Origin of the sequence: Pseudoalteromonas luteoviolacea H33-S (assembly GCF_001625695.1) — a bacterium.
In the GTDB taxonomy this organism is placed as follows: Bacteria; Pseudomonadota; Gammaproteobacteria; order Enterobacterales; family Alteromonadaceae; genus Pseudoalteromonas; species Pseudoalteromonas luteoviolacea_B.
The window spans coordinates 57672-115342 of sequence record NZ_AUXY01000072.1; the positions used below are offsets into that span (position 1 = coordinate 57672).

At 44.1% G+C, this 57671-nt stretch carries 52 protein-coding genes, 2 tRNA genes and 1 pseudogene (2 of these 55 cut by a window edge); 17 read left to right on the forward strand and 38 right to left on the reverse strand.

Annotated elements, in window-relative coordinates; genetic code table 11:
* The 8 genes from N477_RS12760 to N477_RS12795 all read right to left on the reverse strand — a co-directional run.
* On the reverse strand, positions 1–15 hold the 5' portion of the coding sequence (locus N477_RS12760) for an HlyD family type I secretion periplasmic adaptor subunit (RefSeq protein ID WP_063363339.1). Its footprint begins 1269 nt before the window's first position; only the first 15 of its 1284 coding nucleotides appear in the window; it begins with the start codon at positions 13–15; its stop codon lies off the left edge, out of view.
* Between the two features lies 1 nt (position 16).
* A complete protein-coding gene (locus N477_RS12765; RefSeq protein WP_196760615.1) occupies positions 17–1723 on the reverse strand; it encodes a type I secretion system permease/ATPase in 1707 nt (568 codons plus the stop codon).
* Positions 1720–3609, reverse strand: coding sequence for a hypothetical protein (locus N477_RS12770; RefSeq protein ID WP_063363340.1), 1890 nt, complete (start codon positions 3607–3609; stop codon positions 1720–1722). The genes N477_RS12765 and N477_RS12770 overlap by 4 nt, the downstream gene beginning before the upstream one ends.
* Before the next feature lie 55 nt (positions 3610–3664).
* Positions 3665–4273, reverse strand: coding sequence for a heme acquisition protein HasA (locus tag N477_RS12775; protein ID WP_063363341.1), 609 nt, complete (start codon positions 4271–4273; stop codon positions 3665–3667).
* A 129-nt stretch (positions 4274–4402) separates the two neighbouring features.
* Entirely contained in the window at positions 4403–6331 is a 1929-nt protein-coding gene (locus N477_RS26290) for a choice-of-anchor tandem repeat GloVer-containing protein (RefSeq protein ID WP_063363342.1), read from the reverse strand.
* A gap of 21 nt (positions 6332–6352) precedes the next feature.
* Positions 6353–8860, reverse strand: a complete 2508-nt coding sequence (locus tag N477_RS12785; protein WP_063363343.1) for a TonB-dependent receptor — start codon at positions 8858–8860, stop codon at positions 6353–6355.
* 111 nt (positions 8861–8971) lie between these two features.
* The gene (locus N477_RS12790) at positions 8972–9937 is read right to left on the reverse strand and encodes a FecR family protein (RefSeq protein WP_063363344.1); all 966 of its coding nucleotides are present in this window, start codon (positions 9935–9937) and stop codon (positions 8972–8974) included.
* 13 nt (positions 9938–9950) lie between these two features.
* Positions 9951–10457, reverse strand: coding sequence for a sigma-70 family RNA polymerase sigma factor (locus N477_RS12795; RefSeq protein ID WP_196760616.1), 507 nt, complete (start codon positions 10455–10457; stop codon positions 9951–9953).
* 633 nt (positions 10458–11090) lie between these two features.
* Here N477_RS12795 and N477_RS12800 point away from each other — a divergent pair.
* Entirely contained in the window at positions 11091–11375 is a 285-nt protein-coding gene (locus N477_RS12800) for a helix-turn-helix transcriptional regulator (protein WP_063363345.1), read from the forward strand.
* 451 nt (positions 11376–11826) lie between these two features.
* Here N477_RS12800 and N477_RS12805 read toward each other — a convergent pair whose 3' ends face one another.
* The 3 genes from N477_RS12805 to N477_RS12815 form a co-directional block, all read right to left on the reverse strand.
* On the reverse strand, positions 11827–12339 hold the full coding sequence (locus N477_RS12805) for a TlpA disulfide reductase family protein (RefSeq protein ID WP_063363346.1): 513 nt from the start codon (positions 12337–12339) through the stop codon (positions 11827–11829).
* A 168-nt stretch (positions 12340–12507) separates the two neighbouring features.
* On the reverse strand, positions 12508–13002 hold the full coding sequence (locus N477_RS12810) for a YbaN family protein (RefSeq protein WP_063363347.1): 495 nt from the start codon (positions 13000–13002) through the stop codon (positions 12508–12510).
* Positions 12992–13597 carry a biliverdin-producing heme oxygenase gene (locus N477_RS12815; protein ID WP_063363348.1) on the reverse strand — a complete coding sequence of 202 codons (606 nt, stop codon included), beginning with the start codon at positions 13595–13597 and terminating at the stop codon, positions 12992–12994. The genes N477_RS12810 and N477_RS12815 overlap by 11 nt, the downstream gene beginning before the upstream one ends.
* Before the next feature lie 309 nt (positions 13598–13906).
* Here N477_RS12815 and N477_RS12820 point away from each other — a divergent pair, with 309 nt between their 5' ends.
* From N477_RS12820 to N477_RS12830, 3 genes are all read left to right on the forward strand, one after another.
* On the forward strand, positions 13907–15094 hold the full coding sequence (locus N477_RS12820) for a cellulase family glycosylhydrolase (RefSeq protein ID WP_063363349.1): 1188 nt from the start codon (positions 13907–13909) through the stop codon (positions 15092–15094).
* Positions 15095–15348: 254 nt separating this feature from the next.
* Complete coding sequence (locus N477_RS12825) at positions 15349–17367, forward strand: methyl-accepting chemotaxis protein (protein WP_231098144.1); 2019 nt, start codon at positions 15349–15351, stop codon at positions 17365–17367.
* Positions 17368–17465: 98 nt separating this feature from the next.
* Positions 17466–17684: a TIGR02450 family Trp-rich protein gene (locus N477_RS12830; RefSeq protein ID WP_063363350.1), complete on the forward strand. Its 219-nt coding sequence runs from the start codon at positions 17466–17468 to the stop codon at positions 17682–17684.
* A 7-nt stretch (positions 17685–17691) separates the two neighbouring features.
* Here N477_RS12830 and N477_RS12835 read toward each other — a convergent pair whose 3' ends face one another.
* Entirely contained in the window at positions 17692–18900 is a 1209-nt protein-coding gene (locus tag N477_RS12835) for a helix-turn-helix transcriptional regulator (RefSeq protein ID WP_063363351.1), read from the reverse strand.
* A 190-nt stretch (positions 18901–19090) separates the two neighbouring features.
* On the opposite strand from N477_RS12835, the gene N477_RS12840 reads away from it, so the two are divergent.
* Positions 19091–19804 carry a DUF2306 domain-containing protein gene (locus tag N477_RS12840; protein ID WP_063363352.1) on the forward strand — a complete coding sequence of 238 codons (714 nt, stop codon included), beginning with the start codon at positions 19091–19093 and terminating at the stop codon, positions 19802–19804.
* Positions 19805–19966: 162 nt separating this feature from the next.
* On the forward strand, positions 19967–20779 hold the full coding sequence (locus tag N477_RS12845; protein WP_063363353.1) for an SDR family NAD(P)-dependent oxidoreductase: 813 nt from the start codon (positions 19967–19969) through the stop codon (positions 20777–20779).
* Here the strand turns inward: N477_RS12845 and N477_RS12850 are convergent.
* Positions 20776–21666, reverse strand: coding sequence for a LysR family transcriptional regulator (locus N477_RS12850; RefSeq protein ID WP_063363354.1), 891 nt, complete (start codon positions 21664–21666; stop codon positions 20776–20778). The genes N477_RS12845 and N477_RS12850 overlap by 4 nt on opposite strands.
* Before the next feature lie 98 nt (positions 21667–21764).
* On the opposite strand from N477_RS12850, the gene N477_RS12855 reads away from it, so the two are divergent.
* Positions 21765–22757 (forward strand): zinc-dependent alcohol dehydrogenase family protein, encoded by a 993-nt coding sequence (locus N477_RS12855; protein WP_063363355.1) that lies wholly within the window; start codon positions 21765–21767, stop codon positions 22755–22757.
* A gap of 98 nt (positions 22758–22855) precedes the next feature.
* Positions 22856–23044, forward strand: coding sequence for a hypothetical protein (locus tag N477_RS12860; RefSeq protein ID WP_063363356.1), 189 nt, complete (start codon positions 22856–22858; stop codon positions 23042–23044).
* A gap of 28 nt (positions 23045–23072) precedes the next feature.
* Here the strand turns inward: N477_RS12860 and N477_RS12865 are convergent, their stop codons facing one another.
* The 5 genes from N477_RS12865 to N477_RS26030 all read right to left on the reverse strand — a co-directional run bounded on the left by N477_RS12865 (position 23073) and on the right by N477_RS26030 (position 26262).
* The gene (locus N477_RS12865; protein ID WP_063363357.1) at positions 23073–23456 is read right to left on the reverse strand and encodes a hypothetical protein; all 384 of its coding nucleotides are present in this window, start codon (positions 23454–23456) and stop codon (positions 23073–23075) included.
* A complete protein-coding gene (locus N477_RS12870; RefSeq protein ID WP_081216569.1) occupies positions 23453–24049 on the reverse strand; it encodes a hypothetical protein in 597 nt (198 codons plus the stop codon). The genes N477_RS12865 and N477_RS12870 overlap by 4 nt, the downstream gene beginning before the upstream one ends.
* A 190-nt stretch (positions 24050–24239) precedes the next feature.
* On the reverse strand, positions 24240–25616 hold the full coding sequence (locus N477_RS12875) for a class II fumarate hydratase (RefSeq protein ID WP_063363358.1): 1377 nt from the start codon (positions 25614–25616) through the stop codon (positions 24240–24242).
* An 8-nt stretch (positions 25617–25624) separates the two neighbouring features.
* Positions 25625–25996, reverse strand: coding sequence for a hypothetical protein (locus tag N477_RS12880; RefSeq protein ID WP_063363359.1), 372 nt, complete (start codon positions 25994–25996; stop codon positions 25625–25627).
* A 95-nt stretch (positions 25997–26091) separates the two neighbouring features.
* Positions 26092–26262, reverse strand: a complete 171-nt coding sequence (locus N477_RS26030) for a hypothetical protein (RefSeq protein WP_155731883.1) — start codon at positions 26260–26262, stop codon at positions 26092–26094.
* A gap of 198 nt (positions 26263–26460) precedes the next feature.
* On the opposite strand from N477_RS26030, the gene N477_RS12885 reads away from it, so the two are divergent.
* Entirely contained in the window at positions 26461–27051 is a 591-nt protein-coding gene (locus N477_RS12885) for a DUF938 domain-containing protein (RefSeq protein ID WP_063363360.1), read from the forward strand.
* Here the strand turns inward: N477_RS12885 and N477_RS12890 are convergent.
* The 4 genes and pseudogenes from N477_RS12890 to N477_RS12905 form a co-directional block, all read right to left on the reverse strand.
* Positions 27028–28188, reverse strand: a pseudogene (locus N477_RS12890) (GNAT family N-acetyltransferase). The gene N477_RS12885 and the pseudogene N477_RS12890 sit on opposite strands and share 24 nt — an antisense overlap.
* A complete protein-coding gene (locus N477_RS12895; protein ID WP_063363361.1) occupies positions 28178–29473 on the reverse strand; it encodes an alpha/beta hydrolase in 1296 nt (431 codons plus the stop codon). Before N477_RS12895 ends, N477_RS12890 begins: the two are co-directional and overlap by 11 nt.
* Positions 29425–32175, reverse strand: a complete 2751-nt coding sequence (locus N477_RS12900; protein ID WP_063363362.1) for an ATP-binding protein — start codon at positions 32173–32175, stop codon at positions 29425–29427. The genes N477_RS12895 and N477_RS12900 overlap by 49 nt, the downstream gene beginning before the upstream one ends.
* A 20-nt stretch (positions 32176–32195) precedes the next feature.
* Positions 32196–32657: an Lrp/AsnC family transcriptional regulator gene (locus tag N477_RS12905; protein ID WP_063363363.1), complete on the reverse strand. Its 462-nt coding sequence runs from the start codon at positions 32655–32657 to the stop codon at positions 32196–32198.
* A 137-nt stretch (positions 32658–32794) separates the two neighbouring features.
* Between N477_RS12905 and N477_RS12910 the strand changes: the two genes are divergently transcribed.
* Positions 32795–33991 carry a PrnB family protein gene (locus N477_RS12910; RefSeq protein WP_063363364.1) on the forward strand — a complete coding sequence of 399 codons (1197 nt, stop codon included), beginning with the start codon at positions 32795–32797 and terminating at the stop codon, positions 33989–33991.
* Positions 33978–35087 carry an aminotransferase class V-fold PLP-dependent enzyme gene (locus N477_RS12915; RefSeq protein WP_063363365.1) on the forward strand — a complete coding sequence of 370 codons (1110 nt, stop codon included), beginning with the start codon at positions 33978–33980 and terminating at the stop codon, positions 35085–35087. Before N477_RS12910 ends, N477_RS12915 begins: the two co-directional genes overlap by 14 nt.
* A gap of 7 nt (positions 35088–35094) precedes the next feature.
* On the opposite strand, the gene N477_RS12920 is transcribed toward N477_RS12915, so the two are convergent.
* From N477_RS12920 to N477_RS26035, 4 genes are all read right to left on the reverse strand, one after another.
* Positions 35095–35844, reverse strand: coding sequence for an MBL fold metallo-hydrolase (locus tag N477_RS12920; protein WP_063363366.1), 750 nt, complete (start codon positions 35842–35844; stop codon positions 35095–35097).
* Positions 35845–36000: 156 nt separating this feature from the next.
* A tRNA-Ser gene (locus N477_RS12925) sits at positions 36001–36093 on the reverse strand.
* 18 nt (positions 36094–36111) lie between these two features.
* Positions 36112–36202, reverse strand: a tRNA-Ser gene (locus N477_RS12930).
* A 199-nt stretch (positions 36203–36401) separates the two neighbouring features.
* Entirely contained in the window at positions 36402–36551 is a 150-nt protein-coding gene (locus tag N477_RS26035; RefSeq protein ID WP_155731884.1) for a hypothetical protein, read from the reverse strand.
* Positions 36552–36800: 249 nt separating this feature from the next.
* On the opposite strand from N477_RS26035, the gene N477_RS12935 reads away from it, so the two are divergent.
* A complete protein-coding gene (locus tag N477_RS12935) occupies positions 36801–37679 on the forward strand; it encodes a diacylglycerol/lipid kinase family protein (protein ID WP_063360863.1) in 879 nt (292 codons plus the stop codon).
* On the opposite strand, the gene N477_RS12940 is transcribed toward N477_RS12935, so the two are convergent.
* On the reverse strand, positions 37657–38580 hold the full coding sequence (locus N477_RS12940) for a DMT family transporter (RefSeq protein ID WP_063360864.1): 924 nt from the start codon (positions 38578–38580) through the stop codon (positions 37657–37659). The genes N477_RS12935 and N477_RS12940 overlap by 23 nt on opposite strands.
* A gap of 117 nt (positions 38581–38697) precedes the next feature.
* Here N477_RS12940 and N477_RS12945 point away from each other — a divergent pair, with 117 nt between their 5' ends.
* The gene (locus N477_RS12945; protein WP_081216368.1) at positions 38698–40128 is read left to right on the forward strand and encodes a PLP-dependent aminotransferase family protein; all 1431 of its coding nucleotides are present in this window, start codon (positions 38698–38700) and stop codon (positions 40126–40128) included.
* A gap of 28 nt (positions 40129–40156) precedes the next feature.
* Here N477_RS12945 and N477_RS12950 read toward each other — a convergent pair whose 3' ends face one another.
* Entirely contained in the window at positions 40157–40945 is a 789-nt protein-coding gene (locus N477_RS12950; protein ID WP_063360866.1) for a DUF2884 family protein, read from the reverse strand.
* A gap of 340 nt (positions 40946–41285) precedes the next feature.
* Between N477_RS12950 and N477_RS12955 the strand changes: the two genes are divergently transcribed.
* The gene (locus N477_RS12955; RefSeq protein WP_063360867.1) at positions 41286–41468 is read left to right on the forward strand and encodes a PA3496 family putative envelope integrity protein; all 183 of its coding nucleotides are present in this window, start codon (positions 41286–41288) and stop codon (positions 41466–41468) included.
* Between the two features lie 61 nt (positions 41469–41529).
* On the opposite strand, the gene N477_RS12960 is transcribed toward N477_RS12955, so the two are convergent.
* Positions 41530–41979 (reverse strand): c-type cytochrome, encoded by a 450-nt coding sequence (locus tag N477_RS12960; RefSeq protein WP_063360868.1) that lies wholly within the window; start codon positions 41977–41979, stop codon positions 41530–41532.
* A 362-nt stretch (positions 41980–42341) separates the two neighbouring features.
* Between N477_RS12960 and N477_RS12965 the strand changes: the two genes are divergently transcribed.
* On the forward strand, positions 42342–46436 hold the full coding sequence (locus tag N477_RS12965) for a S8 family serine peptidase (RefSeq protein WP_063360869.1): 4095 nt from the start codon (positions 42342–42344) through the stop codon (positions 46434–46436).
* Positions 46437–46613: 177 nt separating this feature from the next.
* Here N477_RS12965 and N477_RS12970 read toward each other — a convergent pair whose 3' ends face one another.
* A complete protein-coding gene (locus N477_RS12970) occupies positions 46614–47045 on the reverse strand; it encodes a DUF2721 domain-containing protein (protein WP_063360913.1) in 432 nt (143 codons plus the stop codon).
* 26 nt (positions 47046–47071) lie between these two features.
* Entirely contained in the window at positions 47072–47578 is a 507-nt protein-coding gene (locus N477_RS12975; protein ID WP_063360870.1) for a TlpA family protein disulfide reductase, read from the reverse strand.
* 102 nt (positions 47579–47680) lie between these two features.
* Between N477_RS12975 and N477_RS12980 the strand changes: the two genes are divergently transcribed.
* Positions 47681–48106 carry a YqaA family protein gene (locus N477_RS12980; RefSeq protein WP_063360914.1) on the forward strand — a complete coding sequence of 142 codons (426 nt, stop codon included), beginning with the start codon at positions 47681–47683 and terminating at the stop codon, positions 48104–48106.
* 45 nt (positions 48107–48151) lie between these two features.
* Here the strand turns inward: N477_RS12980 and folX are convergent, their stop codons facing one another.
* The 6 genes from folX to N477_RS13010 all read right to left on the reverse strand — a co-directional run bounded on the left by folX (position 48152) and on the right by N477_RS13010 (position 55086).
* On the reverse strand, positions 48152–48526 hold the full coding sequence (gene folX / locus N477_RS12985; protein ID WP_063360915.1) for a dihydroneopterin triphosphate 2'-epimerase: 375 nt from the start codon (positions 48524–48526) through the stop codon (positions 48152–48154).
* A 19-nt stretch (positions 48527–48545) separates the two neighbouring features.
* Positions 48546–49103: a GTP cyclohydrolase I FolE gene (gene folE / locus N477_RS12990; protein WP_063360871.1), complete on the reverse strand. Its 558-nt coding sequence runs from the start codon at positions 49101–49103 to the stop codon at positions 48546–48548.
* 58 nt (positions 49104–49161) lie between these two features.
* Entirely contained in the window at positions 49162–49869 is a 708-nt protein-coding gene (gene folM, locus N477_RS12995; RefSeq protein WP_063360872.1) for a dihydromonapterin reductase, read from the reverse strand.
* Between the two features lie 252 nt (positions 49870–50121).
* Positions 50122–50961 carry an ammonia-dependent NAD(+) synthetase gene (nadE, locus tag N477_RS13000; RefSeq protein WP_063360873.1) on the reverse strand — a complete coding sequence of 280 codons (840 nt, stop codon included), beginning with the start codon at positions 50959–50961 and terminating at the stop codon, positions 50122–50124.
* A gap of 78 nt (positions 50962–51039) precedes the next feature.
* Positions 51040–51657, reverse strand: a complete 618-nt coding sequence (locus N477_RS13005; RefSeq protein ID WP_063360874.1) for a YceH family protein — start codon at positions 51655–51657, stop codon at positions 51040–51042.
* Positions 51658–51756: 99 nt separating this feature from the next.
* Positions 51757–55086 carry an ATP-binding protein gene (locus N477_RS13010; protein ID WP_063360875.1) on the reverse strand — a complete coding sequence of 1110 codons (3330 nt, stop codon included), beginning with the start codon at positions 55084–55086 and terminating at the stop codon, positions 51757–51759.
* Between the two features lie 216 nt (positions 55087–55302).
* Between N477_RS13010 and N477_RS13015 the strand changes: the two genes are divergently transcribed.
* Positions 55303–57600: a penicillin acylase family protein gene (locus tag N477_RS13015; protein WP_063360876.1), complete on the forward strand. Its 2298-nt coding sequence runs from the start codon at positions 55303–55305 to the stop codon at positions 57598–57600.
* Between the two features lie 24 nt (positions 57601–57624).
* Here N477_RS13015 and N477_RS13020 read toward each other — a convergent pair whose 3' ends face one another.
* Positions 57625–57671, reverse strand: partial view of a GGDEF domain-containing protein gene (locus N477_RS13020; protein ID WP_063360877.1) — the 3' end only. It continues 1012 nt past the right edge of the window; the window shows 47 of its 1059 coding nt (coding positions 1013–1059); the start codon falls outside the window, past its right edge — the gene reads right to left on this strand; the stop codon is at positions 57625–57627.

Here is a 57671-nt window from a genome sequence, read left to right on the forward strand (position 1 = left end):
GTGCTGTGTTGTCACGTTACGCTGCTCCTCTTTGACCTTGCTTGGCTTGCTGCATCGCTCCAAGTACTTGCTGTTTAGGACCAAATGCTTGCACATGGCCCTTGTTAAGTAACAAGATCTTATCGCTTAGATTTAAAATATTGGCTCTGTGGGTGATAAAAATAATACTAGAACCAGACTGCTTGAGTGTTTTAAGGGTGTTAGCCAGTGCGGCTTCACCGGCATCATCTAGGTTAGAATTGGCTTCATCTAAAATGACCAGTTTTGGGTCACCATACACTGCTCTGGCAAGGCCTATGCGCTGCTTTTCACCGCCGGATAAGCCCATGCCCCCGTCACCCAGCACGGTATTGTAGCCATCGGGTAATTTTAAGATCATCTCATGCACGCCTGCCAATTGCGCCGCTTTGATGACAGCTGCGTCATTAATGTCGCCAAATCGGGCAATATTCTCACTGATGCTACCTGCAAATAAGCCCACATCTTGAGGCAAATACCCCAAGTGTGGGCCTAGGCTCTGCTTGTTCCATTGAAAAATATCGGCACCATCTAAGCGCACTTTGCCCATTCGCGGTGCCCAAATACCTGTAATAAGGCGCGCAATTGATGATTTACCAGCGCCAGAGGGGCCTATGATCGCTAAAATTTCTCCGGGATTAATCTCAAAGTTGATGTTACTCAGAGAAGGAGTTTGCGCCATCGGTGGGATCAAAGTGGCATTTTCTACACTGAGTTTGCCCGTCGGGGTTGGTAAATCTAGTCCAGTTTGAGGCTCTGGGTACTGATGCAGCAGGGCATCGAGACGTTGACGAGAGAGTTTCACGCTTTGCCACTGTTTAAATGCCCCGACGAGTTGCTCCACTGGAGATAACATACGTCCTGCGATAATGGAACCAGCGATCATCATGCCTGCGGTGATCTGGCCGTCAACGGCAAGCCAAGCGCCAGCGCCTAAAACAACCGATTGCAGTGCAAGGCGCAATATTTTACTGGTTGCGGTGAGCACAGAGCTGAGATTACTGGCTTCACTTTGATGGCGAATACCCGCTTGATGCTGTGCCTGCCAGCGGCTTTGCAAACTGTGTTGCATCCCCATCGCTTGTGCAACTTCAGCATTGTTAATGATGCCACTGGCAAGGCGCGTGGCATTGGCTGTGGCTTGTGAAGATGCCTGTAAGGGCTTTTTCGCCCAGACTTCGTTGAGTAGTGCCAGTATCAGTAAGATCACCGTACCGACGAGGGCTATTGTGCCCAGCAATGGGTGAAAGAAAAATAATACAATAAGGAAAAGCGGGGCCCAAGGGGCATCAAAAAACGCAAATATGCCCGTCCCGGTCATAAATTGACGAACTTGGTTAAGGTCGTTAATCAACAGGCCTGGGTTAGCATTACCAACCTTGATTTGATGTTGATAAACAGCGTCAAATACCTGCGTATGTAGCTCGTTATCAAAATGTTCGCTTATGCCAATCAGTACGCGGCTACGGACCCACTCTAGTGCGCCCATTAATAAAAAGAAGCCCGCAACTATGATGGAAATCAACAATAAAGTATCTATATTCGCAGAGCTTAAAACGCGGTCGTACACTTGCAACATGTAAATCGCGGGGATCAACATGAGCAAGTTGATAATGGCGCTGAACCCAGCAACATGCAGCAGGCTACGCTTTTGCTTATGTAAGGCGCGCTTTAAGGCTTCACTTGGCACCATCATGGGTTTCATGATTGGCTCCTACGGCGGCGAAGTCGTCTCACACCTAGCGCACTTAAGAATGTCAAAGCTGCAAAACCAAGTGCGCCACCATTACCATAGCTTAAGGTTTCTTCTTGTTTTATTTTTGCTTCTGCATTGACGTAAAGCGTCGATAGCGCACCTAATCGTGAACCAACATCGGCATCTCGACAGTTAATTGTAAAGGTGTAAATACCTGACTCAGGTGAGATTTTAATACTGCCTTGCGACTCGATTTGTCCATCTGGCACCCAATCACCGACAGCCACGCCGCCAATCGCAACACAGTCAGCTGCATTGTGGCTACTCCAAGTGACTTCTACTTCTTCACCAAGTTGGGCATTGCCAGGCGTGATACTGATAGACACAGAGCCGGTTGGTTTTAAACCACTTAAATCGACCTCAAAAACCGTACCTCGGTTGTCGGCGAGAAAAGTTCCTCCATATTGATCTGAGTAGCCTCTACCACCATACAGGGTGGTACCATACAGTTTACCGTTTTCAGCTAACATGAGTCCGGTTGGTACCTTGCCATCTGAGTCTTCGGCAATTCCAGCTTTAAACGAATGCACATGTTCAAACCCACTTTCAATGATTTGGCCATTTTCAATTTGTATATCCGCTAAATTAAGTCGATAAATAGTCCCATCGAGTGTCATATTTCCAGGGTGGTTTGGATACTCATTGCCTTCAAGTACTTGTGTATTTTCACTCTTATGTATGCCACCGCTCATGGTGGTGCCATACAAAAAGCCTGTATCGGTTATCACCATAGGACCACGGGGTTGACTGCCGTTTTCGCCATTGAATGTATGCAGCAAATTAAACTCAGAGCCATCTTTTTTAATTCTAAAGAGTGAGCCATGGGGATTACTGCCTTCATAATGTGGATACTCTGTGTGGATCAAGCGCTCATTTTTTTCAATGACATTGTGAACTTGGGAGTCTCCACCACAGAGACCGCTGGCAAAACCGATGGCTTTACCGCTATAACTAATAATTCCTTTGGACCTGCAGCTCCCCACGGTCGTAGAACCATATAGATAGCCCGCTTCATCTTCAACTAGGTAGGTGGCAATACGGCCTTCATCACCGCTGCGGGTGTGCCAGGGTACTTCACCTTGGTTGAGGGTAAATTCATGGATCAAGGGCAAGGCTGCAATGGGGTTTTCACCGAGCTCTACTGCATAGAGTGCACCGACGACAAAGTCATCATCGATTGAGAGTGTATTAAGGTGCGGTATGCCGCGAGGGTAACCTAAATAGCCATAAAGTGTATTACCACTCAATAGCATGCCGCCAGCAGCGGTGAAGTCGCCATGGGGGTTGTTGTTAAATCTGTATAGCTCCGTCAATGTGTTGTCTTTTTCTAAACGCATTAATCGAGAGTAAGTTTTATGATCGGTATCGATAAATAGCAGTCGTTCTTGATTATCGAAAATAGGCTGTACATTTGGTCTGTTGTTGAGCTCTTGTTCTGTGTTGTCAAATAAAATGACTTTGTTACTGCCATCTGAGTGCACAGAAAATACATTGCCCTTGAGATCGATACTATAGAGCTTGTCTTCTGTTGGGTGCTCTGCGAAACCAACAAAGCCTGCAACCTCTTTTGCAAGTGCGAAGTAATGTCCTTGTACTGGTGCTAGTCCCCACATGCTTGGAGCAGTCTCATCTTTATATCCAAAGTAAGATAATCCGATGAGTTGATCACGCTCAGCGTTATAAATTGGCGGCGCAAATGGCTTACCTGCGGTTGGCCAACCGACAGGGCCTGTAGAGTGTAAAGACGTTAGGTGATTAACACTGATCCCTTCTACAGCTGTGGTTGCAAGACTAGAGAAAGACAGGGATAGCAAGCAGAGGCAAAGTTTTTTCATAGTAGGCTCAATAAATGGCAAATTGCACTGCAGCAAAGCTGCAGTGCACAGGAGGTTAAGCGACTAGGTCAAAGTCAGCTAGACTTGAAACACCAACTGTATCGTTTGTTGTCAGATCGATACCGTTTTGAGTTAGTACGTTCATGAAGTAGCCGAAGTCAGAGTCTTTCATGCCATCAACAATATTGTGGGTTGTGTTAGTCCCTTCATGGCGACCAATGACACCACCATTTGCATCAAAGCCAGCGTTAAGATTGATTGTATCTAAGCCGTCGAAGCTCACTAGATCTTCCGTGAAGCTGTACTCACCGTTTGCACCTTGTGTTAGACCGCGGCCGAATGAAATTGATGCAATTTCACCATACATAGTGTGCGAAGGACCTGCGAAGAAGGTGTAATCGATGTAAGAGCCATCAGCTGCTTGAATAATGAAGCCTAGGTTTTCAGCACCAACTTGGCCTTCTTGTGCATACTGAGTACCAGAGAAAGTACCGAATAGACCCCAGAAGCCAAGATCAACAGTAGGGTTAGGGTTCTCAGCACCCGCGAAGCTACCGATGTTCTCGTTATAATCTGTATTTTTAAAGAAATTTGAGGCATGACCAAAAAACGTGTCAAGGCCTGAGAAAGAGTAGCTAGCACTGTATGTTACTTGTATAGACATGGTAAATCCTTAATTTTTGATTATTTAATAATATTGACCTAAAGGTCGTTAGGAGAAATATCAGCTGCGCGCCATGCTGATATTTCTGTTGTTTTCAGCACGGGTTTCCCCGTGCAATTAGAAATTGGTTTACTTGGTTTTTTTATAAAAACGACGGCCCATTACCAATGCACCGAGTGCCAATATCCAGCCACCAAATGAACCACTGCTGCCTTTATCTTCTTCAGGCTCTGGCGCTGGTTCAGGAGTTGGTTCCGGATCTGTGCTTGTATCTGGCGCAGGTGCTGGATCTGTACCCTTGTCTGGATCAGGTGTTGGTTCCGGTTTTGTGCCAGTATCTGGCTCAGGCTCAGGCTCCGGTTCTGGTTCTGGCTCCGGTTCTGGTTCTGGTTCTGGCTCCGGTTCTGGTTCTGGCTCCGGTTCTGGTTCTGGCTCCGGTTCTGGCTCCGGTTCTGGCTCCGGTTCTGGCTCAGCGCCAACGAGTAATTCAAGTGTGCGGGTATAGGTTTTTTGATCGGTGTCTTTACAGGTCAATACATAAGATTTTTCACCTTCTGTATCGGGCGTGATCGACTCCTGACCATTGGCTTCTTTTGCGCCTTCCCAGTCACCACTCGCTGTACAGTCGCTGATATTGATCGACTGCCAGCTGAGATCAAGGCTCTCGCCCAGAGTGAGTTCTTCGGTTTCTGTGCTAAAGCTTAAAGTGTGTTGGTTGACTGTGAACTCAAATATGCCGCCAGCTTCGGTGCTATTGTCACCATTGGTTGCGCCATATAATGTGTGCTTTTCGTCAGCGATTGCACCAGATGTGAGACCGACAGGTCGAATAGATGCTTGCTCATCAAAGGATTGAATAATTTCAAAGTCATCTTTTTCTCTGTTGACGTCTGTTGCATCCGCGCTAACGTTAATGCGGTACAATACGCCAGCGCCTTGCTCATCACCACCACTGGCTCTGGTTGTACCATAAATATTGCCATCGGCAGCAGCGACAAGTGGACCAGCAGGAATATGACCATCTTGCACAGCGTCTATACCGTTATCTTGCTCACCAAATGTATGGATGACAGTAAAGCTATTTTCTGTGTTTTTATGAATGCGCCATAGCGTCTTAGCTGACGTACCGTATAACCACTCACCTTGTTCAACGACTGAATTTGTCGCCAGAGAGTGATCGTCAATTAAACCATGTAGATTGTTTGAAAAAGAGTTAAGTACAATGACTTCTGTGCTACCGTCCGTGGCGACGTTAGCTAAATCGATTTTAAATAAGGTACCGCTCGCGAAATCGTCCCCATCTAGTCCTGCATTGTCGCCGGCACCCGCCGAGTTTGCATTTTTATGCGCGAGTCCATAAATTGCGTTGTCATCAGCACTGAAGATAAGTGCTGCTGGTGACTGGCCTTTGGTATAAATAAAAGAGTCGCCCACGGCTTCTTTGTATTCATCGCGACCAAAGTCGACTAATACAGCCAGCTCGCCATTATGGCTTAAGCGCACAAGCGCGAAAAAGTCATCGTTGCGCTGAGAAGCTGCGAAGTAGACATTATCCTGTGCATCAACAGTCAGTAGGCCGCTGATATCGAAGCTACCGCCATTGAGAACAGTCAGGTCAATGCCATCGAACGCATCTTGCATGCCGTCTTCTTCTGTCCACTTAAAGAGACTAGATTTCGCGCCACCAAAAGCAACGCCTTGGCTATTAATGATGACATTCGTGGTAAATGCACCGATGTCATTATTTACTGTGTTGATTTGCGTGCTGAAGTCAGTGAGCTTGCCATCAGTCAACTTGGGCGTAAAAGAGTAAATACCAGATTGTGCTAATGTGGCAAAATCACTGCCTGCACCAGACATCATGGTGCCAATTAGCTTGCCGCTTTGTGGGTGTAATGTGGGAGGCTTAGCTGGTAGCATGCCTTTTTCTCCACCAAGCATGATAGTCTGGGCAGTGCCAAATACATGTAACTGTTGCAGGTTGATTTCAGCGGCACTCGCTAAGTTTGCGCTCATTAAAGCGCTGCTGATGAGTGCTAGCTTAAAAGCTTTTTGCATGATTTTTACCCTTGTCTTTAATTAGAATTTTATGTTGATTCGTCCGATCACACTGCGTCCTGGTGCGATCCAATATGAGGTGCCATTGGCTTCTGCGTAATTGAGGTCTTTTAAGTTATCGACAGACAAACGTAGTTGGAGGCGCGGTGAATACTGATAATCCAGCCATAGGTCATATATTTCCCAATCCACTACATCCTCATAAGCGGTACCGCCACGGCCATCGTTATCTTCTACTCGGATACGTGTACCAAACTTCAATTTGTCATTGAGGAGTTTTACGCCCAATGTTAAAGCGCCACTGTGTTTAGCGGGCTGTATATAAAGCAGGCCGCCTGATTTTGTTTTACCTAGATTTGTTTCTGGGAAGCCAACCTGACTGCCTAATGGGAATGGGTCATAGTCCCCTTGTCCTGGGTCAAAGTTCATCTTGGTATAGTTAAGTTCGGCAAAGACAAAGTTGGACTCATAATCTGCTTGCAGCTCAATACCTTCAAAGCGCACTTCATCAAACAAGTTGACATAGCTTCGTATGCCACTTTTATCTGCTACGGAGGTGGGGCTCATTACGGTGCCCTGAACAATAAAGTTATCAACGGTATTATCGAACCAGCCCGCTTTGATAAATAGGTCATGCGCATTCGCCAATTGGCTGAGCTCGAAATTAACGCCCACTTCATTATTGTGGGACTTCTCTGCTTTTAAGCCTGGGTTTGGGTAAAATGGGAAGCTATTGCCCACATGCATACCAAATAGCAATGTTTCTGTGATTGCAGGATGCCTCACCCCTTTTGACGAACTTATATATGCTTGTATTTCATCCGTGAAACGATAGGCAAAACGCAGGTTAGGCGAGACATATTCATCATGGCGTGCCACTTCAAAGTTAGTGAAAACAAGTGTTCTAGCTGGGCGGACGCCCGGCGGATTAAGGATAGATCCTGAGTTGATCTCGCCTTTTCCCTCAATAGAAAAGTGTTCGTACCGAGCACCAGCTTCGATTGAGATATGCTCACCATACTGCCATTCTGCTTGGGTAAAAATACTGGTAACAGCACGCTCACCGCCCGGTGTCGCGCCAGTAAACCAAGTTGGATCGCCAGAACCTGGTGTTTGCTGAATGGCTTGAGGCTGCGTCCAATCTCTAAAATACTCGGTGCCTGTGTTAAGCATGAGCAGTGAGTCTGTTTCTGGTAACCAGCTGTGATCAAGACTAAAGAATGCAAGGTTTTCGATGACCATACCAACAGTATTGGTTTCGAACTCTAGTTCAAATTCACCGTAAGGATTGGCTGTGTCACCCGATTCAAATTGGTGTTGACGCATTTTTGTACGGTTGTAGTAAATACTGGCGTTTAAATCGAGATAGTCGGAATTTGGATTCCAGACATAATCTAGCTTAATGGTGTCATTATTAAGCTTGCTGGTGGCGCTTGGTTTATTGTCAGGGTTTGATTGATCTGTAGTTGAGCCTTCTTCAAAGTTGGCGTAAAAACCAATATAGCTTAGCTTCACCGCTTGTTGGTCGTTAATTTTGTAACTGGCTTTAAGTAGCGAAGACCATTGATCTTGCTCAGTAAATGCGCTTAATGCGTCGAAGTATTCACTTTTACCTGCGTTACCACCGCTTTGTCCTGGCTCAAATCTACCGACGTTTTTTCTGCCAACGGCAGCAACCAGCTCTAAATCGTTTCCCACACGCACAGCAGAGGCTAACAGTCCTTGCATGTGGTAGGCATTACTGCCTGTGGCGAGTGACAGCTTAGTGCCGTGGTCTTTACCCTCTAAAGCCAGATCATCAAATTCAAGCGTTTTAAAATTAACAACACCCCCGATGGCGCCTGCGCCACCTACATCACCAACAGGGCCTTTGGCAATATCAACACTCGATAATAATTGTGGGTCTAAATAGACTGTGCCATTTGCTCCGTGGCCACTGCGTTGAAAGTTTTGTCTGGCACCGTCTATCATGACGTTCACACGGCCAAAATCTTGTATGCCTCTGACATTGACAGCAACACCGGGTTCTTGTCTCGATTGTGAAGTCGCAACACCAGGTACATTGTAAAAAATATCAGAGGTATCACGTGGTGCCACACGAGTCAGCTGTTGCTGGCCCAGCTTGGTATCGGAAGATGCTGATTGGTAAATCTCAGTATGCGCATTGTTGCTGGCATATATGTCTAATGTATCAAGCAATACAGCCTGATCTGCGGCAATCGCACGAATTACATAGCTGCCATTTGCGGTTTTTTCGGCATACAAGCCTGTGCCCGTTAGTAGCTGTTCAAATCCGTCACTCAGCACAAACTCGCCCTTGAGGCCCGAAGTTTGTGCACTGCCAATTTGATTAGGATCGAATTGCAATAATACACCTGTTTGCAGGGCTAGCGTGTTGAGTGCTTCCGCCAAACTCCCTTTGGGGATATTTATTTGGTGCGCCTGCTGTGCCAGAGCTGCCGTGGGTAGAGCAAGTCCAGTACATAACAATGCGGTCAAAATTGAGCGAGGAGTCCTGTCGCCTATCATAAATAGTTCTCATTTTTATTTAGAGCTACATATAGGACGGGGCAGTCAAAAAAAACAGTACCCAAAAACTAAAAAAAATCAGATTATTTTTTATTTTTTGGGTAAGTTTAATTATTTCAATGAGATAACGTGAAGGTAGTTAGCAATTGAATGATGCTGGATTGCAGGATCTGAGGCGAGCATTTTCATTGCCAACTCAATATTGTTGGTTGGGTAAACCCCAGACACACGAATGTGATTAAGCTCAGTATATTGGTACATCAGCACCCCAGGGTAGTGTGCTTCAAGCGCTTCTAATAAAGCGGAAAGGCTAATATCATTGGCGACTAACCTATGGTTTAACCACGCTAATCTAACACTAGGGTTGGTATCGTAAGGTCCAATTAGTTGACCACTGGCCACCTCCATCGCCTCGCCTTGTTGGCCAATCACACAACTGTTTTGTTTAAAGTAGCAAAGCTTGACTTTTGATTCGGTGACAACCACATAAGTGTCTTGCTTGCGCGCTTTAACTGAAAAACGAGTGCCTAACGCCGTTGCGCTGGTGTTTTGTGTTTGAACCACTAAAGGCCATGCTGGGTTGGTGGTAGCATCTATGTGTATTTCACCTGTATGCAGGTGAATCAAGCGTTTTTCGTCGTTAAACTCGATGTCTATTTGCGTTTGCGCGTTGAGAGTCACGCTACTGCCGTCTTGGAGTTGGATGGTGTGAGTTTGCCCCTTGAGCGTGTAATGATCTGCGGTTATACCGCTCAAACCCAAGTGATTGAGTAGCAAGCCAAAGCCTGAAAACAGCGCGATGCTGAGAAAGGCTTTTATTGCGCCATGAGATTTTGGCTTGTCTTTTTCTAATACGTTATTTAAAACACGTGTGTTTAAGCCTTTATCGTCAGGCGCTTCAAATTCACTCCACAGTGCGGTTAGTTCATCATACGCTTTTTGATTATCAGGATGTAAATTTAACCATTGGTGAAAAGCTTGAATATCTTCATCGGCAGGAGCATCAGAATGCAAGAGCGCACACCACTGGGCTGCTTGCTTAAGTTTATGTTGATAACTATTGTTTTTTGCCGACATCAGAATTTTAAACTTACTGGTCCATTAATTGACTGTGGCAATGCAACAGCGTTTGCGCAATATACTTTTGTACCATGCTTTCCGAGACATTGAGCGCACTCGCAATCTCTTTATACTTCATACCATCCAACCGTGCCATTAAAAAAGCACGTCTTGGTTTATCAGCTAATCCCTCAAGTAATCGAGATAATGCTTCTAATCTTTGCATGGTTTCTAACACCGCTTCACAGGAAGGGGCTTGCTCTGTTTGTAGCTCAGTTTGAGCTTCAATGTAAGCTTGTTCAATACGTCTACGGCGCGCTTTGTCTATAATGAGGCGGTTTGCAATCGTCGCCAAATATGCTCGAGGTTCTTTGACTTCAAGTAGATCAGTAGATGACGTCAGGGCCCTAATAAAAGTGTCCTGAGATAAGTCCTGTGCATCATGAGGTGAATGCAATTTGAATTTGTTTTGTAAAAATCTCACCAACCAAAATTGGTTCTCACGAATAAACAGGTCCATGCCAGCAGAATTTGACACCGTTGTTCCTTTCTATAGTGCGTAAATGTAAATAATTATCATTAACGGTATCACTAATAAAGTATTGGAGCAAGCTTATTGTGTATAAGATAAAAATTAGGGAGAGACAGTGTTAGGCAAAATTAAACCTTAATGCTTTCTTTATATGGCCAATAAATTGGTCGAAGCTTCGAGTCTCCTCTGTTTTTTAATAAATGCATCATCTGGTCGTGAATGTTATCGAACGTGTGTGTATATGCTGATAAATAGATAAAAAAAGAAATGCTTTGATCTTATGTGGTAGCCATCATTATTCTATAAAAAGCATCTTTTAATGGGATTTTGAATGATGCCTTTACTGAATGGAGAAGCTGATTTTTAGCCTTGTTTTAAGAAAAGTATTCTTTTTTAGTTGGTATTAATTATTTAATTTTTTTCAATGTTGGGCGATTTTGAAAGCAAAACAAGTCACTGTGAGTACATGTGCCTTGGCGAGTAACTTAAGTGATTACCTGTATATCAAGTGATAAAAGTGATTGGAATGGTGTGTTTGGTCGTTCGAAGATTTTTCCGCACGGTCAAAATTATAGTAAGGCTTGGGTAAGGATTAATAGATTAATTAAAAATATAAAGTAGTGTTTGACGAGGAAGTCGATGAAAAACAACATAGTAACAAGAAAAGTAAAAATAAATAGCCTGATGGAAGAGGTGCAATGCAATTTACGTCGCGTGCGTAAAAAGAATCAGCTAACGCAAAGTCAGCTAGGTGCAAAATTGAATGTTGACCAAGCAACGATCAGTAATTTTGAAACTGGCAGAACAGTAATGACGATGGCGCAGTTGTATGAAATGTATCTGATCTTTGGTGATGATTTTAACTGCCCTCATATTAATTACACCGGAAAGGATAGCCAAATAATCGGCTCAATGGCGAGGTAGTGCGCCTGTCCTGATTGGTATTGAAGTAAAGACGGTTGATTTTGATATCTGGATTGACCTTTGAATATAGATTGTATCTGTGTTGATTTGATACTAAATATATCTAACAGCTAAGAAAATGGCTATTTAAAAGCGTGTTCATATTGATGGGAAGTGGACTTTGATATTTTTATAGATTAGGCAGTCATAATTATCTAATGTGTACTAGCTCAGACTTGAGCTGACAGCTACCCGTTTTTCAATCGGTAACTGCCAACTTAGATTTGAGCTAAATTCTTTTCTGCTGTTAACACCAAGCGATTTTGTCGCCAATTCATCCCTCTTACAATATTAATAATTTAATTTTTTACAATATAAGGATGGCTTTATGTCGAGATAAGTGGCTGGGTTTTAATAAACTATTCGGATTAGTCTAAAAACCAGGCGTGTATTGTTATCCTTTATCTTCGAGCTAGGTATTACCCGTCAATACTTTCTCAATGGCTTTAAGCATGGGTTGGGCTGTTCGTTCACTATAGCCCGCTTGAGCGTACGTAACTTGGCCTTGCTGATTTATAACTAGGGTGAAAGGTAATCCGGGCTTTTTTAACTTCTTATAGAAAGTATGCTTTTTGTCAAAAACAAAAGTGACTTGCAATCCACGCTTTTCAAATTGTTTCAATAAACTTTTGTACGTTCTTTTTGTTTGACTTAGGCTGCCTTCCTCTCTGGTGTTAACAACAATCACGCTCACTTTATCGTGACCTAATTTGCGTTGTAATCCCTCTAGTAATGGTAGTAACTGTTTACAATATGGGCACCATGAAGCCCAAAAGGTAACAATTGTAGGCGTGGTACTGCTTCTGTAAATTGGCGCTTCATGCTGATTTAAACCAAGTACTTGATCAGCACTTATATGCTCTATATTTGCGTTTGCTGTCGCTGTGAAAAACAAGATGAATAAAATCAGGCTACGCTTTAGCATAATTCGCTCCTTGTCATATTGGACCTCTGTTATGGCCATGAATTGTAACGCGTTATAAAAGTAGAACGATATTTTTATGACAAGATAACATGTTGATTGTGTTTTGTTAGTTATCTCAGCACCAAGGAGGCTGTGGGGCGCAGCCGAAGAGTTAAGGTGGTCAATTTATTAATAGGTGCTGGGTGAATATTCAACGATAAACCAGTAGCAAAGTAATACACAAGAAACTGCGCTGAGCGCGATATTAAAGCGTTTTTCCTGCTGAGAATTGCCTTGTGAGTTTGGACAGTTGGGTTTGGCAAATAAATAGTTGCAGATAAAGGCAAACAGCAAAAACAAAGTGACTTGTAACCAACCAAAAGAAAACAGCAGGCCAGATATTATCAGGCTGGCACTCATCCCTGCTGCTGCAAAGAACTTTGCGGGTTTTGGCACAATTTTATACCGTTGCCAGTTACTTAATATATGGCCAAATTTGGGGTGTGTTAAAAGCCAGTGCTCAAGTCGAGCAGATGATTTTGAAAAACACCAAAGTGCAATGATCAAAAAAACCGTGGTGGGCATGATAGGTAAAATCGCGCCAATCAATGCGAGTCCAAGTGAAACAATGCCACCGAACAGGTAGGCATATTTCACTAGATTTTGATGTATGTTACGCGACATGCGCATTTTCTGATTGCCCATAACTCAGCTCTACGAGCTCGTTGGCAAATTTAAATGCAGCTTGCGCGCCTTCAAGCATGGCATGCTCTTGCGATTCGTTCAGTGGCGCATCTTCAATGCCTTGCATAAATTGACGCCAGTTTGACCCCCGGTTTGAACCCGCTAAAAACCGAGCACCAAACTCACTGTGTAAGCCGAGTTTTTCAGTTTCCTTGGCTAGTAGGGCAGCACCAAGCTTTGAGCCTTCAATCACATAGAGCCAACCTAAACTCTCGAATAGAGATGCATCAAGTGGAGAGAGTGTTGTTAAAGGTTGAGGCTGTGTCATGCCTAAATCTTGAAAGTCTTGTATCAGTTGTTCGCACCGATCTCTGTCTTGCAGATCTGGGATTATTTGGGCAATCTGCGGATTGCTATATAGCACAGTAACGTAATTCATTAAGTAATACTGATAGCGCAAAAACAGGCCGTAATTTGCTTTGCTTTCGAATGGTGATTGCGCCATGATTTTTTTATCTAGTTGGTCATGGACACTGGATGTAGATGCTCTCAGTTTGCTCATTCTTGGGTAGTTAGCAGATCGTAAGTTACTCATTTTCTTTCAATTGAATTCATCATATAAATAAGAACGCATGAGTCGTTGAAACCCATAAAGAGATGTATAAAAAAATTGTAACTATATGATTTTTATGACCTAGATATTTAATAGATAATTGGGAAGACAAGTCAAAGCGGCTGTGAAAACTTAGGAATGAGTTTTTATGTATTACGGAGATTTTCAGCACATTTCAATCAAATTTCAATACTTTACGATCAATTTGGTGAAAAATAATAGCCATTTAGTTTGGTAACCTCTATATCTCAATCAGGAACAACAATGTAAACAACATGTAAAGGTTGAAATATGAAAAAACAGTATTTGAGCGCTATCTCGTTAGCTGTTGGATTGATATCCAGTCAGGCTTATGCTGCTGATTGCAGCGCCGTAAATACCTACCCAGATTGGCCACAAAAGAACTGGCAAGGGCAACCAAGCCACGCCAATACCGGAGATAAACTGGTTCACAATAATACGCTTTATCAAGCTAAGTGGTGGACCAGCTCGGAGCCCGGTACGGGATCCGCGTGGCAATATGTGGGTCGCTGTGACACTGGCGTCCATATTACGCCGGTTGAAAAGTATGGCCGCTTGCAAGTGTGTGGCACGGGCTTGTGTAGTGAAGCTAATCAGCGTATTCAATTGCGTGGCATGAGTAGCCATGGGTTACAGTGGCATGGTTTGGGTAAATGTTTGACTGACAAAAGCTTAGATGTGCTGAGCTATGATTGGCAAGCCGATGTGTTGCGATTGAGTTTATATGTGCAAGAAGGCGGCTATGAAACAGATCCGGTTGGTTTTACCAATCAAATGCATACGCTTATTGAGATGGCGAGTGCGCGCGGGCTTTATGTCTTAGTGGATTGGCATCAACTCGACCCAGGTGACCCTAATTATAATGTTGAAGCCGCCAAAACATTTTTCACTGAGATAGTGACAAAACACAAACATCGCAATAACCTCATCTATGATATTGCCAACGAGCCCAATGGCGTGCCTTGGTCTGCGGTGCGTCACTACGCCGAGCAAGTGATCCCTGTGATCCGTAATATCCAGCCTAATGCTTTAATTATGGTTGGTACACATGGTTGGTCAACGTTTGGGGCTTCCATGTCAGATGGCGATTTACAGGATGTAATCGATGATCCAGTGCCGTTTGATAACATCATGTATACCTTCCACTTTTATGCTGCCGCACACACGGATTATCACCGTAATATGCTGGATAGAGCGTCAGATATTTTCCCAGTGTTTGTCAGTGAGTTTGGTACACAGCATTACACAGGGGGTGGTGCAAATGACTTTGTGAGTTCACAGAAATACATTGATTTGATGGCGAGAAAAAAGATCAGTTGGACAAACTGGAATTACTCAGACGACCCACTCAGTGGTGCGGCGTTTAAGGTGGGGAGTTGTGCGTCGCAAAATTTTGCTGATTCGGAGCTTAAAGAAGCCGGTGCATGGATCAAAGCAAAAATATTAGAAGGGCGCTAGTTATTCTTCAAGCAGATTTAGCTGTGGTAAAAGAGTGCAATCGCGCTCTTTTACCACTGTTTTTTTGGTCACTGTTCAATACGGTAAGGTCTACGGATATCTCATTCATATTATTGCTATATATGCACTTTTATATCTTTTATCGGTATTTTTGGCGTTTCATAATTAATTTATTTATTTTCATCTAGATACGTGTGAGAAATAAATAATTTTGCAATTGAGTGAGCTGTACTATAGTTTACTTCGTAAAAAAAATGTTTAAGAAAAATAGTGGTGCAGTGATGTTACAAGCAATTGCTCGATTGGTTTCTAGCCATATGACAACCGTTGTATTACTACCATGTTTACTCTTAGGCGCAGTGATTTTTTACGATGTATCCATGTCGGCTAAACGGATGAACGACGCCTATGATGCAGAGTACAATGCGTTTTTGAGCCATATGGTATTAAGTGTTATCCATGAGACGCAAAAAGAGCGCGGAGCCTCAGCTGGCTTCATCGGCTCTAAAGGCGCTAAGTTTAAAGATAACTTGCGTCAGCAGCGTACTCAAACAGATAGATTGATTGCCACGCTTAAACAGGAAAAACTGAAGTGGGATCTGATCCCCGACATAGCCAAAGAGTTGGCCGAGTTTGAACGCATGTTTGGCAATTTGTCGCAAATCCGCAGTCGTGTAGATGCCTTGTCTATTTCACTTCCTGAAGCACTGAAGTTTTACACTGATATCAATCTTAAAGCATTGCATATGGTGATCACCGCATCGCGGCTGAGTAACGATCACACCATTGCCACTGAATTGGTGGCCATCTACAACTTTTCTAGCGCCAAAGAGTCCGCGGGGATTGAGCGCGCCGTATTATCTAATGTATTGAGCCGAGACAGTTTTACGCCAGCGCTGAAAACCAAACATGTTGCACTGATGACTAAGCAAGACGTGTACTTAGAAGAAGCGCTCGAGGCCTCGCCTCTAGAAATGAAACGTATTTTAGAGCAGGCACTCAGTGGCAGTGCCTTTCGCGAAGTGGCCCGTTATCGCAGTGGCGTTGAAAGTAAAAATGACAATTTTGGACTGGATGCGGAGAGTTGGTTCAAAGCAGCCACAGATCGTATTAACGCACTGAAAGCAGCGGAAGAAAAAGCACTGAACTTGGTGGATGAAACGGCCATTAAAATTCAGCAGCACGCGGTGTGGGTGCTGGTTATAGAGCTGATCATTTTAGTTGTTGGTCTAGTGATCACCGCGGCATTATTTTTTGCGATACGGCTGCGTCGCCGCCAGTCAGCAAAAATTGCCGAAGGCATAGACATTGCCATGCTAAACAAAAACCTTGGCCATGAGATTGGCGTCATCTCTAAAGATGAGCTGGGTAAGTCTGCTAATAATATCAATAAATTAACCCGCCAATTTGAAGATGATTTGATTGAGTTTGCCAGGGTGTCTTCCAGCATTGCAAATGCCTCCCAAGAAACGGCTACGGCGATACAGCAAAGCCAAGAAAATTTAGTGAGTCAGCAATCTGGTATTCAAACGATTGCATCTGCCTCTGAGCAGATGAGCGCCAACATTCAAGTGATTGCCAATTCGATGAACGAAAACGCGGCGGCTGCAAAAACCGTGACCCAAGAATCATTACAAGGTCAGCAAGTGGTGGCTGATGCAGTGCAAGTGATCCAGCAAGCCTCAGATGATATGGCACGCTCTGCACAATCGGTGGATGCACTGAATGAGCGTGTAGGCAGCATTTCTTCCATGGTTGAAATGATAAAAAGTATTGCAGAGCAGACCAATTTACTGGCATTGAATGCCGCCATTGAAGCGGCCCGTGCGGGTGAGCAAGGGCGTGGTTTTGCCGTGGTGGCTGATGAAGTACGAAGTCTTGCCAGTCGTACACAAAAATCAACAGAAGAAATATCAGCCTTGGTGAGCGAGTTACAAACCAGCTCCTCAGAGGCGTCTGATGTGATCACACAAGGTAAAGAGAATGCGTTGGAAGCAGCGCAGCGTGCAGAAGAAATTAAACGTGCCCTTGAGCAAATTGTTGAACAAGCTCAGCAAGTTGAATTGGTGACCGAGTCTGTATCGAGTAATACTCAGCAGCAAAGTAACGCCATTGATGAAGTGAGCAAAAATATCAACGGCATATTCCAAAAAGCCACGGAAAATGTCAGTGGCGCCGAGCAAATCAATATTGCCGCCATAGACATTGCCAGAGCCGCACAAATGATGGACAAATTGATAGCTGAATACACGGTGAGTCAGTCAGTGCGTTAACCCTATGCAGGCGTGCTGATCAGATATGCCTGTTGTCATGTTGATCTGAGATGACAAATTTGGCGTATCAAACAGCAAATTAATTTAAAACTTTATTTATGCAGCACACACTTACTCCAAAAAAGTTGCTCCACAGTAAGTGGACGTCAGTGAGTCCAGCGCACAAAGAAAAGCACTTTATGGTCACGTCAGTCGAGTTTGATGAAGATGGCAAAGTGATAGAGTGTATTATTGAAGCCTTGATGACGAAACGTGAAATTGCCATTAATTGGCGCGCGCTCAAAGACCCTAAAATTTGGAAAATGGGCTGGAAGTAAGCCTAAGCTAAGTTTCTTTTTTTCGGTAGGCACTGGGTGTCATGCCGGTGTGCTTTTTAAAGGCGGTATAAAAAGCAGACTTAGAATTAAAACCAACCGACATAGCCACATCCAGTATGGTTTTATCACTGTGTATGAGGCTCTGCTTTGCTGCATCGACACGGTGTTGATTTACAAAATCAAAAAAGCGGATATCTAGCGTTTCATTCAAGGTTTGAGAAATGTAATGACTCGGTGCATGAATGTGCGCTGCGAGCTTTGGCAGTGATAAAGCAGCGTCTAAATAGAGCTTATCACCGTGCATTGCATGCTGTAATTTTGTGGCTATTCTTTGCGCTTGCTGGGTATCTAAAGCAGAGCGCTGATACTTTTCTTCACTGCTTGATGTCGGCTCGCCCGTCAGCGTTTGATTGGGCACAGAGGTGCTCTCAAGGTGATAGCACTCCGCAAACCCCGGCTTTTGTCTTAATCCCCACAGAGATAAGCTATATACAAGCAGTAATAGTAAAGTGGCATGCAGATACGGGCTAAGCTGAATTGGACTTAGCAGGTTATTGAGTACTAAGTTCGTTGCGATGAATAGCCACACGCCGCCGACAGAAGTTAATAACCAGACCAGCCAGTGCAGCTCTTTTTGCTCGGTAGATGCAAACACATCTTTGAGCCTGATATGGTAATCACGCAGCAGACTGAGGATTTTGTAAAAGTACCAAGCTGATTGCACCACCCAACCGAGCACGCAGACAAACGTCATGATCAGTAAGCCATAGATGATTATTTGAAGCAGGTTGGGGGCGTGTGCAATGACGGTGAGCTCATCACTCACTAAAACCCCATGTTGATAGCGTGCAGGCAAACACAGGGCAATGAAGGCAATGATGCTACCAACACATGCGGGGATCAAATGCCTCACATCATGACGTGAGAGTTGCCAAGGGGTACTACTGGTCAATGCTTTAGCGTATAGCCATAAGCTTGGCGCGATCAGTAATAAGGCGGGTAAGGACGTAATGAGATTGAAAATTTGCCACTTGATTGGCAGTAATACTTTGCTGATGGGCAGCATGGCAATAAGCCCAATGGCGAGCAAACAGACTGCCAAAGGCCAATAAATTTGATAAGTACGCACCCGCAAAATCAGTTGGTGTGCACTAAAAATAATGACACATAATGTGGCCACATTGAGGGCAAATAGACTGGGGTGTTCTACAATCATCCGTCTGACCGAGACCTTATTATGAAAATAAAAATAAGTATATAAAACAGAGTTCTAAATAAGTTTCAAACCATGATTAGCGCCAAGCTGTTTTGCTGCTTTTGTCCTGCCCAATCAGCTAGGACGACCTCTTTTTAATCATCTTACATAATCATCGCATCCTTCACCAGATGAATTAAGTGAGTAAATAATGACTAGCAACAATCAACCCGTCGCATTTAATTGGCCAGTGATCAGTGGCCTGCTTTTAATCATGGCGATCCCCGGTATACCCGCCATCATCATTATTGCGTTAGTACTGTTAGGTCAAACTGATGTTTTAGGTATGGCTGATGTCATACACCCTCAGTACTTAGCTGCGCCTGCAGCGATATTAACCCATGCGATGGCGGGGGTAACATTCTTTTTAACCATGCCTTGGCAGTTTTCGCCTCGTCTTCGTATTCGCTACCCGCGCTGGCACAAGCTTGCTGGACGCGTCGCGGTGATAGCTGGTTGCACTATGGCGTTATCTGGAATTTGGCTACACCTTGTGTTGTCTCCAAATGAGTTAGGTGGGCGCTTTATCTCGTTGGTTGTGATGAGTATCGCAATTGTGGGGGCGTTTTCAGTGGCAGTTTGGCAGATAGTACGCGGACAAGTGGCTGGTCATAAAAAGTGGATGATGCGCGCGGTGGCGATAAGTTTAGCGGCCATTACACCGCTATTTATTGGCGTGATAGTGCATTTGGTGCTGGGTCATTGGCAAGAGACAATTGCGCCTCTGCTCACGCTTTACCATGATTACGACAGATTGGTCGCCATGTTGATTAACCTAGTCGTGGTTGAGTGGTTAAGTAAAAAGCCTCAAAAAGCGGGCGAGCCAAACAGGTCTGCCATGTCATCGCCATTGTGTGAAAAATAAAGACGCCGTGTTTGAAAAAAACGTTAGAGCGTGGTTTTGATATTCATTATCAATTTATTTTTGAAACTGATTTAAAAATATACACTATTATCAATATGAGTTAGGTGTATTAAAGTGATCCGCAGACATGATTGACACGGCTAAAGGGCAAAGGGGAGCGCAATGAGCAAAACCATATTAATTACCGGATCGACAGATGGCATTGGCAAAGCCTGTGCAATTACCTTGTTGATGCAAGGGCATCGTGTGTTATTACATGGTCGTAATCAAGATAAGTTAGATGCATTGTGTGAGGAGTTATCAACGCGCTTTGGCAGTGAACGTGTGGCAGGTTATTGTGCAGATCTGTCTGTGATGGCTGAGGTCACTTCGCTGGCAAAGGCCGTCACTGAAGATAATACCCAGTTAGATGTATTGATCAACAATGCTGGCGTGTTTAAAACCACACAAACGCTGACCAATGATGGCTATGATATGCGCTTTATGGTCAATACCATTGCCCCTTATATTTTGACCAACGCGCTGCTCGCCATTGTGCCAAAACAAGGGCGTATTATTAACTTATCATCTGCTGCTCAGTCGCCGTTTGAGGCGAGCGAGTTATTAACTCCCAGCAACCTATCGTCGGGGGCTGTGTATGCAAAAAGTAAATTAGCGCTGACCATGTGGTCGATGTGTATAGGTGCACAATTAAAAGCGAGTGGACCGTGTATGGTGGCAGTGAACCCCAAGTCTTTTTTAGGCAGTAAAATGGTCCAAGAAGCTTATGGTATGCAAGGCAGTAGTGTGCAGTTGGGCGCGGATATTTTGGTTGAAGCGGCCCTGGGTGAGCGTTTTGCTGACGCTGGCGGGCTGTATTTTGACAATGACATTAATCAATTTAGCCCACCCCATCAAAGCACCGTGGATCAAAGCTTGATGGCCGAATTAATGGAGACTTTGACGCAGTTACAGCAACAAGCAAAGCTAATTTAATCCCAGTAGGGCACATCTCCGATATAGGCTTTGAGATAGTCAATAAACACGCGCACTTTGGGGGCCAGCATGCGAGAACTTGGATAAACTGCCCACAGTGCGGTGTCATTGACAAGGGGCGCCTCTTTTAACACTTGCACCAACTTGCCTTCTTGCAGTGCTTGATAGGCACACCACATTGAGCACAGAGTGATCCCCATACCGCGTATGCACGCATCCCGAATGGCTTCGCCATTGTCTATTTGCAGTCCACCGATGGGCTTAAACTTGATGTGCTCTGTCGCACCTTCAAAGACCCAGTGCTCTATGCCGGTTAGGTTAATCAGGGGGTGAGCGCTTAATTGTTCAACTGAGTCGGGCATACCGTGCTTGGCAATATACTCAGGGGATGCACATAAAATACGGGTATCACTGGCAAGTTTACTGGCTATCAGGGAAGAGTCACTCAGTGCCGCATTGCGAATAGCCACATCGAAACCCCCTTCAACCATATCAACGATACTGTCGCTCAAGCGAAGATCTATTTTCAGTTCAGGGTAGCGCTGTGTAAATTCCACCAACGCGGGCACGATGTGCATACGCCCAAATGAGGCCGGGGCGGTGATCCGCAATGTCCCTTGCGGTGTGTGGCTACCTGCGCCGATGGCGGCTTTAGCGACTTCAACGCTCTCGAGTACAGACTCTGCATGGGGTAAAAAAGCCAACCCTTCTTCAGTTAAGGCCACTTTTCGGGTTGTGCGATAGAGCAGTTGTGTTTCCAGCGTCTCTTCTAATTTATTGATATGGGCGCTGGCAACCGCTGCAGAGAGCCCCAGCTCTTTACCTGCTAGGCTAATGTTATGTGTGGCGGCGATGCGGGTGAATAATTTTAAATGCGCAATGTTCATTATCAATAAAATCTAAAAACTGATTGTATTTATATCGATATTATCAAGAGTATAGTTAAAAAATATACTGTTTGTATTCACTGAACGAGGATTTAATCATGAAAGCAATGGTCATCAATGAATTTGGCGGTACAGATGTATTTACACAAACAGAAGTGACAAAGCCGGAAGTCGGCACGGGACAGGTTCGCGTGAAGATAATGGCAAGCAGTATCAACACGGTGGATATGATGATCCGTGAAATGGGACCCGCGCTGCCACTCTCGCCTGCACTGCCCGCTATTTTAGGTATGGACTTTGCTGGCGTGATTGAGTCAATTGGTGAGGGCGTAGACGGTTACCGCGTTGGTGATGAGGTCTATGGTTGTGCGGGGGGCTTAGCTGATCTGCCAGGTGCACTGGCTGAATACATGATTGCTGACGCCAATTTAATTGCACATAAGCCGACTTCATTGAGTATGCGTGAAGCCGCAGCCCTACCATTGGTCGGGATCACTGCATATGAAGGCTTGGTACGTGCAGGCGTTGCAGATGGTCAGCGCGTACTTGTACATGGTGGTGCAGGTGGTGTCGGTCATGTGGCGGTGCAGTTAGCGGCTCATTTTGGTGCAGAGGTGTTTGCAACGGGCTCTAAACCAGACCAATTGGATTTAATCACGCGTTTAGGTGCGACCCCCATCAACTATCAAACGGAATCGGTGGCGGATTATGTCACAACGCATACGCAAGGGGCTGGCTTTGACTTGATATACGACTCGGTAGGTGGAGCAAACTTATTGAACTCATTTGAAGCGGCGGCACTAAACGGCCAGATTGCGACGACGGTGTCGTTGGCTGAGATTGATTTATCTGTGGCGCATTTTAAAGGGTTGTCACTGCATGTGGTCTTTATGCTTATTCCAATGCTGCATAATGTGAAGCGCGCTGAGCATCACCATATTTTGGCCAGTATGGCTGACATTGTCGATGCAGGTAAGCTCAAACCTGTGCTTGATGCTGCAGATTTGAGCTTTGCACAGGTCGGTGATGCGCATGCACGATTAGCCAGTGGCCAGGCGATGGGTAAGGTTGTAGTGAGTAACCTTTGGTAAAAAGAATTCGGCACTGGCTGTTGCAGCAATTAAAATAGGTGCAGATTTGACAATGTACCGCTATGATAAAATTATGTGTCTAAGCGTATGAGTTGTCAGTGTCTTTTTATTTATTATCGCTATTGTTGATGTTTGCGTTATTCGGTGTGGCATCGACTTATTTATTGCGCTTTATGTATTGTTACTGGTTCAAAAAGCGCTTGGTGCTATCTTATTTGGGTTCTGCGGGTTTGTGTGTTGTCTTGGTGGTGCCATTGCTACTGCTGAACCACTTCTTAGCGGGATAGGCAGTGATAGGGCTCACTGCCTATAAACTTATTTCAATACGATTGATTTGCAAGTATTGCTGATGCACAGTGCTTGAATGGGTAGCACTGGCTCGCAAATTTCACTTGCGATCTTATCTTTATTATCGGCTTGCTCAGCTAGGGTGACTGCTTTAGCCGCGCGTTCGACATCGTCTTCATTCACATTACGTGACGAGTACACTAGGTATCGGCTTGGCCCACCACAGGTTAGTCGCTCGCCAACTGCAATGACTTTGCATTGAAAGCTGGCATCACAGCCTTTATCTGCAATGACCTGTTCAAGCGAACTGCTGGAATGGTTCTGAGTAAGTTGTGCGCCTGTTTCGGTGGTTGCACAGCCCGTCAAAAATATCATTGATAGACCAAAAACAATGCCGAGTTTACACTTCATCGATAGTCCCTAGTTGGTGATTTGTTCGTACCACCTAGTGTAACACAAGTATTTTCAACACATTGAGTTGTTGGCTGACGTAAATGTTCACAGATGCTGATCATGCCATGTTTGGCATTATATTGTGCTTCACTGTCAGTGAGTTTTTTAGCTAGCTCGTAAACTTTGTTTTGATCTGCGGTTTTGGTAGAGAATACCAAGTAACTTGAAGGCCCACCACATGCGCGGCTACCCACAGGAATGGCAAGACATTGGCTATTACTGTCACAGCTTTTGTCTTTGGTAATGAAGTTTAAATACTTATGCTGATTTTGGATCCCAGCTTGTGAGATTTCATCTTCGTTGAAGTGGGCAATGGGCTCAGCTTTGGTGATCATTTTCGCCGGTGCTGGCTTACCATGGCCAGTATCGTGGCGCACTGCTGACTTAGTTTGTAGTTGTGCTGGTGCCAGTTGTTTTTTATTTTGCTTAACCGGTTGCTCAGCGACTTGTGATTGCGTTTGTTGTGACTGGGTTGTTTCAGAGTCTGCTTTTGTACTGGAACACCCTGAAATAACCAATAGGCTAGCGAGCGTTAGCTTAAATGCGTTCATAATCTATCCTGTTTTTTTTTAACAGTGTGCCGTGCTTTGTGATGAGATACAAGAGCCGGCACGCTATGGGTTGAGCAACTCAATGGGTGAAAACTGTCCCAATTCAGTGAGCCATAGCTCGCCTGTATCATAGCTGAATAGTCTCAGGCGAGCGTGCATAAACCCAATATAAGATTAGAGCGCTTTTTGCTTACAGACCACCCTCAGTGAGTTTTTGTGGATCAAGTAGTGTTTTAAGCTCATCTTCACTCAGATCCGTATGCTCTGCGGCAACTTCAATAATGGGGCGCCCTTCTTTATAGGCTAGTTTCGCAATGGCAGCTGCTTTTTCGTAGCCGATCACCGGATTCAGTGCAGTCACTAAAATTGGGTTACGCGACAGTGCACGCTGAATGTTTTCTTCATTGACTTTAAACGTTGCGATGGCTTTATCTGCGATTAGGCGAGAGATGTTTGCCAACAACTCAATGCTTTGTAGGATGTTGTAGGCAATCACAGGTAGCATGACGTTAAGCTCAAAATTTCCTGACTGACCACCCACTGTGATTGTGGCGTCGTTGCCGATCACCTGCGCACTGACCATGGCCGCTGCTTCTGGGATCACAGGATTGACTTTGCCCGGCATAATTGAAGAGCCAGGTTGCAGTGCTTGCAGTTCAATCTCAGCTAAGCCTGCCAATGGGCCTGAGTTCATCCAGCGTAGGTCGTTGGCAATTTTCATGTTTGCGACGGCCAAAGTTTTTAACTGGCCAGAAAGTGCAACGATGGCATCTTGTGAGCCAATGTTGTAGAAGAAGTTTGCACTAGGGTTAAAACGAATACCCACGTTGCTGCTTAAGTATGTATTAAATGATGCAGCAAATTGCTTATCAGCGTTAACGCCTGTTCCCACAGCGGTGCCACCTTGGCCTAGCTGATACACTTTCTCTAGAGAAGACAAAATGCCTTCGTATGCTGAGTCAATTTGCTGTTGCCAACTGCTGAGGGTTTGAGCAAACGTTACAGGCATCGCATCCATTAAGTGTGTACGACCAGTTTTTACATGGTGACCCACTTCTTTGCTCTTTCTTTCAATGGTTTGTGATAAATGCTTAAGCGCTGGAAGCAGTTCATAAACCGCCGACGTTGCGCTACTGACGTGGATTGCCGTTGGGATCACATCATTTGAGCTTTGCCCCATGTTGACATCGTCATTGGGGTGGATGTTTAAGCCACTTTGCTGGCTAGCAAGTGTCGCAATTACTTCATTGGCATTCATGTTTGAGCTGGTGCCAGAACCAGTTTGAAATACATCAACAGGGAATTGGTCTAGGTGAGCACCATCAATGATTTGCTGACAGGCTGTTGCAATGGCTTTGGCTTTATCTTGATCTAGGTGACCTAACTGTGCATTGGCTTCTGCTGCAGCTTGCTTGATATAAGCAAGGGCACGAATAAAGCTGGTTGGCATGGTTAAGTCACTGACTGGGAAGTTGTTCACAGCACGCTGTGTTTGTGCTTGATACAGTGCTGTTTCTGGTACTTCTAAAGTGCCCATGCTATCAGATGCGGTGCGGTAAGTGGTCATACTGACTCCTAGTTAAAAGGATTAAATTCGTGACTGATGATCCTAGCTTCGCGCTCAAGGCGGTAAAAAGGCGCCATAGAACGGTGTTGTTTTTTATAAAAACGTTTTAGTGCTAGAAGCGGTTTATGAAGTTGCTCGAAACATTGTTGGCGAAAGCTCTGGTGAACGAGTGGATCAGCAATGTGATTGAGTAATTCAAAAAAGACACGTCGTAAATAGAGTTCTTGTAACAATACGCAGGGTTTTTTTTCATACCACTTAGCCAGCTTAAATCCATCTTCGATAAAATTGGCCACATGTACAGGGGCCTCTAAGTAAGGGCGTTCACATTGTGTATCTAAGCGGGGTTGAAACTGACATAGAACTTGCGGTGTAACCATGACGTATTATACTTTAGTGTAACGATAATTATTATCATTACACTAAAATAGGAGATTGGCAACCCTTATGCGGATTGTAAATGATGGCGTTGTTGTCAGTTATAGCCCAAGATAAACTGTTCTGTGGTTTGATCTTTTTCCTGCTCTTTACTGCTGAGCAGATCAGCGACTTCTTGTTGATAGGTTTGCTTAGACTCAGCGGCTTCTTGCTCTGGGATATGGCCTAAGCTTTGATTGGGCATATGTGTCACTTTTGAGTACTTCATTTTTGGCATCTCCATACAGGGTTTTTGAACGGGTACACTAGGTACTTATAGTCAATACCTATGTTTTTTGCATACCATATACCAAAATTTTTTTATCTATATTTATCAGCACAGTAAATAGACATTAAGAATAACTCGTTGCAAAATGAGAGTCACATTGCGCCAGCTCGGCGCGTAAATGGTCTATTTAGGTGCAAAATGACAAAGCCATACTCTCAAGCATGTGAAAATAATAAAGGGCCGATTTTAGCCCATTTAGGGCCTTTCATCGGTGAGATGCAGAGTGTATTAGAAGTGGGCTCTGGGACTGGCCAGCATGCGGTGCACTTTGCCAAAGCACTCCCTCATGTGATCTGGCAAACCGCTGACTTGCCTTGCAATCATGAAGGGATTATCAGTTGGTGTGAAGAGGCTGCGCTGGATAATTTGCGCCTTCCATTAGCGTTGGATTTAAACCAACAATGGCCTGTGGCAAAGGTGCCAGTGATTTATACGGCCAACACTTTGCACATCATTTCTAAAGCGCTGGTAGAGCGCTTTTTTAGCGGTGTTGAGCGTCACCTCGATACTGACGGGAAAGTGATAATTTATGGCCCGTTTAATTATCAAGGCGCATTTACGTCGCAAAGTAACGCCCAATTTGATGCTTTTTTAAAGTCTCGTGACCCGCACAGTGGGATCCGTGACATTGAATGGATTATGGCCCTTGCGACGGCTGCAGGCCTTAAGTTAGTGGCTGATCATGCCATGCCAGCCAATAATCGACTACTGTGTTTTAAACGGCAGTAATGTGGTGCACTGGCGTGCATAATGGGTAATTTGGGTGCGCTCGGTATTGATAAAATCGCCTATCGCTTGGCTAAATAAAGGATGGCAGATGGTGTGATACGAGCGCGTAAACACCGGCTCAAATCCTCTTAGCAGTTTGTGTTCCCCTTGTGCGCCAGCGTCAAAACGCGCCAATTTATGCGCAATGGCATAGTCGATCCCTTGGTAATAACATAGCTCAAAATGTAAGTGCTCACTATGCTCTAGTGTTCACCAATACCTGCCATATAATGTGTCTTTATCTTGAAGGTATAAGCTGGCAGCAATCAATTCCTGTGCATTGGATTGGTCGTGTTTTCGATAGGCACAGCAGAGCTTTACTTGCTCTGGAATGGCATTAAACAGCAGCTCAAAAAATGCGCGAGTTAAATAGCCATTGTGTCCAGAACGTTTACGATAGGTCTGACAGTAACATTGATAAAAAAGATCTATGATATTTTTATCAATGTGTGATGCATCAAGCCAGGCAATGGACAGCTCTGAGCTTTTAACTTTGTCGCGTTCTTTTTTTATCATTTTGCGCTTACGCGCTTTCATGGTCGCTAAAAAGGCATCAAAATCTACATAACCTTGATTATGCCAATGGAATTGCACACCATGGCGTTCAAGTAACTGCGCACTGGACCAAGCTTCCTCTTGGCGCGGGAAATTGACGTGCCAGCCAGACCAAGCTTGTTGCGCCGCTTCTCCATCGAGAACAGATTGAATGAACTGATATAGTGTCTCTGTGGGTGCTTCACATAAAAGCCGCGCGCCGACTACCGGCGTAAACGGCACACCAGATAACCACTTGGGGTAGTAATCTAGGTTGTGTCGCTCATAGGCTTCTGCCCATGCCCAATCAAATACATATTCCCCGTATGAGTGGCTTTTAATATATCCAGGCAAAATGGCGACTGGGTGCGCGGTGTCTTGCTGGTATACCACCAAGTGATAAGGCTGCCAGCCTGTTTCGCGTCTTACACTGCCACTGAGTTCAAGGGCTGATAACCACGCATAGCTGGTAAATAAACTATCACCTGCTAAACGCTGCCAATGCGATTGCTCTACGGCACTGATGCTTGTTACAAATTGATGACGATACGACTTAATGGACATGATGATTTAAGAACTCACTGAGTTGTTTGACCAAACCTGCGTAGTCAGGATTAAAAGTGACTCTGGCAAGTGGTGTGTGTGCCGCTTTATTGGTGCTGTGGTGTTCGCCAAAGGTAATTTGCTGTGCAGATTTACATGCTTGGTAGGCGGCTTCATCGGCAAAATAGCTGCCGCAGTGGCGATACGCGCCCTGCTCACCGTAGTAGGGGTGATGTTGTGGTATCAGCAAACCAACGTGCGACATATCAATGACCTTGTCTAGTTTATCAATGCGTGTGAGTGCTATACGTTGGTCAAGCTCTATGGGATTATTTGCATAGAGCCGTAGTGCCAAGGGGGCGTTGTGTGTTTTGGCCCATCGCGTTAGCAAGTTCAGTGTGGCTTGGCTATCTATGGTGGCATCAACATCGCTCATTATGGTTAAGATAGGCAGATCTGTTGGCACGCTACTTTGCATCATATCAACCATAACATTATGTACTAAGGCTGCTGCGGCAAGGGGGAAAGACTCATACTTGGCAAAATCGAGATCGGCATCTTCATCCAGCCAATTCATCAGCGGTAGCCAATCAACCCACTGTGCCATCCAGCTGTTTTTGTTATGTGACTCTGTGGCTGGCGCAACCAATGCCAAGGCTTTGAGGTTAGATGGTGTGCGCTTTTCAATCTCAAGGGTCGCTAATGCCGCACCGGTTGAGAAGCCCATAACGGCAAAGTGCTTGAAATCTCTGCTGGTACGCTCAATGGCGTAACTGACATGACGCTGCCAGTCGCGGTTGGATACACGCCTTAAATCATCTGCTGCCGTGCCATGGCCTGGTAACAGCAAGGTTCTGACATTAAAGCCCTGGCGATATAAATCTTGTGCAATGGCATTAAAAATATAAGGTGAATCGGTTAAACCATGGATCAGTAAAATGCCTTTGTCTTGGTTGTGATGTAAAAGCTGGTAAGGGGCGATGTGATCAAGGACTTGAGTTTGCTTCGCTTGCACAGGCACAGCAGCTGGCAGTGGACAGGGAAGCGTTGCCCGTTTGTTGCGCTTTGATATCAGGGCTCTGGTGGCATCGATATACTCAGCGTAAGCCATATTTTTTGTGAGCGTAATGGTGGCGGGACCTATGTTATTCGCATTGCGGTATTCGCCAGTTTGGATGCCTTTTACGTACTGTTGATGATCTGTGGGCAGTGTTGTGCAGTCGTGTGCAGAGGCACTGACTACCCACAGTGTTGAGATTAAGCCGATGAATTTTTTGAGCATATTTGAGCGTAATGAGCCAGACATGCTCCTAGCTTATCGCGATCAAGGGGTTTTGCAAGATGGCTGTTAAATCCAATGGCTAAGGCATAAGCTTTGTCCTCAGGCATGACATCTGCGGTGAGCGCCACAATGGGTAATGCTTTTTGATCGTATTGCTGACGCAGTGTCGACGTGGCCTGATAGCCATCTAATATCGGCATTTGGCAGTCCATCAGTACTAGGTCAAACTTGCCTTGTTGGACGGTTGCAATGGCTTGTTGACCATTTGCTACTAATTCATAAGTCACACCAAAAGAGTCTAACATGGATTTGATCACGATTTGATTGACAGGGTTGTCTTCTGCCACCAAAACGCGGAGTGTGGCAATCTGCGTTTCATCGAATTGCGGGCGTGAGACACTGGTTGCTTCACCAAATGGACAGCGGATAGCAAAGTGAAAGTGGCTGCCAACATCTATTTGGCTTTCGACATGTAAACTACCGCCCATTCTATCAGATAGCTCCTTGCTGATAGCTAAGCCCAACCCCGTGCCGCCAAAACGTCGTGAGGTGGAATCATCCGCCTGTACAAACGGCGAGAAAATATGTTCGATTTGCCCGGTATCGATGCCTATGCCAGTATCTGACACGCTGAATTGGACCCGATAATCGGCATCGCTTTCTATTACTTCACAGTGCAAACTTACTTGACCATGCTGGGTAAATTTAAGCGCGTTACTACACAAGTTGATCAACACCTGCTCTATTCTCAGCTCATCACCTTTAAGCCAAACGGCATGGTCAACGTTACTGTACAATCGCCAACTTAAGCCCTTTTCTTTGGCATTGGCAGAGAATAGGTTATCCATATGAGCAAGTAACTTTTGTAGGTCAAAGTCATGTTGCTCTATGTGTAATTTATTCGATTCGATTTTGGTGATATCGAGAATATCGTTTACAAGGCCCAGCAATGTCTTGGCGGACATGTTGATATGCTCGATATATTTTTTTACAACGTCGATGGACTGTGAGGTTTTTGTCAAAGAGGCAAAGCCGATCACCGCATTGAGTGGAGTGCGGATTTCATGGCTCATATTGGCAAGAAAGCGACTTTTTGCTTGGTTTGCTTGCTGTGCATCTTGCAGGGCTACATTAAGCGATTCAGTGCGTGCTGCGACCAAGTGGTTAAGGGCGATATTTTGGTAATTATAGAGCAATACTATAAAGGTGATGAGCGCACAAATACATAGTTGCAGGGTCAATAGCCAAATCGTTTGCTGATGGTTTAAGTGGCTTATATAGCTGTCTTTAATTGCCAAAGTTAAACGCCATGTTTGGCCCGCAAAGCGAATTTGAGTGCTGTAGTGGGTGTCAGCATGATAGGGTTTTTGGTCAGTATCATAGTTACTGAAAAAAGGGGTTTCACTGTTGCCATCATAAAAGGCGAGGTCGTAATTATTCGCCAATGTCATTTTGAGTACTGAGGTGAGCAAGACATCTGTTTGTACTACACCAATGGCATACCCGACAATATCTGCATTGAGTGTTTGCTGTGTCGTGTCGTTTTGATGAAATACTGGTGAAAAAAGTACATAGGCAGGCTTGGCTGGCTGTGTTTGTACCAGCTTAACCACATTGGTTGCTCTGGGCTGCAGAATAATTTCTGGGTCTTCTAAAGCGGCTTTGCGATTGGCCCGAGAGTATATATTGAAACCGAGCGAGGCAAAATTTTCTGCCTGCGGGGAGACATATTTAACCACCACCATTGGGTCACTACTATTGAGTGGAGGACCATGCAATAACACTTCCTTTCGGTACAGTGTATCTAGTTCTACTTGTAAGGTATGTGCGTCTGACTGCGCAATGCGTTGCCCCCAAGAAACAGCGAATAAAAAGGGATAGCGCTTCCTTTGCTGTTGGGCTATTTGCATAAATTTATCTTGGCTAAATTGGGGTTGAGATTGCAATTTAGCAGCGACACCTTGTACTGCAAGCATACTGAGATTGACATGTCTGAGTACGACATTTTCGATAATATCGACTTCGCGCTGTGCCTCTCTTTGCGCTGCTTTTAAGTTCGCCTGATTAGATAAATAGGTGGTGGCGGTGACTGACAGAAACAGGATTGAGCAGGTTGCCAACATGATGCGCTTGTGTTGGTAACCACGCGGTTTAAACACTGTTATATTCAGCAGCATGAGCAGTAAAGGGGTAAAAATCAAAATGCCAAGGCTGTCCCCCAGCCACCAAGCAATGACATTTTGCCAGTGCTGTGAAAAGGTATATTGCGGGTTAAACAGGCTTAAAGCGAGCATACCAATATTGGCTGACGTGACATTGGCCAGTATGCCAACCAGCAACACATAGTAAGCGATGTTCTTTCTTGAGCGCATTAATAATGGGTCGCCAAGCCATAACCGCATTAAATATCCACCGACTAAGCCCTGTATTACAGCGCCTGAGGCGACCACCGTTACTTGGACAATATCACTGTAGTGATTGATATGGGTTTGCAGCCCAAAATAGGTGGTCCAATTAAATAGGACAGAAGCGAAAAATATTGCAGGTGCAAAGCGCCATCCCCATAAAAAGCAGCCAACAAGGGCAATACCTGCTGGCAGCCAAATCGGCAGCACCTGATCCTCAAATGCGATGAGGGTAAAGAGTTTTCCAAAGCCAAAGTAGCTTAGCGCCAACCCGATATAGGCAAACACATGATGCAATGACGAGCGGAATTGAATGTGCATAAACTAAATGCCTTTAAAACTCATAGTGGAACGCCGCGTTTATTGAAGGTTTGCTTCAACACAATGGTTGATTCAACAGCTGCAATAAAATCTAACGATGCGAGGCTGTGCTTAACAAAGTGTTCATAACTGGGTAAGTCCTCAGCAATGATCTCCAGTAAGTAGTCATGACTGCCAGATACCACAGAACAACTTCTGATCTGTTGCAGTGCATCAACATGGTTTTCGAAACTTTCTGCCGCTTTGACTGAGTTTTTGGTTAGACGAATAAATGCATAAACAAGAACAGAGTAGCCGACAGCTGGAGGTGATATATCGGCATGATACCCCAAAATGACACCATCCTGTTGTAGTTTTTTAACTCGGCGTAAGCAAGGTGTATCGGATAGGCTGGCTTGCTCGGCAAGTGCCGCGTTACTCAGTCGCGCATTCTGCTGTAATGCGCTAAGTAAAATCCTATCTTTGTTATCAATGTCGGCCATATTAGTTAATTCTGCTACTTTTTTGTATTTAAAGCTGGTATTCCTCTAATAGAGTTTAACGATTAATAAATAATTGGCAAATATTGCTTCTGGTGTTTTGTTAGCCTGTTACTAATGCAATTTTCAGGATTTTAACAATGACAAAAAGAACAAAAGAGTTTGATCACTGGATAAGAAATGAGTTTGTTATGTTCAATGATTCGTTAGAGGGTATGTACCGTGAGCAAGCAGATCCGGCGAATGTGGTTGGTGTGGGTGAAGAGGTAAAGCAGCAATTACTGTTAGAAGGGCAGAAATATATTGAAGCGCTGCTCAAAGAGGGGAACACTGATGAAGGGTTTGACAACGCATTTGATCTACTAGGTAATGTTGGCTTGTATATGGCTGCATGTCGTAGACATGAGTTGACGGAGCCGAGTAGAGAGCGACACTCCCCATTAAAAGAGGCATCTGCACTTGCTATGCATATTGGTTCATCTATTGGTGTGACGCCAAGATTTGCAACAGCACACTTAACAACACACAATACTTCTATTAATGGGACATACAAGCGCTTTACCAGCGATCCGGCTGAAAAGCTTTTTATCGATTATAATACACGCGGTATTTTGGCGTATAAACGTGCTGCAGAGGCGCTGTTAAAAGTGCAGCCGTTGGGTATTTCGCACCCCATGGCGCCGGTTTTACTGGAGGAGGTAAAGCGTGCGCTGGTGGATGTGATTAATTCGAATCAGGCCTTATTTAAGCAGTTAGATACAGCCTCATTTTTTTATGTCGTCAGGCCATATTACAAGCCATATCGGGTTGGGAAAGAGGTTTATCGTGGAGCGAATGCCGGTGATTTTGCAGGGATCAATGTGATTGATATGATGTTGGGTTTGTGCCAAGCCAATGACGTGGATTACGCCCAAATCTTAGTCGAAAAGTTACTGTATATGATGCCTGAAGATCAGGCGACGTTAAAAGAGTGCATGCGTTTACCAAATTTACTTGATGCATTTTTAGCGGCGCAATCACATCGTCATGAAAGCTGGTATCAAGAGACGCTCAAAGTCTTTTTGCAAGCGTGCAAATTACATGGTGATACGGCAATACAGCATCATAATCAACTTGTAGAAAAGTACATTTGCGGGCCAGCTAAAAACCTAGCCAATCAACATCTAGATAAAGTGACCGCTAGCGGCCCGCCCTTACAGGTGTTATTGGGTCAGCTCGAAACCCTGCGAGATAAAAGAGCGGCTGCAAAACGCGCTGATTTGGATACGCGTCATGATGACTTAAAGGTATTGCGACAGTCTTTGATTAAATCTGAGGTTTACCATGCAAGCGAATGATTTTTTTATGCCAGAGGGCACTTATTTATTGAGCCACTCGGTGGGGCGTATGTTAAAGACAGCACCTGTGCATTTTACAGAACAATTTTTTAATCCATGGCAGCAACAAAATCGTGAACCTTGGGCGCAATGGTTAGCAGGCGTGATGCAGTTTAATCAGGCATTGGCAAAGTTATTAAATGGCCATGCAGATAATTTTTGTCCTCAAGCAAATTTGTCCAGTGGATTGACAAAGTGGCTCATGAGTCAATCATCGCTGCAAAATAGGCGGGTGCGTGTTTTGCTAAGTGAAGATGATTTTCCGAGTATGGGGTTTGTATTGCAACAGGCACTTGATGATGTTGAATTGTGTTTTATACCTGCCGGTGAAGATATGAGCGCGCTATCTACTTGGCAGGCACATTTAAACCAGCATTATGACTTGGTATTTGTCAGTCATGTGTATTCGAATACCGGTCAGCAAGCACCTGTGCCAGACATTATCCCTCTGGCTAAACAGCTTGGTTGTAAAGTGATTGTAGATATTGCGCAATCTGCGGGTATTTTGAATGTGGATTTGTCTTTATGGCAAGCCGATTGTGTTCTTGGATCGTGTGTAAAGTGGTTATGTGGTGGCCCCGGTGCCGGGTTTCTTTGGGTGTCTAACGAATCTTTAGCCATGTGCGCGCCGAAAGATGTCGGTTGGTTTTCTCACCAAAATCCATTTGAGTTTGATATTCATCATTTTGCTGCACATGACACTGCGCTGCGTTTTTGGGGTGGAACACCTTCAGTCGCTCCTTATATTATGGCCGCTAATAGTATTGATGCTTTGAATGAGTTTGGTATTGAGCGAATACGAGCACACAATTTGCAATTATTAGCGCGGATCTGGCAGGCGTTGCCACAGCTGTGTACTTCGCCAAAAAATGCAGAGCAATGTTCAGGAACCCTGATTATGAATACAGGCAGTAAGCTCGAGACTTGCTTATATGCTTTAACTGAGCAGAATATTGCTGTTGATGCGAGGCGTTATGGGCTGCGTATTTCGCCGCATATATATAATAGTGCTACAGAAGTTGAGCAATTCATTGAGGTGATAAACTCACTGACATAAATCTAAATCATTTAAAACCAAGGGCTTTTTTGGTTTTTGCTTTGACTGAACGCCAGTGTGTGACTGGTACTTTGGGTGCCAGTTTATCAAGGTGATCAAAATTAATGTCACTGAATGGGAGCTCACCTTGATGCGCTAAAATAATGTGAGTTGGTTTGATCTCCCTGATCCTTTGTAAAGAATGACGATACCGGTTTGGATAAAAGACTGGATACGGAGGAATGAGCTCGCCTTTGACTTTAACCAAGAGATCAGCAACGTATAGGCGTTGTGTGTCATGATGATAAAGGGAAAGATCTCTGTCTGTATGACCGGGTGTATGCAACACTTGCCACTGAGGAAATTCAGGTAGATAGTCGTTATCGGATAGGTAGTAATCAGCATTTAGCTTTCGGCTATACCATAAGTTTTTGCGCGCTTTGTTTTTACGTCCTGCAACCCACAGTGCGAGGAAAATATCAGACCAATGCATCAATATCCCATCGATACCACTGTACCAATGGCCATCAACTTTCGCAGTGGCGATTTTTGCGCCCGTTCGCTTTTTGAGCAAATGGGCACCGCCGGCATGATCCGGATGCATATGCGTGACGACGATCAGTTTAAGATCGCTCAATGATCTTAACAGCACGTTACCGATGAAGTCACAGACAAGATCAACATCTGCACGTGTGCAGCCGTCAAGTAAGAGTAATTTGTCAGGATATTCAACTAAGTAAATTTGCTGAATATAGCCATCGATAAAGTGGATCTGCATGTGGGTTATCAGGTTTGCGACTGGTATTTATATTCATAACACATCTGACCAGTTTGTGAAGCGCAAATATCAATAAATGGAAAAGGGGTTCGAAAATAAGGGAGTAAATTTCAGACATAAAAAAACCGTCCATTGGACGGTTCTTTTACAAGATAATGGCGGAGGGGGAGGGATTCGAACCCTCGATAGGGCTACAAACCCTATACTCCCTTAGCAGGGGAGCGCCTTCAGCCACTCGGCCACCTCTCCGGCGCAAAACTTTAAATATGGCGGAGAGATAGGGATTTGAACCCTAGATACGCTATTAACGTATGCCGGTTTTCAAGACCGGTGCTTTCAACCACTCAGCCATCTCTCCATGGGCAACGATAATACTTATGGAATGAGTCGCTGTAAATAGTTTTTTAATCGTTTGCTGAAAAAATAGACAAAAAAGCGAAGTTATTGAATTGTTTGCCTGAAATTTATACTTTCTGGTAGGGTGTGTCTAAAATATAGACGCACATTCTACCTAGATGACCGATATAGGTTGGTCATCAAGGTAGTGGAGTTGCTATTTACTTATGCATGACCACGTGACTGAGGCTCAGTGTGCGTCCGATTTTGCTAAACCAAGCCATCCATTTGATCTGAGGCTTAGTTGCAATTGGACTTATTGATTCTTCAGTGGTCTGAGTATGGCCGCACGCAGCAGCTGAGTTAAGCATAGTTTTACTCCAAGTTGTTGACGGATTAATAATTTACCTGGCCATTTTGCATGCGATTTGGTTGAATTTAAAACGATAAAAATTGCCTCCGAAGTATTAGAAAAATTAATGAATAAATTATCCTTGCAGGCTCAATATTGAGCTAGTGAATATTTATGCAATGGTTTTTTGTGGCTTATTTGGGTTTTGCGGTTTTAATTTTGATCTTTTGAATAGTTATTCAGATAAAAAATATTGGGGTTTTTTATATTGTTAGTTGTTTATAGGCCGCATCGCGGAAAAAAAATGTTGGCGCACAAGGCATGGCTGGAAAAAATGGCCATGCAGCGACAATTAAATCTGCAATGGTACGCAACGTGTGGCTGTTTTGATGAGGATGTTGCACAGGTCAAGCTGCTGTTGATGCATCATCAGCAAGTCACTGTATTAGGTGGGGATGGCACATTAAATATGGTCGTGAATGCGTTATTTGATGGGGAGCAAGTATCTCAGTCTGCATCAGATAAGCGAATGGCGATATTACCGTGTGGCACAGGCAACGACTTTGCAAGGTCATTTGGGTACTCATTAGCACAATGGCGTAGTGCAGTATTTTCTGAGTGTAGCCGTCAAGTTGATGTTGGCTGCGTGGCTCAGCACTACTTTATTAACATGGCAGGTATTGGATTTAATGCTGAAGTTGTGGAGTCTATGGCTGGCGAAAAACGTTTTGGTGCAATGAGCTATACCTTTTTTGGTATAGCAAAGCTACTGACCTATGGTGGTATGGATGTGAAAATTGATGGTGTTAAGCAATCTGTCATGATGTGCCTTTTTGCCAATGGGCGTCATTTTGCGGCTGGGTTGACACCAACGCCGAGCGCGGCACTAGACAGTGGAGCCTTGCAAATGTTGGTGATACCTGTGTGCTCCTTGCCGAAGCGGTTATTAAGCTTTGCGCTGATGTTGGTAGGTCTGCACACGAGACTCCCTTGGGTGAAAGTCAGCAGTGGGCAATGTTTTGAAATAAGCTCACAGGGGGCCAAAATTGAAGCGGATGGTGAATTAATTGCAGTAACGCCAGCTAGGGTAACTACGCATGCGGCGTTACTGAGACTTAATGTGCCTAATTCGTTTGATATTGCTTAGCGGTCGAAAATGGTGTGTATTTAACAAGTAACTTTTTAGGCAAGAGCACTAATAAATTACCTGCGCAGATCAAGCCAAAGCCGATAAATGTATTCACCTGCCACGTAAATCCTTCAAACAAGGTACTGAGCACCACCGCAACGATAGGAAATAATACTATGATGTAACTGGCGCGTTCTGGCCCGATGTTTTTGAGCAATGAGAAATAACAGGCAAAGGCGATGACCGTACCAAAAACAGCAAGGTAAAAAAGAGACACCCAATAACTCGTATCCGCTTTAATTGTAAAAGACAGTGGACTGATAGCAGTATATGCGCCAAGTAATAGACTACTATAAAGCATGCCCCATGCATTACCTTCTAGTACACCGATTTCGTGATTGGAGTTACGTATACTGACCATGTTGCCGAGTGATGCGGCAAATGTGCCGAGCAAGGCTAATGCGAGCCCTGTTAATGTGGCTGTTGATAAATCGGTGCCGCCAAGCTCATGCCAAAATAGGCTTACAATCCCTAAAATACCAAGACCTGCGCCGATGTAACTCTTAAAAGCGATTGGTTTAGCAAAAAAGATGCGTGTGTTGATCATGTTTAAGATCAGCATAAACGAGAAGGCGATAGAGGCCATCGCGGAAGATAAAGTGCCCTGTGCCCAATATAAAAATAAGTAGTTCAGGCCAAAATTGCCTATGGCTAAGAGTATAAAAAAGCCGTGGTCGATAATATTGAAGCCCATTGGTAATTTTCGCCAAAGGACAAATCCCCACATGCACATAGCAGAGATAGCAAAGCGGTAAAATAGAGAGACAACTTCGTTGACCTGACCCAGTTGAAATTCAATAGCCAGCCAAGTAGATCCCCAAATAAGAACAGTCATGATGTATAACAGCCAATTTCTCATTGCTGGTCCTTGTGTGAGTTGATTATTGCAGCAGGTAGCAGTTTACTCGGATAATCTGTGTATAATAGATACAGAAAACACAATTTTTACCTATACAGATTTGGTGGCAGGGCAGCTATGCAAAACGGTCAGTTTCTTTATCAGCATGTGATTGAAGTCATCAATGACATGGTTTCTCAACAAATACTTAAACCGGGCGATAAGTTGCCTTCATTGCGAAAATTAGCGCAACAATTATCTGTGAGTATCCCGACAGTGAAACAAGCTTATTATTATCTTGAGGGACAAGGTCGAATATATTCGCGAGAAAAATCAGGGTATTTTTTATCTGAAGATGAGCAAACGACGCTACCTCGTCGATGCAAGCTTGCTATGGCGCCAACAGAAGTGAACAAGCAATCTTTAATCGAGCAGGTGTATGAGGGGATCCACGGACAACATGAGGCTAAGTTCGGTATTGCTAACCCTGTGACGGCGATGAGTGATGAAGCTGTATTGGCAAAAATGATGCGTAGTGCACTGAAGCAAGCGGGCGATCAAATGCTTCAATATGGCGCGATGGATGGATTGTTAAAACTGAAACAGCAAATTGCACAGCGTTATTTACGTATGGGCTTATCGGCTTCTATTGACGATATTGTAATTACCAATGGCGCCCAAGAAGCATTAGCGATAGCGCTGCAATGTGTCACGCAACCTGGTGACGTAGTGGCGATTGAATCTCCGGGCTACTTTGGCATCATCGAGCTTATCGAAAACTTAGGGCTACGTGCATTAGAAATCCCTGTTTGTCCAGATGATGGATTATGGCTTGAAGATTTGGCACAGGCGCTTATTCAGCACGATGTTAAAGCGTGTATATGTTCGACCAGTATTAATAACCCGGTGGGGAGTGTCATGCCTGAGCATCGTCGTCAAAGTTTACTTTCAATGTTAGTAGAGAATAATGTGACCTTGATTGAGGATGATGTTTATGGTGATTTGCACTTTTCTCAATACCGTGCCAAGCCTATTCAGTATTACGCCCAGTCTGGACAAGTTATCACGTGTGACTCATTTTCAAAAACAGCCGCGCCAAGTTATCGCATTGGGTGGATGTTAGCACCTGGATATGCACAAAGGGCAAGGCGTTTTAAGCGTGCATTAAGCTGTTCTTCTTCATTGATGAATCAATGGGTTTTGGCAGATTACTTAGTCTCAGGCGCGTACGACAGACACCTCAAAAAGTTGCGCTTGAGATTACAAGAAAACAAGCAAAAAATGCTGAGTTGTATTCGTCGATATTTTCCAGAAAATACCAGAATAAGTGACCCCAAGGGCGGTTGTGTTGTCTGGATTGAGCTGGACAAAAGTGTGGACGGTGGTGTGTTATTCAATTTAGCAATAGCGCAGGGGATCAGCCTAACACCCGGGCAGTTATTTAGTGCAACTGAACGATTTCAAAACTGTATTCGATTAAGTTTTGGTTTACCTTGGCAGGCTAAACATGAAACGAGTTTAAAGCAATTAGGAGAGATGGTGTCGACTGCATTAAGTCAGCCAAAATAAAGGCTCACTTAATGCGTAGATCAGAGATTTATTGTGCCGAATATCGCATTAGTGCGTACCCAGAAAGGGTAGGTATGGATTGGGATAACCTTTCTTCTTGTATCGCAATTTTTTCAAATTGATGGCAAAGCGACTCTGCGCGTGACTCTAGCTGCTCAGCTTGTAAGGTAACACGTTGCTCAATGCTCTCACCTAGTTTTTCCATACGTTGCTCAAAGGTGTTGAAGTCACCATTGGCTTGTTTCATTTCAGAGCCAATGGACATAAGTAAGGTACCGATTGACTCAAACATAGCACTTTTCACCGCACTTTCGACACGAGACTCAAATTCATGCTCAAACTTTTCACCAAAGTTTGACATCACTTCTTCACCCATCACAAAGCTCCCTTCTTGATAAAAGGTATTGTGGACCTCATCGTTGAGCTCGTCTAATAAGCCAGATAAGTCATCTAAGCTGTTTAGATCAAAAGCCGTTGCTACCTCATCGAGTGCGACACTGGCGATGCCGACAGCTTCAGTTGCTACATCAGCGACTTTTGGTAGCTCTACACGCAATGTTTCTGCATAGAGTGCAAGTGCTCTTTGCTGTTCTGGTGTGACTTGGATGTCTTGGTCATTTATATATAGCGTACCGTTTGCCGTGATCATCATTTGCTGATTGCCACTTTGCGTAATAAATACTTCTTGAGGCGTTATTTTAACATTGTTATGAAACTCTACTTGGCAATTGTCATTGGTAATCGAAAAATCATGATCATTGTGTGCATATACGGAGGTTGAAGATAAAATTGCGAGAGAAATAATTGTGTTTTTCATGGCTTAGCTCTTATTTTGTTGATGACGATAAATAATAACCAAAGATAATGCCAATATTTAAAATTAAATATAAATCAATGACTTATGGTTTTTTGTTGGCGGTGGAAGAAAATGTTTGTTAAATGTTTTAGCCAAGTTTTAGTTGTTTTCATTAATATTTAGTTTGATTGTTTTTTTTCATCGTAACGATAAAAATCATTCACTGTAAAAGTGACCTGTTTAGAGCTAAATAAGATATTAATCGGAGTATGCCTGTTTAGGTTGTGACTCCGACGTGGCAACGCGTAAGCTGATATCCGTGTTTAAAAGGTTGAGCTATTTATGTAAATAGGAGCACATCATGGGTAAAACATATTCCTATGATCCACTGGATGATGAATACCAAGATGAACTGGGTGCATTGAATGAGAAAGATGCGAACCAGCAGCGGCAAAAAGTGCGCAAAAAACTAGATGACTATCTTGAGCAAAAAAGATTGCGAAGGCATTTAGGGGATGATGACTTTGATTTTTATGACGATTGATTTTGTAGTAACAGGGCGCAAAAAATTGCGCCTCTTTTATTATCGATGACGTGCAAGATAATTAATCTTTAAACGACTTATGACAGTCTTTACAGCCTTTTGCCCAATTTCTAAAAGCACTTGCTATCTCCTTTTTATCCCCAGATTCTGAAGCGGTAGCGAGCTCTTGCGCATATTGTGCAAACTTAGACGCTTTTTCGTCAAATGTCTTTCTGTCGCTCCAAATTGCAGGTAATGCGCTGGTGTCGCCTTTATCAGAGCCTGCAACAAATGCCTCCCATGGCATGCTCGAAAGCTGTGCGGCATTATGGGCGCGTTGCTTGAACCGTTCGGCATCAAAAGGCACTTTCCCCTTAAGCATGTCACCCATGTCGCCGATTTGATAGCGGATGAGCTGAAACGCCGCTTTACGATATTCAATTGCGTCTTCTTTTTCTTCAAAGAGTGTATTGGCGTTTACTTGCATGCTCATTCCTGCAAGCAGCGCTAATAATGTTAATGACTTCTTCATGCGTTGCCCCTTAAATAAATAGTCCCTACCTTTTTAAGGGTTTCTAATATATTTAGCAAGATTATTAGGCTAATAACGAGACGCGTTAAAATTGATGAAAATAATTTGTTGCTTTTTGGGGTACTGATTTTTCATGTGTTTACATATGTGTCATCGATGGTTTGTTTACTTTCGTTTACATAGGTGTTTTTTGTTAATTAACAATAACTTGTGAACTTGAATAAAATTAAAGTTTAAAAAATGTAACTTAATTGAGTTTCCATTATTGCAATTAACCATGTAGTCACATTATATTGATGAGTGATTCTACTCTCTTAATTATAAATAAACACCAAATTAAACAAAAAGTCCTAGGGGAAACTATGGCCAAGTATTCATTCAAAGCGACAGCGGTAGCTATAGCTGTTTCAGGCGCACTGACAACAGCGACAGCAGGCGCTGCGACAGCAGAAAATCATGTCCGTGCACTTAGTACAGATGTAACTAAATTTACACAAACTGCAAAGCAAGAAACACGTATTACTGCTTTTATGGTGGTCTTAAAGCAAGAAACGGCTGCTGACCTCATGGAGCGTGGTAACTACTCTGTTAGTGATGCACGTGCCACGTATGCGTCAATTGAAGCTGCACAGCAAGACGTTACTCAGCAGCTTGTGGAAGAGGTTGAGGGTATTAAGGTAGTTGGCTCAACTAAGCTACTTGCATCTACTTTAATCGTTGAAGCATCAGCAGAAGCGCTAGCGAAAATTAAAAATAATAAAAATGTGGCGCGTATTCTACCACTTCGTGATTACGAGCTTCATGTTGCCGATGCTAATGATTACATCAAAGCCGCACCAGTAAACTTGTCTGGTTATACAGGTGAAGGTCAAAGAGTTGCTGTACTAGACACTGGTCTTGATTACACGCACGCAGCATTTGGTGGTGAGGGCACAAAAGAAGCTTATGAAGCAGCTCAGTCAGATCCAAGAGCGGTAACATGGCCACAAGGTCAGGCTATTGGTGGTTATGACTTCATACGTGACGACCCAGATCCGATAGAGAATGATCCTAACTTCCCAGATCCAACAAGCCCTGGTGATGGTGCGTCTTCGCACGGTACGTCTGTATCTCACTCAGTAACAGGTATCGCACCAGATGTTGAGCTTTATGCATATTCAGTTTGTGGCGGCGGTTGTCCGTTTGCAGCTCAGTTAGGTGCATTAGAAGCTGCAATGGATCCAAATGGTGACGGTGATATCAGTGACCGAGTTGACGTTATTAACATGTCACTGGGCGGTGAATTCGGTTCAACTGTGACCTCTGAAATGGACGGTACACAATACCTTATTCATAAGTTCGTTAAGTTAGGCACAAATGTTGTTATCTCTGCAGGTAATGATGGTAATAACCCATTCCGTATTGGTGGCCCAAGTACGACACCAAATGCACTATCTGTCGGTGCAATGGGTCACCCAACGATTAATGACCTGTTTGCTGTTGGTACAGTTGCTGGCAATCGTGTTGAAGTAGGTACTGCCGGCTTTGGCTTCCAAGGTGAATTTGCGTTTTCTAACGATGATGTTGAGATTGTATATCCGGATGCAGCGCCAGAAGGTTGTTTAGTTGAAGATCAAAACAACCCTGGTGTATTTTTAAATCCTTTCGCGGGTATGGACTTTACAGGCAAAGCCGTACTGATTGACCGTGGTTCATGTGCATTCACTGAGAAAGCACTTAATGCCCAAGAGCAGGGTGCTACTTACGTTATTATCGCAAATAATGGTCCAGGTGAAGCGCCTGGTCTAGGTGGTTCGAACCCTGCGGTAACAATTCCTACGATTTCTGTTCAGCAAGCAGTAGGTACGCAAATCAAAGAGATCCTTGCTACAAATCAGCAGCCAGAGTTCAGCTTTAGTGTTGAATCACACCTTGCGATTGATACTGTTGCTGATTTCTCATCACGCGGTCCTTCAATGGATGGTTTACTGAAACCAGAAATTACTGCACCTGGTGTGAATATCCAAGTTGCAGCTACAGGTACGTATACCGAGCTAGCTGGCGCAACAGGTACTTCTTTCTCTGGCCCAATTACAGCGGGTGCTGTTGCTCTAGTACGTGAAGCAAGACCAGAGTTAAATGCTGAAGAAATCAAAGCAGTTCTGATGAACACAGCAAACCTAAATGTGATTATGGAACCTACAACTGTCTCAGCTGAGTCAGTATTGGCGCCTATCAGTTTAATCGGTGCAGGCTTGGTTGACGTAGAAAAAGCGGTTGCTTCAGAAGCGGTTGCTTGGGTTGCGCAAGAAGAGTTTGATACGAACCAAGGTGCATTGTCATTCGGTTTTGACGTACTTGATGAGACGACTTCTTATACTAAAACGGTAACACTTAAAAACTTCTCAGATGAAGCGAAAACGTATAGCTTACGTAAAGAAGCGCGTTACGCTAATGATGACGAAACAGGCGCTCTAAGCTGGGATTATCCAGAAGAAGTAACGGTACCAGCAGGTCAAGCTATCGAGTTTGATGTCACTATTACGATTGACCCAAGCAAGCTGCCTGAATGGGATTTACCAAATCCACAAGATTATGATGGTCAAAAAGCAAGACCGACTGCGTTGACATTGTCAGAGTTTGACGGTGCACTTATCTTTGATGATGCGTCGACAGACGGCGATCATGATATTCACCTTGTTTATCATGTGCTACCAAAAGCTGCTGAATCTCTAGAGTTTAGCTATGACGATGATAACAAATTAGCCGTAGTTAACACTGGCTTCGATACTCTGCCGATATACACAGAGCAGCTTGTTGCTATGAATAGCGAAGCTGGAGAGGGTGATGAGGCTTTCGCAATTAAAGGGGTTACATTTACTGCCGCAGCATCTCAAGAGTGTGGTTCTGGTGCTGTTTTCTCTGCGTCAGTTGTCTTAGATGATGAACTGTTAATGCACCGTCAAGCAGGTTATCAAATAAATCTTGATATCAATAATGATGGTGTTCATGACTATGCGTTAGCAAACTATAATGATGTGGGCAGAAGTGCTGCAGTCATTGGTCGTATGAGAACGGTAAGTGGCCCTATATTTGACGGTAATCCAGCTTGGGCATTCTTAACTGCTGGTTATCATCAAAGTGGTACAGACACTGTTACTTTCTCAGGCTGTACGGATATCATCGGTTTAACGGCAGCTAATTTCTCTAACGATACTCAGCAAACAATCATTGGTGTTGAAGCGTTAGTTGGTTATGACAACTATCAATTAGGTATTTCGTCAGTAACAGATTCTATCGCTGGTACTGCGAATTTCACTAACTTTGCACCTGCAGTGTTAGAGGATGCATCAGGTCAACGTGTAACTCGCTTAGAGCCTGGTCAAAAAGCGTATGTTAACGCAGTTGGTGCGTTTGCTATCGCAAGTGACAACGGCATTGTGACTGCAGTTACAGAGCAAAACTTAGCAGGCCCAACAGAGCCAGAAACACCTGCACCTGAAATTGTTGAAGCATCATTCGATGTTGCTGAAAACACTGAAGCAGGTACTGTTTTTGGTCAAATTGAACTTGTTGAGCATGAAGGCAGTGTTGATATCTCTGAGTTCCTAGTGCGTTCGAGCAACCACGCAGGTGTGACTGTGTCTAAATCTGGTGAGTTAGTAGTTGCAAATGGTGATCTGCTTGACTATGAAGCTGGTCACATGGCGACGCTTTCAGTTGTTGCGATTGATGTTGAAGGTAACATTTCTGATGAAGCAGAAATTGCCGTAAACATTACAAACGAAATTGATACAGACGAAGAGAAAGCACCATATATCGCAGAAGACCAAGAGTTTGACGTTCAAGAGAACGCAGAAGCGGACACTGTGATTGGTCAGCTTGAGTTTATGGACCAAGACGACAATGTTGTCGAGTTCAAAGTTGAAGGCACTGACGCTATTGCAATCGATGCTGATGGTCAAATCACAGTGGTAGGTGAAGTAGACTTCGACGCAGGCGAAACAATTGAAGCAACTGTGGTTGCTGTGGATGCTGACGATTTAGAGTCTGAAGCGGTAACTGTCGTATTCAACGTAGAAGAAGATGAGTACGAAGGTAAGCCGATGATTGACGAAGGTCAGAGCTTCAATATCGAAGAAAACAGCCCAATTGGTACAGTGATTGGTCAGCTTGCTTTCTCTGACTTTGACAATGATGTTGTTGAGTTCATGGTATCTGGTAGTGCACTTGTTTCTGTAAATGAGCAAGGACAAGTACTTGTTGCTGGTAACCTAGACTTTGAGTTTGACCGCCAGTTCAGCTTTGACGTGAAAGCGAAAGACGCACAAGATAAGTATTCAGATACGGTTCGTGTTGAGATTCGCTTGATTGATGTTGATGAAGACAACGATGACGATGATGATTCAGGTTCATTAGCTTGGTTAACATTACTTGCTGCACCATTTGCTGCACTACGTCGCCGTAAGCAAAAGTAATTTGTTTATATCAACTTAGGTTGATAATCATAAAATGAAAAACACCGGCATTAGCCGGTGTTTTTTTATGTGTGGTGAAAGCTGTAACAATGCATGGTGAAAAGAGGGGCTTGTCCTTCCTTGTTTTGTTTTTCACCTTATTGAAGGCATTAGAGGTTAGTCAATATTGTAATTTAACTACCCTATGTCTTTGAAAATCATACCGCGTCGCATACTGCGTGTCGCTAACATGACCTCAGCCAATAGCGCTAAAAAAGCGCCTATTAAGAGCAACATCGCGGCGATGAAGCAGCTTGAAATTGTCACACCAAGTGCCCAGGTATATAAATGGGAAATAAATAACAAGACGACGACAGCACACACCATGAGTGCACTGAGCACACTCATACTAAATGCGACATGGATACAGCGAGATCGTTTTAATAAAGCACGCATCTCTTGTGTGAAAGTAAAGTGTAATGCCTCATCCAAGTTTGCATTGAGCTTTCTATCAAGCAGCCTTGCCCTGTCAGTGATCCGTGCTAAACGATTAGATAACACCCCAAGAAAAGCGGCAATACCCGTTAATAAAAAAACGGGTGCAACCGCGGTTTGGATAACTTTGGCCATCGTTAAAATGCTGACCACATCTGTATTTAATTCCACTTGACCTGCTCAATAATATTGTCTGTTTCGCCTATTAAAGTGTTAACTACACGGTTATTTTCATCAAGTAGTATTAGGCGAGGTACGCCTTTATTCGCATATCGGCTGTATATAGTGCGTTTTTCATCGCTGATAAGTGGAAAGGTCACATTATATTCTTGAGCAAACTGCATGAGAGTGTCGGTGTTCTCTTCTCGACCAATAGCTAGAATAGTCAGTGTTTTGTCCTCGATGAGCTTAGATGCATTGAGCTGCTGAAACAGACGTTGGGAGTCAGAGCACCATGTCGCAAAAAGTATGACTAACTTTTTTGCTGATTGATCATGCAAATTAACCGTTTGACCATGGATGTCTGTCAAGGAAAGGTGTTTAAACACTTCCCCTTGGCTTATGTAGGTTTCATAATCAGGGTTTGGTGTCACTTCTGTGGTGCCACATGCACTGATCGATAAACATAAAGCAGCGGCTGTGCCGATTGTGAATAGACTTTTTATCATTGTGTATTTCCTTATGTTAGGCTGGCGTTATTTACGCGTATTTTGCATCACTTAGCAAGCTTTGTGGTGGGCATTTTTTGGCAGGGTTGTTGTTTTTTATATATGGCTTATTTCAGTCTTTTCTTTAGCGCCTTCATTGCCGCTACTTTACTACCTGCGTCATCGGAATTGTTGCTTTCGGGCATGGTGGTTAAGCAAACAGGCTTGTTGTGGTTACTATGGTTGAGTGCGACTTTAGGCAATGTGCTTGGTAGTTGCGTGAACTATTATTTAGGCACTCAGGTCGATAGATTAAGCCACCGTCGTTGGTTTCCAGTATCTCCAAGTGCGTTAGAAAAAGCGCGCGGCCATTTTCAAAAATATGGCACTGTGAGCTTATTGTTTGCGTGGTTGCCCGTTATTGGCGATCCTTTAACGCTGGTTGCAGGGGTATTTAGAATAAAATTCGGTCTATTTTTGCTATTAGTGAGCCTAGGAAAGGGGTTGCGATATGCCTTGGTGATAGCGTTAGCACTGGAGCTATTTTGAATTAAAGTGAAGCCTTACAGTTGCCGCTATAAGGCTTTACCAATATCAATCAATATTACGCTTTTTTTGCCACTCTAATGTTAATGATACGGAATCTGCAAACCTCAATGCATGAGGTTTATCTACCCGTACGCGTGCAAACGTAACATCCGGGTGAATATGGCATTGTGCCAAGATATCGGCCACGAGTTTTTCTAATAATAAGAAGTGCCCGTTTTCTACTAACTTGATAACTGACTTGGTGATCGTTTTATAATTTAACGCATGTTCTACTTCATCTAATTGCACACACTCAGTATCGGCTGGGTAATGTATTTCGATATTGATGACAACATCTTGTTTCTTTTCACGCTCTTCTTCGTTAAATCCGATAAAAGTACGTAGTCTCAGGTTAGTTATATTGATAATTGCATTATGCATCATGGCCTATCCTTGCAAGCTAGCCGTGTTTTACGAGTTGTAAAAACTCGTTACGCGTTTTTGCATCTTCTCTAAAGTTACCTAGCATGACTGAAGTACGCATTTTCGAGTTTTGTTTCTCAACACCGCGCATCATCATACACATATGTTTTGCTTCAACAATGACCCCCACACCTCTTGCGCCTGTCACTTCTTCAACCGCTTTAGCAATTTGGTGAGTGAGTTGCTCTTGGATCTGAAAACGACGAGCAAACATGTCTACTATTCGAGCAAACTTGGATAAGCCTAACACTTTACCATTTGGAATGTAAGCAATGTGGCAACGCCCCACAAAAGGCAGTAGGTGATGCTCGCACATTGAGTACAGTTCGATATCTTGGATGAGGACCATATCATCTGCATCAGATGAAAATACGGCATTGTTGGTGATTTCATCCAGTGTTTGTCGGTAGCCTTGAGTTAGATACTCCATTGCTTTGGCAGCGCGTTTGGGCGTATCTAGTAGGCCTTCGCGATCGACATCCTCACCTACCGCGCTAATGATCTCTTTATAACTGTTTTTTAAATCTTCATGCATAATATGACTCACAATTCATTATCTGATGCGTTCAAGCGAATTATCGCGTCGCTTAAACTTATTTGAGGTGTCTTCCACCATCTACGGCAAGTGTTCTACCTGTTATATAGTTGCTATTGAGCAATAGCTCAATGCTCGCAATGACTTCTTGGCATCCTGGTTCAATACCCATTAAAGACTTTTGCAGTGTTTTTGCTTTATAGGCCTCATCATCATGTTCATTAAAAATAATGAGCGATGGCGAGACAGAATTGACTTTAATGTTTGGGGCATATTTTGCTGCAAATGAACGGCTCAAGTTGTCTAAGGCGGCTTTGCTGGCAGCGTAGGCTATGTGCTTGGGGCTGCCTTTTTCTGCAACGTAGTCTGTGATGTGGACAATATCGCTGACCTCATTTGAAGCTTGCAGTAGAGGTGCTAAGGCCATATTGAGCAAATAAGGTACTTTTGCATGAATACGCATCATGTTATCAAACAAAGCATTATGATCAGGGTTAAGTTTTTCACAGTCCCAGCTTGAAGCATTGTGAATGACTGCACGTAATGCGTTGGTGTGCTCTGTTATTTTCTCTACAAGTTGCGCTATTGCATCTGGCTCATTGAAGTCGACTTGGATACATGTCACACCGTTTGCCTCTAACTCATCGACACTGTTATGTCGTGTACGGTAAGTCACAATCAGCGGTATATCAGCAGAAATAAAGTGCTTTGCAAGTGCAAGCCCGATACGTTGTGCTCCACCTGTAATTAAAATTGGGGCTGCCATTATGTTTCCTTAAAAAGTGGTGTCTTGTGACTATAAGCTTGGTGAAAAAATCAGAATATGCTGTGCTTATGGCACCATCACTGACACATTTGCCAAATTAATACGGGACGAGTTGCCTTTGTGATCACTAACTTAGCATGGGTTTTCATTGACTGCATAGCACCTTGTTACTTTTTTGTTAAAGTGAGCGCTCTGCCATACAAAAATAAAAAAGGGTGCAAAGTGCACCCTATCTATAGACAAATTCAGTGCCTATGCTTGCTCATCATACACTGTTGGAATAGGTTGTCGCTTGTGCTGCGTGCGCAGATAAATAGCAACAAGCTTATCTTCAACTTCTTGTGTAACGGGCTGGCCTTCCAAGAAGTCATCAATGTTGTCATAGCTCAATCCGAGTGCATCTTCATCAGCCAGACCTGGTCGGTCACATTCTAAATCAGCAGTAGGTACTTTATCGACGAGCTGCGCAGGTGCGCCCAATTGTGCGGCAAGTGCACGCACTTGGCGCTTTGACAAACCAAATAACGGTGCTAAATCACAGGCTCCATCACCAAATTTAGTATAAAACCCAGTGATATTTTCTGCGCTGTGGTCCGTGCCAACTACAAGACCGGCGCTTAAACCTGCAATCTCATATTGTGCAACCATACGTTGTCTTGCTTTCACGTTACCTTTAACAAAATCAATTTGGGTCTGCTGAGGTAGCGTCAGATCCGCGTCAGTCATCGCTTGCATAGCCTGCTCATGCATGGCATCTGCAGCTGGCTTGATATTGACAGTCAGTCGCTTCGAAGGTTGTATAAAGTCCATCGCTAGCTGCGCTTCATCCTCGTCGGCTTGTACACCGTAAGGCAGTCGCATTGCAATAAACTGATAAGATTTATCAGGATGGGCTTGATTCAATTCATCAACTGCTAGTTGGCAAAGACGACCACAAGTTGAAGAGTCAACACCACCGCTGATCCCAAGAACAAGGCTTGTGCAGTGTGCAGATAGCAAACGCTGCTTGATAAACTGAACGCGACGTGTGATCTCTTCTGTCACGTTGATGCTAGGTTTAACTTTCATTTCGGCAATTATTGCGTCACGCATTGAATATCCTCAGGCCTATTTATTTTCTTCACAAATAGTGTAATTGATCCACAAGTCTCTGGGCAATGATGTTTTTAGTTAAAGTCCAAGATGTTGCTTTATGGCGTTAAGCTCGGCTTTTAACTGATTTATTTCCTCTAGCAACGTATTTAGTTCATTTGGATTATTGATATCACCCTGTGTTGACGTTTGTGGTTCTGGTGCATCACCAAATAAATGTTGATAGCGACTTTCGCGTTTGCCAGGCTCACGCTCTAGTTTCACCACAAGTTCTTTTTCTTGCAGTTGAGTGAGTGCCGTTTCAACTTCACTGACATTGCTAAATTCAGCCAAGCGACCACTGCGGGTTCGCAACTCCCCTGGTGTTTGTGGGCCGCGAAGCAACAGTAAGCAAACAATGGCACGTTGTTGCTCGTCTAGTTGTAAGCTACTGAATTCTGTATTACAAAAGCGGTGTGTATATTTAGTCACACGTCCCGATAATGCCTCGTCACACATTACTAGGCGCTGCGTTTTAAGTTGTTCTAAGCCATCTAATACCTCTGATTCAGTCAGCGAAAGTACCGGCTCTCGATTGGACTTTTGATTGCATGCATTGGTGAGTGCATTCAATGATAGTGGATACTGATCAGGTGTGGTGGTTTCTTTTTCTAGTAGGCAGCCAATTAAGCGCTGTTCTATGGTAGTGAGCTTCATAGTTTCCCTTTTCAAATCGTATCGTAATATGAAACGTGGCCGCGCTTAATTGTGACAAACTGAATGTACGCACGCAAAGCTCAGACCATTAAATTAGCTTTACTCTATGCTATTTAAGGATATTTTCCTAGTTGTGCTGGTCCACTCTTGAAGTGATTTTGTCAGTAAATCAAAATCGATTGGCTTGCTTAAATACGCATCCATGCCTGCGGCAAGGCACTTCTCTTCATCACCTTCCATCGCGTTTGCAGTGAGAGCAATGATGACAGTATCTTTATGATGTGTGCCCCCTTTACCTTGACGAATAACCTGTGTGGCTGTGTATCCATCCATTTCAGGCATTTGGCAATCCATCAAAATGATATCGTAAGGTTGCTCTGTCTTTTGTAAGTGTTCAATGGCTAAACGACCATTGGCGGCGCAGTCTGCTTTGATCCCAATTTTCGAAAGTAAGCTCAGTGCCACGGTTTGATTGATTTTATTGTCTTCAACGAGTAACACCGAACAATTTAAGTGTATGTTTTGGCTTTCCTGCTGTGCAGTGTGCTGTTTTTGCACCAGTGCCAGTGCGGTTGCAGGGGTTAATGGGGCAAGCACTGTGTTGCATTCATGCACTTTTGGCAGTGCCGCTAATTCATCTGGGGTATGGCACAAAATAGCATAGTGGAGTTGATGTTTTTTGATAAATGAGAATAAAGCTTGAGAAATCAACTCGGAACTCTGTGTGAGGACTGTGGCTGTTACTATGAGTGCTGGATGGGTGTTACTTTGTGATTCGCAGAACTCTAGCGCATCGGGGATGGTTAAAAAATGCTCTGTCGGAACTCGCCATGCATTGAGCATATGTCTGGCACTTAGCTCAGTTTGTGGGTGTTGATCGATAATGAGTAGGTAATCACTGGTACTTTCGATCGCTTTTATGGGTTGCGCATCTTGTAGTTCAATATAAAAAGTAAAGGTACTCCCCACGGAGAGCTTGCTGTACGCATGTAAAGCGCCACCAAGTAATTCGCACAGCTGTTTTGCAATGGTGAGCCCAAGCCCCGTGCCACCAAACTTACGCGTTGTGGAGGGATCTGCTTGTGTGAAAGAATCAAATATTTTATCTAGCTGCGCCTTACTGATCCCAATGCCGGTATCTTCAATGCTGCACCAAAGGCGCGTATTTTGATTGCTTTGCTCAGTGTAGCAAGTCAAGGTTATCTTGCCGTTTTCAGTGAATTTAATGGCATTACTGATCAAATTATTTAATATCTGCTTTAAGCGATGGGGATCTGTATTGGCAAATTGATACTGCATATTACGACTATCGAGGAACAGCTCGGTATGCTGATCAATGGCCTTCGGCGCAAAGGCAGCAAAACAATCACTGATAATTTGAATGAGATCGCATTGCACAGTGTCAATCGACATTTTCCCTGCTTCGATCTTAGAGAAATCGAGGATATCGTTAATGATGGTCAATAAAGACTCTGCAGAGCTTTGCGCCAGCGTGACGTGGCGTTTTTGCCCGTCATTTAAGTTTGAGCTGTTAAGAATATTAAGCATGCCTAAAATGCCGTTCATCGGCGTACGTATTTCATGACTCATACTGGCTAAAAAGGATGCCTTTACTTTGGCTGATTGCTCGGCTAGTTCTTTTTCTATCACAGCTTGATGTTGTGCTTGCTGTTGCTGTTGACTGCTAAACAGGCTCGCGAGCATGGCTGCGATGGCTTTTAAAAATCGCTTGTCACTTTGCGTCCACTGTGGATAAGCAGTGTTAAACTCTGCGGTTAATGCGCCGTACAAGGTATCCTTAAAGAAAATAGGAACAAATACAATGGCATCGATCTCGAATGGGGATAAATATTGCTCATTGATCGCACGCGTGACCGAATGGCTTTTGGCTGACCAGGCTTCAATGGTGTGCCTACTTATTAAAGCATTAAATAAAGCGGCCTGAGATGTTCTGCGCCATGGTGGATAGTGTTGTAAGCTGTCCTTTTTAGTATTGCTAAAGCAAGCAGGATATAGATGGGTTTGCTCGTCATTAAACAGCCAAATACTGGCTCGTGTCGCCCCAACGCCTTGGCAAATGGTGTCTATACAAAGCTCTTGAGCACGATCTATATGGCTATTTAAAATGGCTTCATGTGTGCTGAGTTGTGCCAATAATTCATTATTTTTAGCAACCTTTTCGTGTTCAACTTCCATGGTTTTACGTTGATGAATATTTTGAATAGAGCCAAACACTTCAAGGGTCTTACGACCGGATGTTTTCGTTTGAGCTTTGATCAGAACCCAGCAAGGCGATCTGTCTTTTGGGACGATTAAAAATTCACCTTGGAAGCTTTTCCCGTTTTTGATTGCTAAGCTCATGGCGTCTTGAAAACGCTTTCTTTGGGCGCCTTCTTTGAAAAATTCGGTACTGCCCATCCAAGTTGGTTGGTAATGAGGTGGTACATTAAAAATCTGCTGTGTAACGGTAGACCAGTTAATATGATGGCTGCTGAGCTCGACTGACCAAGCACCGACTTCTGCCAAAGATCCCATACTGGTCAGTGAATTTGCTTGATCTTCGAGTTGTTTTAATAGTCGTGTAAAGAAGACAAAGGCGACCATAAAAATGATCACAATAGTGAGTAATGCAAGACGAAATGGCCACAGGGCTGATTCTTCTCCAGACCAGCCAAACCGAGGTGCTGCATAGAGTACCCAAGAGCCAGATGGTACGTTAATTTCAAAGGTTAATGGGTTAAGTTGCTGAATATCACTTGTACCATAAAAATAGGCGCCCTTTGTACCACGGGCATGTTGTCCGCGTATGGCGATTTGATAGCTGTCTTCAAGTTCACTGAGCTGCGTATTTTGATACAGTTTTTGCATATCAATGACTACAGAAAGCAGCCCCCAAAATTGACGATCAGCATCATAAACAGGTACGCGCGCTATGAGGGCGTCTCCACCTTGCAAGAGTTTTAGTGGACCTGCCAATACAATCTCACTGGTTCGCTGTGCTTGCAATGCCTCGATCCGTTGGGTGGGGTGGGTACGATAGTTTAACCCAAGGGCTTTCTCATTCCCTTCTAGCGGATAGATGAATTTTAATATCATATCTGGGGCGGCGCCCAAATTGCGTAACACCTCATCGGTTTCAAAGAGAGGTGCAGCGATCTTGGCAAATTTTTCTTGGGTCAGGGTTTGTTCATTACCCAATGCAATTGCAAGCCCCCGAACGAGCTGAATATTGGCAGCCAACTGTCCTTCGATTCGTGTCCGATATACATTCACTTGCTCGTAAGTGCGGTTTTTTTGAACTTCAATGAGGTGTTTATAATTTACTCGATCGACATACCATCCTGTGGCAATGATCACAGTTAACAGTATGAGCACTCCGAGCTTTGATAAGATAGCTTTCCTTGGCGGCACAACATTCTCTGATTGCATGTCTGGTCTGTCGGTTCCATGAATATGATAACTATAGTTGGCTTGCTAAAAAGTCGCCAAACCAAAGTGCTTTAAATGAATTGCAAAAAAAGCATGATAGGTTGATTGATGTTGACGTGTTTTTGAATCTGCTTCATTGACTTGCTATAACTGAGGGGCAAGTTGCTCTATGGCTTAGGGGCGCAGGTACTCGCTCACTCAAATAAAGGAAGGTATATGCTGAAATGGTTAAAGATAGGTATTTCAATTGCGGTGATAGGGGTACTCGCTGTGACTGCAATGATTTATGGTGTGCTCTCGTTGAGTTTGCCCGCGCTGGATGGGCATGCAAAAAGTCAGTCTCTAACAGCGCCAAGTACGTTGAGTCGAGATGGTATTGGGCAGGCCGTGATCACGGCAAAAAGCCGCCAAGATGCGGCTTTTACTCTAGGGTATGCCCATGGTCAAGATCGCTTTTTTCAAATGGATTTGTTGCGACGAAATGCAGCAGGAGAGCTTAGTGAGCTATTTGGGGAAGGCGCACTCGAGCTTGATAAATCGCTGAGATTCCATCAATTTCGCCAGCGCAGTGAGCAGATTATTGCAGCAATGAGTAAGGCGGAGCGTATCTTGCTCGAGGTATATGCGCAGGGCGTTAATGAAGGCCGAGCGCAAGCCGGTATGTTGAGTTTTGAATATTTACTGTTGGGCACTGAGCCGCGTCCATGGCAGCCAGCTGACTCATTGCTGGTCATTTTTAGCATGTATTTAGACTTGCAGGCAGCCACGTTTAAACGAGATAAAACTTTAATCCATATTGCCGAGCAGTTTGGTCAGCAGATGGTTGATTTCATATTGCAGCCGAGTCAATATCAGGCTGCGCTAGATGGTAGTCTACTCGCCATGCCTGCTGTGCCTATTCCAACCCTAGATAAGCAAAATTTGTCTGTTAAACAGATCCCTCACATTGCTGAAGCCCCTTTATTTGGCAGTAATAACTGGGCTGTGATGGGTAGCTTAACGTCAACAGGGGCTGCCATGGTATCTGATGATATGCACCTTGGCCTCAATGTGCCCTCAATCTGGTACCGTGCCCAATTGAACTATCAAACTGAATCTGCCGAGCCAGTTACTGTGACTGGGGTAAGCTTACCTGGAGTGCCCGCAATTGTGGTGGGCAGTAATGACAAAATTGCTTGGGGTTTTACTAATGGTTACCTAGACACCGCAGATTGGATAGAGTTGTCTGAGCAAGCGCCTCTGCAAAGCATAAATGAAGAGATTAAATTACCAAATGGCCAAGTGCATACTTATACTTTGTCGCTCAGTAGATTTGGTCCCGTTAAGGCGTTTAACGGTAAGCAGTATGCGCTGCAGTGGGTAGCGCATCAGCCTTATGCGGTTAATTTAAATTTGTTGCAGCTAGAAACCGCAGAGTCTGTGGTGCAAGCACTGAATATCGCCCCGCATGTTGGCATTCCAGTACAGAACTTAATGGTGGTTGATAAGCAGGGCAATGCCGCGTGGCGTCCTATTGGTGCCTTGCCATCGCGGGTGTTTCCGAGTGATTTGGCGGTCTCGGCTAATCGCGCTGAGTTACCCTTATGGCAGCAAAATGAACTTGTTCGGCCACAAGTGATTAACCCTGATAATGGTAAGTTATGGACGGCGAATTCACGTGTTATGTCGGCACTGGAGCACCGTCGTTTTGGTGATGGGGGATACGCACTTGGCGCGCGTGCGGTACAGATCCGCGATAGATTATTGGCTGATAGCCAATTTAGTGAAGCCAGCTTTAATCAGTTACAGTTAGACAATGAAGCGCGTTTTCTACTGCCGTGGCATGAACTGCTGGTTGAAACCCTAACAAACTCTCAGGCCCCTTTAGCAGATCAACAACAAATCCTAGATTACTTGGCTGATTGGCAAGCTTGTGCATGCAGTGACTCAGTAGGCTACACCTTGGTGAAGCGTTTTAGAAAGGGCGTGATTGACACCGTATTTAGCCCCATTGAGTCCTCTTTAAATGCGCAAGATGAGACGCTCAGTCACTTATCTCGGTATTTTGAGCCCGCACTTTGGCAGCTATTGGCGTCTAAACCAACAAGCTGGTTGGCACAGCATGCAGATTGGCAGCATTTACTTGAGGCTGCTTTTTCTCATTCGCAGCAAAAGCTGACAGCACGTTTTGGCAGTAATATGGCGAACTGGACATGGGGTAACGTCAATATGCTTACAGTGCAACATCCATTTAGTCAGCAGATGCCTTTTTTAAGTCGGTTTTTAGACATGCCTGCAGTCCCAGGTTTTGGCGATAGCTTTATGCCAGCAGTGCAAGGAAAGCGTTTTGGGGCATCACAGCGCTTTATTGCGCAGCCTGGATTTTTAAATAATGCCGTGATGACAGTGGCTGGGGGTCAAAGTGGTCACCCGCTTTCGCCTTATTATCGCAGTGGTTTTGATGCCTATGCACAAGGTGAATTGACGCCGTTACTGCCCAGTGAAATAAGGCATACGATAACCTTGTCTAAATAAGAAAAGCCCCATTCAAGCGCTCTGTCATACGGCTTTTAATGGGGCGCTTGTAGTACGATTTCGCCCCTGCG

Coding starts and splice junctions, on each gene's coding strand:
- N477_RS12940 (WP_063360864.1), bottom strand. CDS start 38,580: ATGAGAAATTGGCTGTTATACATCATGACTGTTCTTATTTGGGGATCT.
- N477_RS13005 (WP_063360874.1), bottom strand. CDS start 51,657: ATGAAGCTCACTACCATAGAACAGCGCTTAATTGGCTGCCTACTAGAA.
- N477_RS12960 (WP_063360868.1), bottom strand. CDS start 41,979: ATGAAGAAGTCATTAACATTATTAGCGCTGCTTGCAGGAATGAGCATG.
- N477_RS12840 (WP_063363352.1), top strand. CDS start 19,091: ATGACTAGCAACAATCAACCCGTCGCATTTAATTGGCCAGTGATCAGT.
- N477_RS12915 (WP_063363365.1), top strand. CDS start 33,978: ATGCAAGCGAATGATTTTTTTATGCCAGAGGGCACTTATTTATTGAGC.
- N477_RS12955 (WP_063360867.1), top strand. CDS start 41,286: ATGGGTAAAACATATTCCTATGATCCACTGGATGATGAATACCAAGAT.
- folM (WP_063360872.1), bottom strand. CDS start 49,869: ATGGCAGCCCCAATTTTAATTACAGGTGGAGCACAACGTATCGGGCTT.
- N477_RS12965 (WP_063360869.1), top strand. CDS start 42,342: ATGGCCAAGTATTCATTCAAAGCGACAGCGGTAGCTATAGCTGTTTCA.
- N477_RS12875 (WP_063363358.1), bottom strand. CDS start 25,616: ATGACCACTTACCGCACCGCATCTGATAGCATGGGCACTTTAGAAGTA.
- N477_RS13015 (WP_063360876.1), top strand. CDS start 55,303: ATGCTGAAATGGTTAAAGATAGGTATTTCAATTGCGGTGATAGGGGTA.
- nadE (WP_063360873.1), bottom strand. CDS start 50,961: ATGCGTGACGCAATAATTGCCGAAATGAAAGTTAAACCTAGCATCAAC.
- N477_RS12810 (WP_063363347.1), bottom strand. CDS start 13,002: ATGTCGCGTAACATACATCAAAATCTAGTGAAATATGCCTACCTGTTC.
- N477_RS12815 (WP_063363348.1), bottom strand. CDS start 13,597: ATGAGTAACTTACGATCTGCTAACTACCCAAGAATGAGCAAACTGAGA.
- N477_RS12775 (WP_063363341.1), bottom strand. CDS start 4,273: ATGTCTATACAAGTAACATACAGTGCTAGCTACTCTTTCTCAGGCCTT.
- N477_RS12970 (WP_063360913.1), bottom strand. CDS start 47,045: ATGGCCAAAGTTATCCAAACCGCGGTTGCACCCGTTTTTTTATTAACG.
- N477_RS12835 (WP_063363351.1), bottom strand. CDS start 18,900: ATGATTGTAGAACACCCCAGTCTATTTGCCCTCAATGTGGCCACATTA.
- folE (WP_063360871.1), bottom strand. CDS start 49,103: ATGCATGAAGATTTAAAAAACAGTTATAAAGAGATCATTAGCGCGGTA.
- N477_RS26290 (WP_063363342.1), bottom strand. CDS start 6,331: ATGCAAAAAGCTTTTAAGCTAGCACTCATCAGCAGCGCTTTAATGAGC.
- folX (WP_063360915.1), bottom strand. CDS start 48,526: ATGCATAATGCAATTATCAATATAACTAACCTGAGACTACGTACTTTT.
- N477_RS12765 (WP_196760615.1), bottom strand. CDS start 1,723: ATGAAACCCATGATGGTGCCAAGTGAAGCCTTAAAGCGCGCCTTACAT.
- N477_RS12820 (WP_063363349.1), top strand. CDS start 13,907: ATGAAAAAACAGTATTTGAGCGCTATCTCGTTAGCTGTTGGATTGATA.
- N477_RS12870 (WP_081216569.1), bottom strand. CDS start 24,049: ATGAACGCATTTAAGCTAACGCTCGCTAGCCTATTGGTTATTTCAGGG.
- N477_RS12770 (WP_063363340.1), bottom strand. CDS start 3,609: ATGAAAAAACTTTGCCTCTGCTTGCTATCCCTGTCTTTCTCTAGTCTT.
- N477_RS12790 (WP_063363344.1), bottom strand. CDS start 9,937: ATGTCGGCAAAAAACAATAGTTATCAACATAAACTTAAGCAAGCAGCC.
- N477_RS12950 (WP_063360866.1), bottom strand. CDS start 40,945: ATGAAAAACACAATTATTTCTCTCGCAATTTTATCTTCAACCTCCGTA.
- N477_RS12825 (WP_231098144.1), top strand. CDS start 15,349: ATGTTTAAGAAAAATAGTGGTGCAGTGATGTTACAAGCAATTGCTCGA.
- N477_RS12905 (WP_063363363.1), bottom strand. CDS start 32,657: ATGGCCGACATTGATAACAAAGATAGGATTTTACTTAGCGCATTACAG.
- N477_RS12885 (WP_063363360.1), top strand. CDS start 26,461: ATGACAAAGCCATACTCTCAAGCATGTGAAAATAATAAAGGGCCGATT.
- N477_RS12920 (WP_063363366.1), bottom strand. CDS start 35,844: ATGCAGATCCACTTTATCGATGGCTATATTCAGCAAATTTACTTAGTT.
- N477_RS13010 (WP_063360875.1), bottom strand. CDS start 55,086: ATGCAATCAGAGAATGTTGTGCCGCCAAGGAAAGCTATCTTATCAAAG.
- N477_RS12830 (WP_063363350.1), top strand. CDS start 17,466: ATGCAGCACACACTTACTCCAAAAAAGTTGCTCCACAGTAAGTGGACG.
- N477_RS12975 (WP_063360870.1), bottom strand. CDS start 47,578: ATGATAAAAAGTCTATTCACAATCGGCACAGCCGCTGCTTTATGTTTA.
- N477_RS12845 (WP_063363353.1), top strand. CDS start 19,967: ATGAGCAAAACCATATTAATTACCGGATCGACAGATGGCATTGGCAAA.
- N477_RS12850 (WP_063363354.1), bottom strand. CDS start 21,666: ATGAACATTGCGCATTTAAAATTATTCACCCGCATCGCCGCCACACAT.
- N477_RS12900 (WP_063363362.1), bottom strand. CDS start 32,175: ATGCACATTCAATTCCGCTCGTCATTGCATCATGTGTTTGCCTATATC.
- N477_RS12855 (WP_063363355.1), top strand. CDS start 21,765: ATGAAAGCAATGGTCATCAATGAATTTGGCGGTACAGATGTATTTACA.
- N477_RS12805 (WP_063363346.1), bottom strand. CDS start 12,339: ATGCTAAAGCGTAGCCTGATTTTATTCATCTTGTTTTTCACAGCGACA.
- N477_RS12945 (WP_081216368.1), top strand. CDS start 38,698: ATGCAAAACGGTCAGTTTCTTTATCAGCATGTGATTGAAGTCATCAAT.
- N477_RS12895 (WP_063363361.1), bottom strand. CDS start 29,473: ATGTCTGGCTCATTACGCTCAAATATGCTCAAAAAATTCATCGGCTTA.
- N477_RS26030 (WP_155731883.1), bottom strand. CDS start 26,262: ATGAAGTACTCAAAAGTGACACATATGCCCAATCAAAGCTTAGGCCAT.
- N477_RS12800 (WP_063363345.1), top strand. CDS start 11,091: ATGAAAAACAACATAGTAACAAGAAAAGTAAAAATAAATAGCCTGATG.
- N477_RS26035 (WP_155731884.1), bottom strand. CDS start 36,551: ATGCTTAACTCAGCTGCTGCGTGCGGCCATACTCAGACCACTGAAGAA.
- N477_RS12980 (WP_063360914.1), top strand. CDS start 47,681: ATGGCTTATTTCAGTCTTTTCTTTAGCGCCTTCATTGCCGCTACTTTA.
- N477_RS12865 (WP_063363357.1), bottom strand. CDS start 23,456: ATGAAGTGTAAACTCGGCATTGTTTTTGGTCTATCAATGATATTTTTG.
- N477_RS12910 (WP_063363364.1), top strand. CDS start 32,795: ATGACAAAAAGAACAAAAGAGTTTGATCACTGGATAAGAAATGAGTTT.
- N477_RS12785 (WP_063363343.1), bottom strand. CDS start 8,860: ATGATAGGCGACAGGACTCCTCGCTCAATTTTGACCGCATTGTTATGT.
- N477_RS12880 (WP_063363359.1), bottom strand. CDS start 25,996: ATGGTTACACCGCAAGTTCTATGTCAGTTTCAACCCCGCTTAGATACA.